Source organism: Kribbella sp. NPDC058693, from assembly GCF_042715335.1.
GTDB lineage: Bacteria > Actinomycetota > Actinomycetes > Propionibacteriales > Kribbellaceae > Kribbella > Kribbella jiaozuonensis.
This window is the reverse complement of record NZ_JBHXSQ010000006.1, coordinates 261339-317456: the sequence shown is the minus strand read 5'-3', so window position 1 is coordinate 317456 and position 56118 is coordinate 261339. Positions and strand designations below refer to the sequence as shown.

General features: G+C 68.3%; 56 protein-coding genes (2 of these 56 running past the window's edge). 37 read left to right on the top strand and 19 right to left on the bottom strand.

Annotation, left to right across the window (positions count from 1 at the left end):
- Both ACFWUU_RS38640 and ACFWUU_RS38635 read left to right on the top strand, forming a co-directional pair.
- On the top strand, positions 1–1185 hold the 3' portion of the coding sequence (locus ACFWUU_RS38640) for a BTAD domain-containing putative transcriptional regulator (RefSeq protein WP_380183381.1). Its footprint begins 1839 nt before the window's first position; only the last 1185 of its 3024 coding nucleotides appear in the window; its start codon lies off the left edge, out of view; it ends in the stop codon at positions 1183–1185.
- A gap of 76 nt (positions 1186–1261) precedes the next feature.
- On the top strand, positions 1262–2839 hold the full coding sequence (locus ACFWUU_RS38635; RefSeq protein WP_380183379.1) for an LLM class flavin-dependent oxidoreductase: 1578 nt from the start codon (positions 1262–1264) through the stop codon (positions 2837–2839).
- Here ACFWUU_RS38635 and ACFWUU_RS38630 read toward each other — a convergent pair whose 3' ends face one another.
- Complete coding sequence (locus ACFWUU_RS38630) at positions 2840–3466, bottom strand: DUF6308 family protein (protein ID WP_380183377.1); 627 nt, start codon at positions 3464–3466, stop codon at positions 2840–2842.
- Between the two features lie 246 nt (positions 3467–3712).
- Between ACFWUU_RS38630 and ACFWUU_RS38625 the strand changes: the two genes are divergently transcribed.
- The 3 genes from ACFWUU_RS38625 to ACFWUU_RS38615 all read left to right on the top strand — a co-directional run bounded on the left by ACFWUU_RS38625 (position 3713) and on the right by ACFWUU_RS38615 (position 5985).
- On the top strand, positions 3713–4030 hold the full coding sequence (locus ACFWUU_RS38625; protein WP_380183375.1) for a hypothetical protein: 318 nt from the start codon (positions 3713–3715) through the stop codon (positions 4028–4030).
- A gap of 592 nt (positions 4031–4622) precedes the next feature.
- Positions 4623–5192 (top strand): LysE family transporter, encoded by a 570-nt coding sequence (locus ACFWUU_RS38620; RefSeq protein ID WP_380183373.1) that lies wholly within the window; start codon positions 4623–4625, stop codon positions 5190–5192.
- 4 nt (positions 5193–5196) lie between these two features.
- Positions 5197–5985 (top strand): alpha/beta fold hydrolase, encoded by a 789-nt coding sequence (locus ACFWUU_RS38615; protein ID WP_380183371.1) that lies wholly within the window; start codon positions 5197–5199, stop codon positions 5983–5985.
- On the opposite strand, the gene ACFWUU_RS38610 is transcribed toward ACFWUU_RS38615, so the two are convergent.
- Both ACFWUU_RS38610 and ACFWUU_RS38605 read right to left on the bottom strand, forming a co-directional pair.
- Positions 5982–9524 carry a UvrD-helicase domain-containing protein gene (locus ACFWUU_RS38610; RefSeq protein WP_380183369.1) on the bottom strand — a complete coding sequence of 1181 codons (3543 nt, stop codon included), beginning with the start codon at positions 9522–9524 and terminating at the stop codon, positions 5982–5984. The two genes, ACFWUU_RS38615 and ACFWUU_RS38610, sit on opposite strands and share 4 nt — an antisense overlap.
- Positions 9517–12591, bottom strand: a complete 3075-nt coding sequence (locus ACFWUU_RS38605; RefSeq protein WP_380183367.1) for a PD-(D/E)XK nuclease family protein — start codon at positions 12589–12591, stop codon at positions 9517–9519. The genes ACFWUU_RS38610 and ACFWUU_RS38605 overlap by 8 nt, the downstream gene beginning before the upstream one ends.
- A gap of 114 nt (positions 12592–12705) precedes the next feature.
- On the opposite strand from ACFWUU_RS38605, the gene ACFWUU_RS38600 reads away from it, so the two are divergent.
- From ACFWUU_RS38600 to ACFWUU_RS38560, 9 genes are all read left to right on the top strand, one after another.
- Entirely contained in the window at positions 12706–12915 is a 210-nt protein-coding gene (locus ACFWUU_RS38600) for a hypothetical protein (RefSeq protein ID WP_380183365.1), read from the top strand.
- 7 nt (positions 12916–12922) lie between these two features.
- A complete protein-coding gene (locus tag ACFWUU_RS38595; RefSeq protein WP_137257729.1) occupies positions 12923–13318 on the top strand; it encodes a VOC family protein in 396 nt (131 codons plus the stop codon).
- A 144-nt stretch (positions 13319–13462) separates the two neighbouring features.
- Positions 13463–16207, top strand: a complete 2745-nt coding sequence (locus ACFWUU_RS38590) for an FtsK/SpoIIIE domain-containing protein (protein WP_380183363.1) — start codon at positions 13463–13465, stop codon at positions 16205–16207.
- On the top strand, positions 16204–16881 hold the full coding sequence (locus ACFWUU_RS38585) for a hypothetical protein (RefSeq protein WP_137257727.1): 678 nt from the start codon (positions 16204–16206) through the stop codon (positions 16879–16881). Before ACFWUU_RS38590 ends, ACFWUU_RS38585 begins: the two co-directional genes overlap by 4 nt.
- 18 nt (positions 16882–16899) lie before the next feature.
- Entirely contained in the window at positions 16900–17160 is a 261-nt protein-coding gene (locus ACFWUU_RS38580) for a hypothetical protein (RefSeq protein ID WP_130388988.1), read from the top strand.
- Positions 17161–17165: 5 nt separating this feature from the next.
- Positions 17166–18410, top strand: a complete 1245-nt coding sequence (locus tag ACFWUU_RS38575) for a hypothetical protein (protein WP_380183361.1) — start codon at positions 17166–17168, stop codon at positions 18408–18410.
- Entirely contained in the window at positions 18410–18871 is a 462-nt protein-coding gene (locus ACFWUU_RS38570; protein WP_380183359.1) for a hypothetical protein, read from the top strand. Before ACFWUU_RS38575 ends, ACFWUU_RS38570 begins: the two co-directional genes overlap by 1 nt.
- A 174-nt stretch (positions 18872–19045) precedes the next feature.
- A complete protein-coding gene (locus ACFWUU_RS38565) occupies positions 19046–19291 on the top strand; it encodes a hypothetical protein (RefSeq protein WP_137257724.1) in 246 nt (81 codons plus the stop codon).
- Positions 19288–19722, top strand: a complete 435-nt coding sequence (locus ACFWUU_RS38560) for a hypothetical protein (protein WP_380183357.1) — start codon at positions 19288–19290, stop codon at positions 19720–19722. Before ACFWUU_RS38565 ends, ACFWUU_RS38560 begins: the two co-directional genes overlap by 4 nt.
- A gap of 189 nt (positions 19723–19911) precedes the next feature.
- On the opposite strand, the gene ACFWUU_RS38555 is transcribed toward ACFWUU_RS38560, so the two are convergent.
- The gene (locus ACFWUU_RS38555) at positions 19912–20223 is read right to left on the bottom strand and encodes a hypothetical protein (RefSeq protein ID WP_380183356.1); all 312 of its coding nucleotides are present in this window, start codon (positions 20221–20223) and stop codon (positions 19912–19914) included.
- 180 nt (positions 20224–20403) lie between these two features.
- Between ACFWUU_RS38555 and ACFWUU_RS38550 the strand changes: the two genes are divergently transcribed.
- Together ACFWUU_RS38550 and ACFWUU_RS38545 are read left to right on the top strand one after the other, a co-directional pair.
- The gene (locus ACFWUU_RS38550; RefSeq protein WP_380183354.1) at positions 20404–21393 is read left to right on the top strand and encodes an oxidoreductase; all 990 of its coding nucleotides are present in this window, start codon (positions 20404–20406) and stop codon (positions 21391–21393) included.
- A gap of 11 nt (positions 21394–21404) precedes the next feature.
- Entirely contained in the window at positions 21405–21896 is a 492-nt protein-coding gene (locus ACFWUU_RS38545; protein ID WP_380183352.1) for a metallophosphoesterase family protein, read from the top strand.
- Positions 21897–21986: 90 nt separating this feature from the next.
- On the opposite strand, the gene ACFWUU_RS38540 is transcribed toward ACFWUU_RS38545, so the two are convergent.
- A complete protein-coding gene (locus tag ACFWUU_RS38540) occupies positions 21987–22142 on the bottom strand; it encodes a hypothetical protein (protein WP_165546543.1) in 156 nt (51 codons plus the stop codon).
- Positions 22143–22160: 18 nt separating this feature from the next.
- Here ACFWUU_RS38540 and ACFWUU_RS38535 point away from each other — a divergent pair, with 18 nt between their 5' ends.
- Both ACFWUU_RS38535 and ACFWUU_RS38530 read left to right on the top strand, forming a co-directional pair.
- A complete protein-coding gene (locus tag ACFWUU_RS38535) occupies positions 22161–22796 on the top strand; it encodes a hypothetical protein (protein WP_380183350.1) in 636 nt (211 codons plus the stop codon).
- A 71-nt stretch (positions 22797–22867) separates the two neighbouring features.
- The gene (locus tag ACFWUU_RS38530) at positions 22868–24133 is read left to right on the top strand and encodes an exonuclease domain-containing protein (RefSeq protein ID WP_380183347.1); all 1266 of its coding nucleotides are present in this window, start codon (positions 22868–22870) and stop codon (positions 24131–24133) included.
- 2 nt (positions 24134–24135) lie between these two features.
- Here ACFWUU_RS38530 and ACFWUU_RS38525 read toward each other — a convergent pair whose 3' ends face one another.
- From ACFWUU_RS38525 to ACFWUU_RS38510, 4 genes are all read right to left on the bottom strand, one after another.
- Positions 24136–24660 carry an orotate phosphoribosyltransferase gene (locus ACFWUU_RS38525; protein WP_380183344.1) on the bottom strand — a complete coding sequence of 175 codons (525 nt, stop codon included), beginning with the start codon at positions 24658–24660 and terminating at the stop codon, positions 24136–24138.
- Between the two features lie 21 nt (positions 24661–24681).
- Positions 24682–24945 carry a hypothetical protein gene (locus ACFWUU_RS38520; protein ID WP_137257717.1) on the bottom strand — a complete coding sequence of 88 codons (264 nt, stop codon included), beginning with the start codon at positions 24943–24945 and terminating at the stop codon, positions 24682–24684.
- Between the two features lie 65 nt (positions 24946–25010).
- Positions 25011–25499, bottom strand: coding sequence for an FBP domain-containing protein (locus tag ACFWUU_RS38515; protein ID WP_380183342.1), 489 nt, complete (start codon positions 25497–25499; stop codon positions 25011–25013).
- Between the two features lie 87 nt (positions 25500–25586).
- Positions 25587–25976, bottom strand: a complete 390-nt coding sequence (locus ACFWUU_RS38510) for an SRPBCC domain-containing protein (protein WP_380183340.1) — start codon at positions 25974–25976, stop codon at positions 25587–25589.
- 148 nt (positions 25977–26124) lie between these two features.
- Between ACFWUU_RS38510 and ACFWUU_RS38505 the strand changes: the two genes are divergently transcribed.
- Entirely contained in the window at positions 26125–26676 is a 552-nt protein-coding gene (locus tag ACFWUU_RS38505) for a YceI family protein (protein WP_137257714.1), read from the top strand.
- A gap of 56 nt (positions 26677–26732) precedes the next feature.
- Here the strand turns inward: ACFWUU_RS38505 and ACFWUU_RS38500 are convergent, their stop codons facing one another.
- On the bottom strand, positions 26733–27218 hold the full coding sequence (locus tag ACFWUU_RS38500; protein ID WP_380183338.1) for a hypothetical protein: 486 nt from the start codon (positions 27216–27218) through the stop codon (positions 26733–26735).
- A gap of 100 nt (positions 27219–27318) precedes the next feature.
- Positions 27319–27861 carry a hypothetical protein gene (locus tag ACFWUU_RS38495; protein WP_380183336.1) on the bottom strand — a complete coding sequence of 181 codons (543 nt, stop codon included), beginning with the start codon at positions 27859–27861 and terminating at the stop codon, positions 27319–27321.
- Positions 27862–28100: 239 nt separating this feature from the next.
- Between ACFWUU_RS38495 and ACFWUU_RS38490 the strand changes: the two genes are divergently transcribed.
- The 4 genes from ACFWUU_RS38490 to ACFWUU_RS38475 are packed head-to-tail and all read left to right on the top strand — an operon-like array spanning position 28101 to position 30935.
- Entirely contained in the window at positions 28101–28703 is a 603-nt protein-coding gene (locus ACFWUU_RS38490) for a hypothetical protein (protein ID WP_380183334.1), read from the top strand.
- A gap of 13 nt (positions 28704–28716) precedes the next feature.
- The gene (locus ACFWUU_RS38485; RefSeq protein WP_380183332.1) at positions 28717–29934 is read left to right on the top strand and encodes a sensor histidine kinase; all 1218 of its coding nucleotides are present in this window, start codon (positions 28717–28719) and stop codon (positions 29932–29934) included.
- Complete coding sequence (locus ACFWUU_RS38480; protein WP_380183330.1) at positions 29909–30574, top strand: response regulator; 666 nt, start codon at positions 29909–29911, stop codon at positions 30572–30574. The genes ACFWUU_RS38485 and ACFWUU_RS38480 overlap by 26 nt, the downstream gene beginning before the upstream one ends.
- A 4-nt stretch (positions 30575–30578) precedes the next feature.
- The gene (locus tag ACFWUU_RS38475; protein WP_380183328.1) at positions 30579–30935 is read left to right on the top strand and encodes an MmcQ/YjbR family DNA-binding protein; all 357 of its coding nucleotides are present in this window, start codon (positions 30579–30581) and stop codon (positions 30933–30935) included.
- On the opposite strand, the gene ACFWUU_RS38470 is transcribed toward ACFWUU_RS38475, so the two are convergent.
- Complete coding sequence (locus tag ACFWUU_RS38470; RefSeq protein WP_380183326.1) at positions 30932–31597, bottom strand: maleylpyruvate isomerase family mycothiol-dependent enzyme; 666 nt, start codon at positions 31595–31597, stop codon at positions 30932–30934. The genes ACFWUU_RS38475 and ACFWUU_RS38470 overlap by 4 nt on opposite strands.
- 31 nt (positions 31598–31628) lie before the next feature.
- On the opposite strand from ACFWUU_RS38470, the gene ACFWUU_RS38465 reads away from it, so the two are divergent.
- Entirely contained in the window at positions 31629–33074 is a 1446-nt protein-coding gene (locus tag ACFWUU_RS38465; protein WP_380183324.1) for a fused MFS/spermidine synthase, read from the top strand.
- Positions 33075–33097: 23 nt separating this feature from the next.
- Positions 33098–34720 carry a phosphoglucomutase (alpha-D-glucose-1,6-bisphosphate-dependent) gene (gene pgm, locus ACFWUU_RS38460; protein ID WP_380183322.1) on the top strand — a complete coding sequence of 541 codons (1623 nt, stop codon included), beginning with the start codon at positions 33098–33100 and terminating at the stop codon, positions 34718–34720.
- On the opposite strand, the gene ACFWUU_RS38455 is transcribed toward pgm, so the two are convergent.
- Positions 34717–35091 carry a DUF3037 domain-containing protein gene (locus tag ACFWUU_RS38455; protein ID WP_380183320.1) on the bottom strand — a complete coding sequence of 125 codons (375 nt, stop codon included), beginning with the start codon at positions 35089–35091 and terminating at the stop codon, positions 34717–34719. The two genes, pgm and ACFWUU_RS38455, sit on opposite strands and share 4 nt — an antisense overlap.
- Positions 35091–35828, bottom strand: a complete 738-nt coding sequence (locus ACFWUU_RS38450) for a HipA family kinase (protein WP_380183317.1) — start codon at positions 35826–35828, stop codon at positions 35091–35093. Before ACFWUU_RS38450 ends, ACFWUU_RS38455 begins: the two co-directional genes overlap by 1 nt.
- Positions 35829–35862: 34 nt before the next feature.
- Between ACFWUU_RS38450 and ACFWUU_RS38445 the strand changes: the two genes are divergently transcribed.
- Positions 35863–36945 (top strand): glutamate--cysteine ligase, encoded by a 1083-nt coding sequence (locus ACFWUU_RS38445; RefSeq protein ID WP_380183314.1) that lies wholly within the window; start codon positions 35863–35865, stop codon positions 36943–36945.
- Here ACFWUU_RS38445 and ACFWUU_RS38440 read toward each other — a convergent pair.
- From ACFWUU_RS38440 to ACFWUU_RS38425, 4 genes are all read right to left on the bottom strand, one after another.
- Positions 36902–38677 carry a glycerophosphodiester phosphodiesterase family protein gene (locus ACFWUU_RS38440; protein WP_380183312.1) on the bottom strand — a complete coding sequence of 592 codons (1776 nt, stop codon included), beginning with the start codon at positions 38675–38677 and terminating at the stop codon, positions 36902–36904. The genes ACFWUU_RS38445 and ACFWUU_RS38440 overlap by 44 nt on opposite strands.
- 124 nt (positions 38678–38801) lie before the next feature.
- Entirely contained in the window at positions 38802–41459 is a 2658-nt protein-coding gene (locus tag ACFWUU_RS38435; protein ID WP_380183310.1) for an ABC transporter permease, read from the bottom strand.
- The gene (locus tag ACFWUU_RS38430; RefSeq protein WP_137257700.1) at positions 41456–42205 is read right to left on the bottom strand and encodes an ABC transporter ATP-binding protein; all 750 of its coding nucleotides are present in this window, start codon (positions 42203–42205) and stop codon (positions 41456–41458) included. Before ACFWUU_RS38430 ends, ACFWUU_RS38435 begins: the two co-directional genes overlap by 4 nt.
- 124 nt (positions 42206–42329) lie before the next feature.
- Positions 42330–43304, bottom strand: a complete 975-nt coding sequence (locus ACFWUU_RS38425) for a helix-turn-helix transcriptional regulator (RefSeq protein ID WP_202877913.1) — start codon at positions 43302–43304, stop codon at positions 42330–42332.
- Positions 43305–43441: 137 nt separating this feature from the next.
- Here ACFWUU_RS38425 and ACFWUU_RS38420 point away from each other — a divergent pair, with 137 nt between their 5' ends.
- The gene (locus tag ACFWUU_RS38420) at positions 43442–46735 is read left to right on the top strand and encodes a S8 family serine peptidase (protein ID WP_380183308.1); all 3294 of its coding nucleotides are present in this window, start codon (positions 43442–43444) and stop codon (positions 46733–46735) included.
- A gap of 186 nt (positions 46736–46921) precedes the next feature.
- Here the strand turns inward: ACFWUU_RS38420 and ACFWUU_RS38415 are convergent, their stop codons facing one another.
- Positions 46922–47536 carry a hypothetical protein gene (locus ACFWUU_RS38415; RefSeq protein ID WP_380091333.1) on the bottom strand — a complete coding sequence of 205 codons (615 nt, stop codon included), beginning with the start codon at positions 47534–47536 and terminating at the stop codon, positions 46922–46924.
- A gap of 140 nt (positions 47537–47676) precedes the next feature.
- Here ACFWUU_RS38415 and ACFWUU_RS38410 point away from each other — a divergent pair, with 140 nt between their 5' ends.
- From ACFWUU_RS38410 to ACFWUU_RS38365, 10 genes are all read left to right on the top strand, one after another.
- Positions 47677–48129 carry a hypothetical protein gene (locus tag ACFWUU_RS38410; RefSeq protein ID WP_380183306.1) on the top strand — a complete coding sequence of 151 codons (453 nt, stop codon included), beginning with the start codon at positions 47677–47679 and terminating at the stop codon, positions 48127–48129.
- Between the two features lie 39 nt (positions 48130–48168).
- Positions 48169–48573, top strand: a complete 405-nt coding sequence (locus ACFWUU_RS38405; RefSeq protein WP_233715029.1) for a hypothetical protein — start codon at positions 48169–48171, stop codon at positions 48571–48573.
- A gap of 82 nt (positions 48574–48655) precedes the next feature.
- A complete protein-coding gene (locus ACFWUU_RS38400; protein WP_380183304.1) occupies positions 48656–49765 on the top strand; it encodes a GNAT family N-acetyltransferase in 1110 nt (369 codons plus the stop codon).
- Positions 49737–50687: a potassium channel family protein gene (locus ACFWUU_RS38395; RefSeq protein ID WP_233715027.1), complete on the top strand. Its 951-nt coding sequence runs from the start codon at positions 49737–49739 to the stop codon at positions 50685–50687. Before ACFWUU_RS38400 ends, ACFWUU_RS38395 begins: the two co-directional genes overlap by 29 nt.
- A 103-nt stretch (positions 50688–50790) precedes the next feature.
- A complete protein-coding gene (locus ACFWUU_RS38390; RefSeq protein WP_380183302.1) occupies positions 50791–51777 on the top strand; it encodes a LacI family DNA-binding transcriptional regulator in 987 nt (328 codons plus the stop codon).
- Positions 51774–52691, top strand: a complete 918-nt coding sequence (locus tag ACFWUU_RS38385) for a carbohydrate ABC transporter permease (RefSeq protein WP_380183300.1) — start codon at positions 51774–51776, stop codon at positions 52689–52691. The genes ACFWUU_RS38390 and ACFWUU_RS38385 overlap by 4 nt, the downstream gene beginning before the upstream one ends.
- Positions 52688–53521, top strand: a complete 834-nt coding sequence (locus tag ACFWUU_RS38380) for a carbohydrate ABC transporter permease (RefSeq protein ID WP_137257691.1) — start codon at positions 52688–52690, stop codon at positions 53519–53521. The genes ACFWUU_RS38385 and ACFWUU_RS38380 overlap by 4 nt, the downstream gene beginning before the upstream one ends.
- A gap of 8 nt (positions 53522–53529) precedes the next feature.
- A complete protein-coding gene (locus ACFWUU_RS38375; RefSeq protein WP_380183298.1) occupies positions 53530–54810 on the top strand; it encodes an ABC transporter substrate-binding protein in 1281 nt (426 codons plus the stop codon).
- Entirely contained in the window at positions 54807–55946 is a 1140-nt protein-coding gene (locus ACFWUU_RS38370; RefSeq protein ID WP_380183296.1) for an ADP-ribosylglycohydrolase family protein, read from the top strand. The genes ACFWUU_RS38375 and ACFWUU_RS38370 overlap by 4 nt, the downstream gene beginning before the upstream one ends.
- Positions 55943–56118 carry the 5' end (the start) of an ADP-ribosylglycohydrolase family protein gene (locus tag ACFWUU_RS38365; protein WP_380183295.1) on the top strand. It continues 1123 nt past the right edge of the window, so only the first 176 of its 1299 coding nucleotides appear in the window; it begins with the start codon at positions 55943–55945; the stop codon falls past the right edge of the window. The genes ACFWUU_RS38370 and ACFWUU_RS38365 overlap by 4 nt, the downstream gene beginning before the upstream one ends.

The following is a 56118-nucleotide window of genomic DNA, read 5'->3' as shown; positions in this document are numbered from 1 at the left end:
GATCGAGCTGTGGCCACAGGGCAGCTGGACCTGGCTGAGCGGCTGGTCGATGCGCTGGCCTGGTACTGGTTCCTGCGTGGGCGTCATCTTGAGGCGATGCGGTCTCTGGAGGCTGTGCCGGGCTCTGCTCGGGCTGGGGCGTGGCGGGCCGGGTACATGTACTTGCTCGGCCACCCTGACGCCCCTGCGGAGCGGGACCGCTGGGTGGATGGTGCGGACGCGATGGGGCTGTGGTGGATCGCCAATGCTGCGAGTGACGCCGGGGACCTTCCGACGTGCGAGGCGATGCTGGACCGGGCGCTGAAGCGGTTCGAGGCCGACGAGGACCAGTGGGGTGTCGCGGCCGTGCTGGCTGCGCGGGCGAAGCATGCGCATGTCCGGGCGGATCTGCCGGCTCTCTACGACAGCGCGTGCGAGAGCATCACGATCTTCCGTGCGCTGGGGGATCGGTGGGGCGTGCTGCAGGCGACAGGCTGGTTCGGAGCGCACGCTGAACTTGTCGGTGAGTTCGACGAGGCGGAGCGGCTTCATCTTGAAGGCGTGCAGGCCGCGGAGGAGCTGGGACTCTGGCCGGAGGTCGCCAGTGCGTTGGGCATGCTCGGCTGGACGTCGATCCGGCAAGCGCGCTACGAGTCGGCGCGAACGTACGGCGAACGCGCGCTGCGGCTGGCCACTGAGCAAGGGCAGCGCTCGACGCAGGCGCTCGCGGAGCTCGTGCTCGGCTTCGCGGCCCGTCGTACCGGCGCTCTGGACGAGGCGTCGGAGCGGTTGCAGGCGTTGATCGATGCCGCGCGCCTGCAGAAGGAGTCGGTTCTCTATCTGTCGATCGTGTTGGAGGAGTTGGGGTTCGTCCGGGAGCTCCAGGGCCGGCTCGCGGACGCGCTGGCGCTGCACACGGAGGCGTTCCAGGTGTCAGTGGACTTCGACTCGCTGCGCGGGATGTGCTGGGCGCTGGAGGGGATTGCCGCGTGCCACCCGGACAAGACCCTGGCGGCTGTGTTGCTGGGCTCTGCGGCCGCAACGCGGGCGTCGGAGAACTACCTGATGGCGGCGACCGAGACCGAGGACCTCGATCGGGCGGTCGCCGCTGCTGGCGTCCTGGGCGACGCGGCGTACGAGGCGGCGTACGCGCGGGGCGCTGCGCTGAGTCCGGCCCAAGCCTTCGAGATGCTCGTCCGCCAGTAGATGTTCTGTAGTTGAGATTATTTGTCTGCCGAAGTAGTTTTGCTCCCGAGCCAACTTCGACAGGTGAAGGTGAACCATGGACTACGGCCACGAGCTGGTCTTCGGCACGTTCCTGACCCCGGCGGTCGACGCCCCGGACCGGGTAATCGCGCTCGCCCAGCTGACCGAACAGGTCGGACTCGATCTGGTCAGCTTCCAGGACCACCCGTACCAGCCGCGCCTGATGGACGCCTGGACCTTGCTGTCGGTCGTGGCGGCTCAGACGCAGCGCATCAAGGTGACCACCAACGTCGCCAATCTCCCGCTGCGCCATCCGGTCGTCCTCGCGCGCAGTGTTGCGACGCTCGACCTGATCACTGGTGGGCGGGTGGAGCTCGGTCTAGGTGCTGGCGGATTCCTGGATGCGGTCGCGGCGAACAGTGGGCCGCGGCTGACGACCGGGCAGAGCATCACCGCGCTGGAGGAGGCCATCGCGATCATCCGCGAGGTCTGGACACCCGCTGGCGGTGGCATCCGGTTGGCCGGCAAGCACTACACAGTTGCCGGTGCCAAGCGCGGTCCGGAGCCGGCGCATGACGTGTCGATCTGGCTGGGTGCGTACAAGCCGCGGATGCTTGCGGTCACCGGGCGGCTCGCGGACGGGTGGCTGCCGAGCAGCGGGTACGCCGGTCCGGAGCAGCTGGCGGCCATGAACAAGCTGATCGACGAGGCGGCCCTGGAGGCCGGACGGGATCCGTCTGAGGTACGGCGGTTGTACAACATCTCCGGCCGCTTCAACGGCAACGGCGGGTTCCTGCAAGGCCCGGAGCACCTGTGGATCGACCAGCTCACGGAGCTGACGCTGGAGGAGGGCATGAGCACGTACATCCTCGCCTCCGACAACCCCGACGACATCCGCCGCTTCGCCGAGGTCGCGGCAGGTGTTCGCGAGGCAGTCGACACCGCCCGCCAGCTACCCCCCGAGCCCACCGCCACCGGCACCACCTCCGCAGACGCCGCGGGCGCTGACCGGTCCGCGGGTGGTGCGGCTGTCTCCGGGGCTGCTGTCAGGGCAGGTGGTTTCAGCGTGGTTCCGACGCCGCCTCCGGTAGTGAAGCGGAGTGCCGTGCAGCTGTTGGACGAGTCGGTGCGGCCGACCGGGCCGGCGCTGGATCCGGCGCGGACCTATGCGCCGTACCAGCTGCAGTCGGGGCAGCATCTGATCGACGTACACGACCATCTTCGGGCGGAGCTCGAGCAGGTGCGCGATCTGGTCGAGCAGGTCGCCGCGGGCACGATGGGGGTGGGCGCGGCGCGTTCGGCGATCAACACGATGACCATGCGGCAGAACAACTGGACCCTCGGCACGTACTGCGAGTCCTACTGCCGGCTCGTCACCACGCACCACTCGATCGAGGACGCCTCACTCTTCCCGCATCTGCGTCGGGCCGACCCGGAGCTCGTGCCGGTCGTCGACCGGTTGCAGGAGGAGCACAAGATCATCCACGACGTCCTCGAAGGTGTCGACAAGGCTCTCGTCGCACTGGTTGACGGATCAGGCGGCATTGACGGATTGCGTGCCGCCGTCGACCTGCTCGACGACACGCTCCTGTCGCACCTCTCGTACGAGGAGCGCGAACTGGTCGAGCCGCTCGCGCGACTCGGGGTCTTCTAACTACTTCGCCTCACCGAGCAGCGAGGCGAGGATGTCGAGCAGTCGCAGCGTCGGCACCTCGCCGAGCAGGCGGGCGGCGCTCGTGGACGGCTCCGCGATCAGGCGGACCTGCAGCAGCTTGAAGTCGCGGACGTTGGCCGGGTTGACCAGGTCGTCGCGGACGGCGGACAGGAACTCGGAGCCGGCCGACGCGGTGCCGTACGTCATCCGGATGAAGCTGTCGGTCACGGGGTAGAGGTACGGCCGCTTGAGATGCAGCAGCTTCGACTTCTTCGCGTGCCCGAACCCGCGGTGGCCGGTGAACTTGTCGTCCAGCGCCATCGCCGCCTCGAACAGGTCGCTGCCCCGCTCCGCGTCCTCCAGCCGCGCGTCGACCGGGATCGCGGCGAACTCCTTCTCCGCCTCGACCTCGAGCAGCCACGGGATGTCGAGCGCGCGCAGATCGCTGCCGATCACCATCGTCCGGCCCAGGTCCTCGAACGTGACCTGGTTCGGGTCGGAGCCACCGACGGTGGTCATCCCCGGCAGCCCGTCGTAGTACTGCAGCACGGCGCCGTTCGTCTCGGCGTACAGCCGCAGCTGCGCGATCGCCTCGTCGACGACGATCTTCCGGGTACCGATGTTCATGAGCCACACCCTCACACTTGTGGTGGCAGACCCGCCAGCGGGCGGACCATCATTCGAACGTTCCTCACACACTGTTTCCGCAGATCGTAGCGACTCCACGGCCCCCCGCACGCCACTCCCACTTCCCGTTCTCCACAACCCGTAACCATCCGGACCCAGACCTCCACGATCGATAAACTCTCAGTAACTACGCAACGACTGAGCGGAGGCGACACACGGTGGACCTCCGTAACCCGGGAGACCGAAGTGACAACAGACCCCGCCGCTTTCCGGACCGAGGTTCTGCTGTCTTTCCAGCGAGCTCTGTGGGACCTCGTCACGCCGAACCTGAGAGCCGTGGCCGTCCGCCCGGCCTACCCCCTCATCGAGGCGAGATTCATCTACGAGGCGGTGGGTGAAGAAGAGCATCTTTTGGTCTCGGAGGTCGGGACGTACGTCATCGCGGACTTCGTACCTCCGGTCGACATCCGCTTCGACGCGGTCGCTGTGCCGCCGGCGCAGGCGCGTGAGCTGCTGGCGGGCGAGGAGTGGGTGTATCGACGGCGTGAGATCGACTCACCCTGATCCGACCTGGAGGTGAATGGCGATGGTTCAGCCTGGTTCGCGGGTGCTGAGGCTCATTGGTTACTGGCTTGGGGCGGATGCACCGGGGTGGCCGGATGCGCGTGACTTTGTTGATCTGGCGTGGGACGAGCGGGAGAGGGAGACGGTTGCGGGGTATTTGCGCTCCGGATTCGTCTATCGAGGGTTCGGTGGATACTCGCGGTGCCGGTTCTGTGGTCTGGACAACGGCGCTCTCGAGTTGAGCGACGGCGTCTGGGTGTGGCCCGATGGCTTGGCGCATTACGTCGACGATCACGGTGTTCGGCTTCCGGCGGAGTTCGTGGATCACGCTCTCGCGTACCTCGATGAGCTGGGTGATGCACCTCGTGACGGCGAGTGGTGGTCTCGTACAGCTGGCTGGTAATTGGGTTGAGTGGGTGCGGTGGGGTGTTGATGATGTGGGCATGACTACGACCTATCTTCTGTTGCTCGATGAACCTGCGGCCGTTGTGGCTTGGGTTCAGCAGCAGGGTGGGTGGGGATTGGGGTCTGCGTTCGGGCAGTTGTGATTGGGGTGGTGGTCGCGGGGGTGCTGGCTGGGTATGGGGTTGCTATGCCGGTCGGGCCTGTCGGGACCTACTTGGTTGCGTTGACTGCGCGGAGTTCGTTGCGGATCGGGGCGTTTGCGGCGCTCGGGGTTGCCTCGGCGGATGGCGTGTACGTCGGGGTGGCGGCAGTTGCTGGTACGGCGTTGGCGCCGTTGCTGGTGCCGGTTGTGGGGCCGTTGCGGTGGGCGTCTGTTGTCGTGTTGATCGGGCTCGCGGTGATGGGCGCGGTCAAAGCGGTACGGCGGTATCGCGCGCAGCGGCTCGCGGTGATCGAGCAGGAGACGCCGGTCGGCGTACGGACGGCGTACTTCGGGATGCTGGGGATGACGCTGCTCAACCCGTGGACGGTGATCTACTTCGCGGCGCTCGTGCTGGGTGGATCGGGTGTCGCGGGGTTTGCTGAGCGGATCGTGTTCGTGGTCGCGGCGTTCGTGGCTTCCGCGAGTTGGCAACTGTTGCTGGCCGGCGGCGGCGCGCTGCTCGGGCGCCTGCTGACCGGTCATCTCGGGAAGCTGATGACTGCGTTGGCATCGACCGTGCTGATCGTCGTACTCGCGGTGAAGTTGGTGGCTTGAGGTGATGATCCAGCGCGGGGACACGAAGATCGCCGTCACTGATCGCGGTGGCGACGGACCGCCGGTGGTGCTGCTGCACGGACTCGCGGGCAGTTCACGTGAGCTCCTGCCGACCGCGGACGCGCTCACCGACCGGTTCCGGGTGCTGTTGGTCGACCAGCGCGGTCACGGCGGCAGCACCCGCCGGCCGGCAGACGTCTCGCGCAGCGCGTACGTCGGCGATGTCGTCGCGGTCGTCGAACAACTCCTGCCCGGTCAACGGGTCAGACTGGTCGGCCAGTCGATGGGCGCGCACACGGCCTTCCTCACCGCCGCGGCGCGCCCTGACCTGATCGATCGGCTCGTGATGCTCGAAGGCCACGTCGCCGGTGACGACGAGCCCGAGGGGCCGGCCAACATCGGTCGGTACTTCGCCTCGTGGCCGGTGCCGTTCGCCGACGAGGCGACGGCGCGGTCGTTCCTCGGCGACAGGCCGCTGACGGATGCCTGGGTCAACGATCTCGAACCGGCACCCGACGGCTTACGGCCGCGATTCGACCCCGACATCATGCAGGCCGCGATCGCCGCCGTGCAGGAAGATCGCTGGACCGAATGGGAGAACCTCACCGTCCCCACGCTGGCGGTATTCGCCGAGCACGGCATGTTCACCGCCGAGCAGAAGGACGAACTGATCCGGCGCCGACCGGGCACCCGGCGCGCCGACCTTCCGGCGGCAAGCCACGATGCCCACCTCGACGCGTTCGAGGGCTGGATCGGGATCCTCCGGGGATACCTGAGCGAAAAACTTGCCTAGGGCACCTGTCGCTCGATTGCCCCGCTGGGGTTGAGGAACAGGAGGATCGGCGGCCCGGTGTTGGGCAGGATCTCGGAGTACGCCAGCAGCTGTGGAGCGTAGTAGGCGACCCGGCTGTCCACCGCCGCCGCGGGGATGGCGTCGGTCTTGTAGTCGACGATCGTGAGACGGCCGTCGTCCTCGCGGTAGATGAGGTCGACGAAACCTTCGAGCACGGTGCCGTCGGGTTGGACGGTGCCGACGTACGACTCGCGCCAGTGTTCGCGGGCGGCGGCCCGTTTCACCACATCAGACGCCAGCGCCGAACGGACGAGTGCGGTCACGACATCGGCGTACTCGAGCACGCCCTCAGCCAGGCATTGCGTGGAGACGGCGGATTCGAGGCCGGCGCCGGTGGAGAGGTCGACGACTTGCAGTACGGCGTGGACCGCGCGGCCGATCGCCGTGCCGTAGCGGCCCTTCGTCCACGGTGGGGTTTCGAGGCTGCGGGCCGCCTTGGCGGTGCCGGGGTCGATATCGCCGAGAACGACCTCTGGGCCGGTGCCTTCGAGGCCGGATGCGCTCTGGGCCGAGCGGGCGCGGCTCGCGGCCTGGGCCGCGGAGGCTCGCGTCTCCCACTCCGTCCGGGAGATCGGCGGGGTGACGTCGGGGCTGCCGGACGGTTCGCGGTCGGGGACGGGCGGGCTGCTGAACAAGGTGGAGTGCGGTGCCTCGACGCCGCCGGCGGATGCGAGCAGCTCGGCGTTGCTGGAATGGCGGCGGTTGCCGGAGCGGTGCAGCGAGATGATCAGGTGGTCGCGGGCGCGGGTCGCGGCGACGTACAGGAGGCGGCGGCGCTCGTAGTCGTCCATCTGTTCGTCGACCGGTTGCACGAGGTCGAAGTCCTCGGTCTGCACGGACGACTTCAGCTTCACGGCGTACCCGCCGTCCGGCGGCCAGAGGACCTGGACGCCGCGCTGACGGTTCGGGGCCGCGGTCATGCCGGAGAGGATGACGATCGGGAACTCGAGGCCCTTCGCGGCATGGATCGTCATCACGCGTACGGCGTCCGCATCGGTCTCGGGGAGCACGGCCTCGGCGACGCGGGAGGTTTCTTCGCCCTGGTGGGCGGCCCAGGCAAGGTACGAACGCAGGCCGCCGTGCTCGACCTCGGACCACGCGCGGGCTTGGTCGACGACGAAGCGGATCCGGCGCCAGGCGTCGCGGGCTCGCGGGCCGATCGCGGCAACTTCGAGCATGCGGCGGTCGGCGACGATCTTCGCAAGGACCTCGCTGGGGGTGAGCCAGCGGGCGGCGTAGTGCGTCCGGCGGAGCCACTCCATCGCGTCGCCGACCGGGTGGGTCAGGAGCTGGTCGGGGACCGGGGCGGTCAGCGTGAACGAGCCGCCGGAGCGTTTCCAGGTGTACAGGTCGTCGTCTCCGCAGCCGAACAGCGGCGAGCGGAGCGTGGTGACGAGCGCGAGTTGGTCGCTCGGGTCGCCGAGGGCGCGGGCGCAGGCGAGCAGGTTGCGGACCTCGGCTGTTTGGTAGACGAGGGAGCTCGCCTCGGCACGGTACGGGATGTCGGCGCGGTCGAGGGCGTCTTCCAGGAACGGGAGGGAGGTGCGGGCGGGGACGAGTACGGCGATGTCGCCGGCCTCGGCGGGGCGCCAGGATTCGGCGCGGTCGTCGTACACGAGCCAGCCTTCGCGGAGGGCCTGCTCGACGACGGACGCCACGTCGGTGGCTTCACGCTCGCGGAGGACGGAGGCTTGGGCGCGGGGGAGGTCGTCGTGCGGCTCGGCACCGAGGATGGTGACGGCAGGGCCGGCGGACGGGTCCTCCTCTTCGGGCGGGAGGTCCGGTGGTACGTCGGCCGACACGGTGTCGCCTCGCCGACGGAACTGCAGGACAGTCGCCACCTCAGCAACCTGCTCGTCCGCAGGCGCCGGATCCTCGTCGAGGATGGGGTCGTCGAACATCGAGAGTTGGTCGCCCTTGACCGGGGTGTGCTCGGCGGGCTGGTCAGCCGCTCGAGAACGAGCACGCGGACCCGGGCGGACCGCCGATGAGGTCCCAGGGCCGGTGGACGAAGCGCCCGGGTCGGTGGGGGACGTGGTGCCAGGGCGGGACGGTGCCGCGATGGTGGTGGCTGCGGTCGGGCTTGTGCGGTGGGGCGCGAGGGATTGGTACGACGGCTGCGCGGCTTCCTGCGGCTGGATGAGGGTGGCGAAGACGTTGTTGATCCAGTTGAGGATCGGAGGGACCGTGCGGAAGTTGGTGGTGAGGGCGACGGTTTCGCCGAGGAGGTCCTGGGCGGTGAGGTACGTCGCGATGTTGGCGCGGCGGAACCGGTAGATGGACTGCTTAGGGTCGCCCACCACGAACAGCCGACCCTCAGGCACCTCGACCTCGCGCCAGTCCTCGGCATCAGCCTCCACACCACCGGCGATGCGGACCGCGAGCTCGATCTGGATCGGGTCGGTGTCCTGGAACTCGTCCAGCAGCAACCGCTCGAACCGTTCCTGAAGCTCCCCGCGAACAGCCGCATCCCGCCGCAGCAGATCACGAGCCAGCACCAGAAGGTCGTGGAACTCCAGCCGTCCCTCCCCGCGACGAAGCTCGGCCGACTCCAGCACCCGCTCCGCGATCCAATGCGAAAGGTGCCTCAGGCAAGCATCAAGCAACAGCTCGACCAGCGAACCCGCGACCTCGACCACCTCGGTGCAATCCCCGCGCACCTTGGCGATGTCCGGCCAGTTCTCCTTGCGCCCGATCCGCCCGACCTTCAACCCGCGCAGCGTCTGCAGAATCGCGAGCTGCGTCTCCTGATCCGTCGCGGCATCGAGCATCAACCCGAGCTCGCGGATCTGAACCAGCTTGGGCAGCAGCCGGTCCTCGGGATCGAGGCAGGAGTCAACCACCCCACCGATCTGCGCGGCCGCGGCGATCAGCCCGGTCAGGTCCGGCATCGCGACCAACTCGGGCGGATCGACCAGCACGCGCTCGGCGATCAAGTCCCAGTCGTTCCCGAACAGCCGCGCGAGCGACCGGAGATGCTTCAACTCGACCCCGACCGCCATCGCCAGCAACAGCGGCTCGGCGATCGAGTCGTCATCGAGCAACTGCTGCTGCAACTCGGCCCAGCGTTCCTCGAAGGCAACCGACGACCCGACCTCGTCGAGTACGTCAATCAGCGGCGGCAGCCCGGCCTCGATCGGATGCGCGAGCAGGATCTGCTGAGCAAACGCATGCAGCGTGCCAATAGATGCGGAGTCCAGATCGTCCAGCGCCGCGTCGGCCAGCTCCCGAGCGTCGCCCTTCCGCGCCCGCTCGAACTCGACCCGCAGCCGATCCCGCAATTCCGCGCCGGCCTTCTCGGTAAAGGTGACCGCAGCAATCGTCCGCAGCGGTACGCCGTCCCGCAGCACCAGCGTGATCACGCGATCGACCAACGCATGCGTCTTTCCGGACCCAGCCCCCGCCTCGACGAAGAGCGTGGTCTCGGTGTCGGAACGGATCCGATCGCGTGCGGCCCCGTCGAGCAGCTGTTCACTCATCGCCGGCCTCCAACGCAGTCGGATCGATGAGACGCACCAGCCGCTCCAGAACGGGGTCGTGACGCTTCCGGTCCCAGCGCGCTCGCACCTCGCTGTGCCCGATGCCGTCGGGGTTGCAGTACGGGCACTGCACCCACAGGAAGTCAGGCACTTCGGGCGCCTTCGGCGGGAAGTACCCGGCCGCGATCGACGACACGATCACGTCGAGCGTGTCGACGTACCGCTCCTCGACCTCGGGGGTCAGCGGGACCGGGATCCGTTTGCCGCCGCGGCGGACGAACCAGTACGACGCCTCGACCGACGTGGCCGGCTCTCCCAGCCGGGCCCGGGCCGCGTACGCATAGACGGGCAACTGCAGCTTGGTCCCGCCCGCGACCGGATCCGACTCGATGCCCTCGTACCGCGAGAAGCCGCCGGTCTTCACGTCCGTCACATAGATCGTGCCGTCCGCGCCGAGGTCCACCTTGTCGGCCGACCCGCGCAACAGCACCCGGCCCGACGGCACCGGGATCTCCACCGGAGGCTCGCCGTCGAACCCGAACCGGAGCTCACTCGCGACCACCGACGCGGACCGCTCCGCCCGCCAGCGATCGTCATCCGTGAGCAGGACCATCAGGTCGCCGAGGATCCGCAACCGCTCGCGCTGCCACAGGCGTGGATGCCCGGTCAGCCCTTCCGCCTCGAACTGCTCGGCCAGATCAGCCCCGATCGCTAGCAACAGCGAGCGTTGCTCCGCCGTCCACGGCTCGCCGTACGCCGGAAGCGAGCCGGACAAGCGCGTCACGAACGCATCGAGGCTGTTGTGGATCAGGTTCCCGATCTGCACCGGCGAGATCACCAGCAGGTCCTCGGGCGCCTCGAGCGGCTCCACCTGAAGCAGCCGCTCGACGAAGTACGCATGCGGGCAGGTCGCATAGGACTCGAGCGAGGTCGGCGACGCGATCCGGTCCTCGACCGCGTACTCGGGCAGCCCGGACACACCGGACAAGTCACCGTCGAAACGGGTGAAGGCCTGAGAACCCCGGCCACGCAACAGCTCCCGAGCCCGCACCAGTACACCGTCCTGCACCCACAGCCCGGCCGCAGCGGCCCGCGTCTGCCACTCCTGCTCCGTCGCCGGCATCGTTGCCAGAGTCAACGATCCCGCATACGACGCCGACGTCTGCAGCACCTCGTCGTACCTGTCCCACTGGGTCGCCGGCAGCGCATGATCACCCGTCAACTCACGCAACGACCCGAGCAACCAACGCGTCGGCAACCGCCGTGATGATCGCCGCAGATCCCCGCGCGGGAACGCCGCCACGACCCGCGCACCCGCGGAGAACGCGACCAGCAGATGCCGTTGCTTCTCGTCCAATCGGTCCCGGAACGACGCCAACTCCGCCGCAGCCGCCTCCCGCACCCGATGGGGGAGCAGCGCATCCTCGTGCACCCGCCCCGGATACAAGTCCTCCGACAGCCCAACGACATAGACGATGTCGGCCGACAACCCGATGCTCGCGGAGAGCGGCGCGACCAGCACGCCAGTCCCGAACGTCCCGACCCGAGGCAACGACTGCTGCAGCTCCAGATCCAGTACGTCGCGCAGCACCGCCAGACTCGCCGGCGTCCCGAGCTCGTCCAACGTCGACAACCCCGTCAACGATCCCTCAACCGCAGCCGCGGCGTACTGCTCCTCGATCGGCAGGGACGAGTAATCACCCAGCAGATCGTGGAAGAGCTGCAGAACCCCTTCCGACAGCTCGGCCCAGGTCTCCAACTCCGCCAGCGCGTTCAACCGTCGCCGCAGCGTCGAAGCAAACGCATGCAACCGCTCGGCCGTCGTTGCGTTGTACTGCGCGCGCCGCACCGCCGCCGGTCGCGGATCCTCGGCGGCCTCTTCCTGATCAGCCGTGCGTCGCTCGGACTGGGCGTACCGCGCGAGTCGGGTGTCCCAGTCGTCCCCGCGCACCACCCCGGCCGCCCGCGACATCCGCTCCCACTGCGGCACCGGGATCCGCTCGCCGCCGAAGTCGCGCGTCGGAGCATTCGCCAACGCCCGGAACACATCCGCACGCGGCAGATCCTGATCCACCAGCGCCAGTACTTCGAGCAGCGTCCGCGCGATCGCCCGCTCGTGCACCGGCCGCGTCCCCGGGCCGTTGACCTCGATCTTCGCCGCGCCGAGGTGCTCGTGCAGCAGACGCGCGTACGGCGAGGCGGCCGAGTACAGCACCGCGATCCGATGCGCAGGCGTGTGCTCCAACGCCGACACGACATCGCGGACGACGCAACGCACCTCGTCATCGGCGTCGGACGCGTTGAGGATCTCGGTCGCGACCGGATAGTTCTTCGAGATCGACCGCGGCAGGTCGATCCCGATCCGCTCGAGCGAACGCCGGACGGCGCGGTCGGCACGGCGTACGTCGGTCAGACCAACGATCACCGTGAGATCGGCCGCTGCGTCGCCGAGCGCTGCGACGAAGGCAGCCTCGGACTGCGTCAGCTCTTGCGGAAGATAAAGGACGAGCGCGCCGAGCTCGCGGACGACCTCGGACGACGCTTCGATTCGGGATGCGGCGGCGCGGAGCAGGTCGGTCTCGTCGTACCAGTCCGAGGCCAGCTCCGTGGTGACGTGGCGATGCAGGCGGACCAGATCCGGACCCAGCGCGGAAGCTCCGGCGACCTTGTTGAGCGCGGGATCGGTGAGGTCGCGGAGCTCGCGATGGGCAGATGCAAGCGCTTGGATTGTCGACGGGTGTTCGGCGACGTCCTGGAAGATGCCGGGCGCCTTCGCGAGCGCCGTCCGCCAGGTGGCGGCGACGATCGGACGGGTCGCCGGACGACGGGGCGACAGCGTGCCGGCGGCGATCTGCTCGGCCAGCCGCTCGAGGGTCGCGAGATAGAGCCCGCCGATGGATGAGCGAGCGAGATGGCGCCGGGCGATCACGCCGGCGAGGTTGTTGGGCAGCAGCAGAGTCACAGGAGTCATCGGATCGTCGGCCTTCAGCCCAGCGACAACGGCTTGCAGGCGCTCGAGCGCGGCCGCGCCGTACGCCGTGCTCTCGATCCGGGTGGTGCTCACCATGACCTCCCCTCGACTGTCAACGGAGACGGTAGACCCTGCCACAGACAGAAAGGTGAAGGGGCGCGAAACGCCAAGGTTTCTGCAGGGTCGGCGGCCGCCTCTCACAATGAAGAAATGACCACGGAGACGAAGATCGCGCGGGTTTTGCTCGTGTTCGTCTTCGCGCCCGGCGGCGGCCTGTTCGGCAAGGCGGTCGCGGAGGCCGCGCAGGCCCGGCCGTGGTGGCCCTGGCTGCTCGCCGCCCTGGTCTGGCTGGTCATCTCCGGGGCGATCTCGATGGCAGTATCGACGGCGGTGTCGAACCATTCTGTCGAGCACAGATAATGCTGCGATGGTCGCCGCGGTGCATCACGTCGAGATCTGGGTCCCGGACCTGTCCCGGGCCGTCGCAAGCTGGGGCTGGGTCCTCAACCGGCTGGGCTGGAAGGACGGTGACGGCTGGCCCGGCGGCATGACCTGGATCGCCTCCGACGGCTCGTACGTCGTGGTCGAGCAGAGCCCTGCCATGTCGGCCACCGAGCACGACCGGATGCGCCCCGGGATGAACCACCTGGCGCTGAACGCGGCCAGCCGGGCCGACGTCGACACCGTCGTCGACGAGGCCGCCGAACACGGCTGGACACTGATGTTCGCCGACCGCCATCCGTACGCCGGCGGCCCGCAGCATTACGCCGCCTTCCTCCACAACACCGACGGCTACGAGCTCGAGATCGTCGCGCCGGACTAGCACCGGATTACTGGGTGAGACCGCTGATGCCTGGAGTGACGGATGGGACTACAGGTGTGACATGGTTACACCAGGCAATCAGTACGGTCGCGGGGCAAGTTTGGAAGGGCGGTGCTCGTGACGGAGGAGCCTGACGGGGGAGGTATGCCCGGATCGGCTTCGCGCGGAGCGCGCAATACAGACGCAGCACCGGAGCTCCTGGAAGCGCGGATCCGCGGTTTGCAGCACGCGCTGGCACAGCTGCTGGAGAACGCGCGGCGGCTGACGCAGGGCGAGCACCAGCGCGCCGTCCGGCTGCATCGTCAGTTACAGGAGCAGACCGCTATCGCGCGCCGCGAGTCGCGCGGATTGGTGGACGCGAGGACCGCGGAGGCCTTGGCCGAGGCCGAGCCCAAGGCGCGGTTGCTCGCGGACCGGCTCGCGCCCGGCCTGGGCTCGATCCCGCCGAACGACGCGCGCTGGCGTTCCCGTCAGCTGGTCGGCGCGGGCGTCCCGTCGTACGTGCGTGTGGGGGAGTTGGACGCCGGTACGCCGGTGGTCGCGCCGCTGCTCCAGACGAACGGCTGGAAGGTCACCGCCGACCGCAACGAGAATGCGCGTCGTCTTCTGCAGAGCACCGCGTTGCGGTTGATCGCAGCGGCCGAACCGTTCCGGCTCCGCGTCGACGCGTTCGATCCGCGGCTGACCGGGGTGATGGGGCTGCTCGGTCACCTGACCACGAAGTACCCGCAATTGGTGCCGAGGGCAACGCACACCGCGGAGCAGCTGCACACGGTGCTGTCCGGTCTGGTCGATGTCTCCTCGCTGCGGGCGAGCCGGCAGGCGCAGCTCGGGCACGACCGGTTCGAGGACCTGCTCAAGGAGACCGGGCAGGTCACCGATCCGTACCGGCTGGTGATCCTGTTCGACTACCCGTCCGGGATCGACACGCTCGCCCAGCGCGATCTGCTCCGGCTGGCCGCGACCGCCGGCAAGCGCGGGATCTGCTTCCTCGTCCACTACGACGCCTCGACCGCGGCCGAGCTGGATGTCGACTCGAAACAGTTGCTCGAGCTCCTCAATCCCGTTGTCATCAGCAATGACCGGGTCGAGGTCGCGCAGTTGCCGCCGGCAAGGCTCGACCCGCCGTTCGACGCGACCATTGCCGCGGGCATCTGTGACGTGATCGCCGAGCAGGCCGAGATCGCCGTCCTGCCGACCATCGACTTCGAACGGACCCTGCCGGACCGCTTGACCTGGTGGCAGCCGGTCAAGGACGAGATCGGCGCCGTGATCGGGTACGACGACCGCACGCCGGCGCTGGTCCGGTTGCGCAGCGGCAACCCGGCCCTCCCGCACGTCCTCGTCGGCGGCGCGGTCGGCCAGGGCAAGTCGAACCTGTTGCTCGTGCTGATCCACGGTCTCGCCGCGCGCTACGCACCGGCGGACCTCGAGATGTACCTGCTCGACTTCAAGCACGGCGTCGAGTTCTCGGCTTTGGGCCCGGGGCCGGATCGGCCGCACTGGCTGCCCCAGGTGCGGGTGCTCGGTGTGCACAGCGATCGCGCGTTCGGTCTCGCCGTACTGCGTCATCTGTCGGACGAGCTCGCGCGCCGCAGCGAGATCTTCAAGTCGCACGGGAACGTCGCCGATATCGCGGAGCTCGCGCCGGGCCCGGATCGGCCGCCGCGCATCCTCGTCGTACTCGATGAGTTCCAGGTGCTGCTCGAGGACGACGACGAGCTGGCTGACGAGGCTGCGAAGTTGCTGGAGCGGCTTGTTCGGCTGGGGCGTGCGTACGGCGTTCACGTCGTACTGGCGACGCAGACGATCGAGGGCGTGAAGCGGCTGTCGACGCGGCGGGACTCGATCTTCGGGCAGGTGCCGTATCGGATCGCGCTGAAGACCACGCCGGCCGACTCGCAGGCGATCCTGCGGAGTGGGAACACGGCGGCGGCCGAGCTGCAGTTCCGTGGCGAGGCAGTGCTGAACGCGAACTTCGGGTCGCCGGACGACAACCAGCATGTGCTGGTGAGCTTCGCGGACAAACCGATACTGGACGCGCTGCGGCATGAGCTGTGGGCGCGCGCGGGGTCGGAGGCGCACCCGCCGCGGGTGTTCCATCTGGCTGAGCCTGCGCACCTGGCCGAGACCGCCGCGGCGGTGAAGCCCGAGTTGGGGCGGCCGTGGACGGGGTTGCCGATCGCGGTGACCGAGGAGCCGGTCTCGGTCGAGGTACGGCCCGAGCCCGGTGCCGGCGTACTGGTGCTGGGGGACGGGCCGGCAGATGCGCTGGGCGTGCTGACCGGTCTGGTTGTGTCGACGGCGGCCGCTGCGGTGGATGCGCCGCGGTTTGTATTTGTCGACGGGACGAACTCGGCGCCCGCCGTTGCCGAGGGCAAGGATGCGCTGGTGCACGTACTGCGGGAGCTCGGCTGTGAGGTCGAGACCGTGGACAAGCACGACGACATCGCGCCGCGGCTGTTCGCGTTGCGCGAGGCGATGCGGACCGGCCAGGCCGGCGGGACCTACCTGCTCGGGTTCGGGTTCCACGGGGTGCCGCGGATGCAACTGCACGCCGAGGGGTACTTCGAGAGCCCGGCGAACGCGCTTCAGGACATCGTGCGGGACGGGCCGGCGCACGGGCTGATCACGTACGGGTGGTGGAACCGGATGCATGTGTGCACCGAGCACCTCGGGTACGGGCGGGCCAACGTGGCGACGCATCTGTTCCTGCGGCACCCGCAGGACGGCGTACGTGCTGTGGCCGGTCCGCTGGTGCGGTGGGCCTCGGAGCCGCATCGGGGGCTGTTGTGGGACGGGCTGCATCCTGAAGCACAGGTCGTCGTACCGTTCGCCGCGCTGCGGGCGGACGAGGTGGAGCGCACGGTGGAGTTGGTACGGCGATGAAGACCGTGGAGCAGGAGTGGTCCGAGTACGTCCGGGCGTTGCGCACGGTCGCGATGGCGCGGGCGGACGCGCAGCAGGCGCAGGACCGGTTGACGGCGCACAAGTCCAAGGCCGAGGCGACGGCGGCGGCGGAGGCCGACGCGATGGCCGAGCGCGGGCTGAAGCTGCAGACCCGGCTGAACGCGCTCGCCGAGAAGGCGGCCGCGAGTCTGCAGCGGGCCGGGCTGCCGGCCGAGGGGAAGCGGGCGAACCACTCGCTGCCCGAGATCCGGGCGCTGAACGACATCGAGACCGTTGCCGAGCGCATCACCAAACAGCTCGCCGAATCGGTCGACGAGCTGGAGGAGCTGCGGACCACGGCCCGGGCGCTCCAGGAGCAGCGCAAGCGGCGTACCATCAGCGCGGTCCTGGCGCTGGTCGGGTTCGTGCTGGTGTGGGTGTTCAGCGGGTCGTTCCTGGCCGGGGTCGAGGCCGCGGCGATCGCGGCTGTCACGATGCTGGCCGCCTCGCGGATGCTCGGACTGCCGCGGCTGCCCGGCGCGCGCTGGTGGGGCTGGGGCGGTGCGGTCGCGGTCTTCGTCCTGATGGCGGCCGGTCTGCCGTGGTGGATCGGGATCGGGGTACCGGTCGTGGTGGCGGGTACGGCGATCGTGCTGCCGAAGAAGCGCAACTAGGTTTGGGAGTGGGTTGAGGTGTCCGACGTACTGCGGCTCAAGGAACAGCTGCACCAGGTCTCGATGGAGGCCAAGCAGGCAGCCGGCGGCCTGGCCGGGTTCAAGCTCCGCTTCACCCAGCACAGCCAGCTGGTGGAGAGCCTGATCGCGGGCACCGCGACCGGTATCGATCGCGACATCACCGAGATCCTCGAGGCCGCGAGCAAGGCCGTCGAACAGGCCGCCGAGGCCCTCGAGATCGCCTCGGCCGGCTGCAAGAACTACGCCGACCAGATCTGACTCCGTTGCCGTCCGAGCTGCAGCGGGTCGCGCGCGGTCTGGTCGACTGTTTCGACGAGATCCCGCGCGTGGTCGAGCAGCTCCAGCGCACCGCCGTACGGTGCCGTGAGAACGCCCAGCTCGCACTGATCGCGTCCCGCGGCCAGGCAACCGTCGCGGCCCAGCAACTCGACGCCGCCGCTCGAGCGTGCGAGGCCGCCGCCCACTACCTCTCGATGGCGCCCCCGAAGGCGCGAGGCTGGGCCGAGGGCCTGGTCGGTACGGCGGGCCCGTCAACGAACCGTCCCTCGTCAGACTCCGCCGACCGCAACAAACTCACCAGCGGCTCCGGTGACCTGGACTCCCTCGGCCGGACCAAGCGCCTCACCTTCAGCTACGAAGACCTAGAAGTTGCCGAAGACAACGAACCCCCACTGATCACCGTCTCCCGCAAGGCCTTCGAGAAATACCGCAAGGCCCACGAGAAGGACGACGACCGCGACGAGCAGGAACCGCTCGAGATAGAGATCACCGTCCTCGAGACCGGCGAGATCGAATTCGAAGAACGCAACGAAAAAGATGACGAGAAACGCAACGCCCACCTCCTCGAGGACCACGAGATCGAGGTAGACCTCACCGAGGCCGTCAAGAACCTCCTCGAGTCCATGGCCGAGGACGAGAACAAGAAGTGGCAACACGCCACTCTCACCATCACCACGGACGAGGTCTCGGCCACCTTCGACTACCCCGAAGAACCCCGCCGCCAACCGCTAGTCGTCGACATCGACCTCCCCGACCTCCCCACCGTCGACTTCGACCCGGCTTTCGACGCCCGACCGCTCGACGTCGACTTCGAGCCCGGCCTCTACGGTCCGGACGAGACCTTCGAGCCACACGAGCTGGTCATCGCAGAACGTCTCGCCGAGGAGGGCTGGCGCGTCGATGTCAGACCTGCCGACCACACCCGGCAGCACCAGAAGAATCCCGACGTCATGGTGCGCAGGTCCGCGTCGAGCCGCGGAGTGGTCGTCGAGTTCAAGACGCCGACGAGCCTGAAGAACAGCGCGGTCAAGCGGAACATGAACCGCGGCAGCGGGCAGTCGGGAACCGATGGCGAGGTGGTCATCGACGGACGCCGGATCGGGCTGTCGGAGGAGGATGCGGAACGAGCGTTTCGGCGGGCCTCCAGTCAGCCGGGCTCGAGGGTGGCCAGCATGGTGCAGGTGATTCTTGGTGACGGTCGGTTGGTGAGTTATGCGAGGGAGAACTGATGGCTGACAGCGATGAGATCTTTCTGTCGATGCAGGGGTCGTTGGAGGAGGCCGCCGGACGGGTGGCGGAGGTGCTCGGCCTGGAGTTCAACGGGGACCTGCGGGGCGAGACCGGTGAGTTGCAGTACAAGGGCCGAGCGCGGACGTTCGACGAGATCGTCGGCTTCTACATCGGGCCGAACACCTTCCAGCCGGAGCCCGACGAAGTGCAGGCCATGGATCACTATCCGCTGGTTGTCGACGTCCAGGCTCGCAACCGGAAGCCCGCACAGGCGGAGGAGGCTCGGCTCGCCTTCGAATTGCTGGTCGGGGCCTTCGGTGAGGTGCCGGCCCTCTTGTCGCACAACGTGGAGCTTCTCGTCGCGGCCTACCTGCCCGGCCGCGGAACCCACACCTTCGAACCGGGTACGACGCTCGACGACCCCGATCTCGCCACCTGGCGCCCGTGGGTCGTCGGCTGAGCGGGGTCCTTACGGGGTGTGAGATTTTTCTCGGGAGTTGCGTCATGAACGGCTGAGGTGGCCGTCACTACCTGTGAACCCATCCCCACAGGGAAGTGGAAGTGATTGACGTGAAGGGTTTTGTTGCGAGGTCGCTGATGGGAAACGGCTCGACTCGGTGTCGGGTGCATTGAGATGGCTGACGGTGGTGATCCTCACCCGGCTGCGGTCCGGGTGGAGCGGCGGCGGGTGCGGGTCTGGTTCGGGGACCATGTGGTTGCCGACTACCGGGCCGAGGCCGAGCTGGCCGAGCGGTACGCCGCGGCCATGTCGCGCAGGTTCGCCGGGTTGCGGGTGACGAGCGAGCCGGTGCCGGACCAGGATCCCGGTCCGGAGCGGAAGTTGCCGGGGGAGCGGCTCTGGGAGGTAGCGCCGAAATGAGTTCCCGTCGTTTCCGGTTGATCCGTCATCAGGACGTCTCCGGTGTCAGTGGCACCGGGCCCGTCGCCGAGGGAGTGCAGTTCACCGACGGAGCCGTCGCGCTGCGCTGGTACGGCGACTATCCGACCACGACCGTGTGGGACGGCATCGAGTCCGTCATCGCCATCCACGGTCACAACGGGGCCACCGAGGTCGAATGGCTCGACCCGGAACGGGGTCCCGATCCCGACCTCAAGCTGCCGCCCCGCGAGTCCCTACCGCCGCGGCCCTGGCCGGACCTGCACTCGGCGCCCGAGCCGCAGGACCCCGACCCGCTCCACTCGGACGGCGACCTCGGCACCGACCGGGGCTTCGGGCCCGAGGGTGCGTTCAGCCGCAAGCATGGCGCCGCGCCGCCGTCCGCGTGGACGTCGTACCGAGTCTTTCGCTGACCAGTCAGTGACCCGCAGAACGGATCCGGCGCCGCGGACCCGAGCTGCCCACAGCGCGCATCGGTGCCGTTTCCCCTCCCGGCACCGGGCGTGGCCCAGGTACGGCGTACGCCTCGGCGAGGCGGCGTACGCCGTACCCGGCGCGGTACCGGCCCAGGCGGACTCGCGATACGCCTGGGCCGGGACCGGTCAGCGGTAGTTCATCTCCTCGGTCAGGTCGAGGTTGTAGAACTTCCCGGGTCCGTCGCAGAGCGCCATCATCTGCGCCGAGAACTCGGTGGTGTCGGGCCGCCGGGAGTTCGCCATCGCGTCCTCGTACGAGGCGAACTCGACGATCGCGAAGTACCGTCCGGACTCGTCCCGGTCGGCGCAGGTGATACCGCGGACCGGCGCGGGCCCCTCGCCCTCGGCTTCGCGCTTGGCGCTGTAGTCGTCCATCAGCGCCTTGATCTCGTCCGGTTTCGACGTCCGGTACTCGATGATCTGAACGAAACCAGCCATTTCTCCCCCTGTGTTGTGACACTCACCCCTGGATGTCTCCTTCGACAGTGCGCCTGGATCGCCTGGCTGGCAAGGCCCGACCGGTTACGGTGACCTGACGCGGGCAGCGGATCACGCGCCGTTTCTGCCCTCGGCAGAGGTGTCTGGGTTTTGTCGGTCGGGCCTGATTGGCTTGCCCACATGGAGATTCTCATCCTCGGTGGTACGGCGTGGCTCGGTCGCGAGATCGCTGCGCAGGCAGTCGCGCGCGGACATTCGGTGACCTGCGTGGCACGCGGCGAGAGCGGCGCCATCGCAGACGGTGCCAGCCTGATAGCGGTCGACCGCAGCAGCCCGGATGCGTACGACGCTGTCCCGCCTCGCGACTGGGATGCCGTGTTCGAGGTGTCCTGGCAGCCAGGGTTCGTGAGGGGTGCACTGGCCGCCTTCGGTGCCCGGGCGAAGCACTGGACGTACGTGTCCTCGGTGAACGCTTACGCGACGTACGACACGCCCGGCGCGGACGAGACCGCAGTACTGCGGGAGCCGACCGAGCTGGATGTGGTGGAGCAGGAGCTGTACGGCGAGGCCAAGGTCGCCAGCGAGCTCGCGTCGCGGGAGGTGGTGGGGGATCGGCTCGTGATCGCCCGCGCCGGGCTGATCGGCGGGCCGGGCGACCGGAGCGACCGATCGGGGACGTGGGTCGCCCGGGCGGCGCGTGCGCCGGAGGAGCCGATGTTGGTGCCGGACACGCCCGAGCTGGCGACGTCCGTGATCGACGTCCGTGATCTGGCCGGCTGGCTGCTGGACAACGCGACCGAGGGCCGGACGGGGACGTTCGACACCCGCGGTCCGCTGGTGCCGTTCGGCGACTGGATCGAGTTGGCGCGCGAGGTGGGCGGTCACACCGGGCCGGTCGTGCTCGCGCCGCGGGAGTGGTTGGAGAAGCAGGAGGTCGGGCAGTACATGGGGCCGGAGTCGCTGGCGATGTGGTTGACCGAGCCCGGGTACGAGGGCTGGTCGTCGCGGAGCGGTGCCGCGGCAGCCGCAGCCGGGCTGACGCATCGGCCACGCCGGGAGTTCCTGGAGGATGCGCTCGCCTGGGAGCGGGAGCTCGGTCTGGAGCGGGAGCGACGCGCCGGGCTGAGCCCGGCGAAGGAGAAGGAGTTGATCGAGGCACTGGGGGCATAGAGAGTAGGCGCATGCGCCTCGTGCTGATCTCGGACACTCACCTGCCGGTTCGGGCGAAGAAGCTGCCGGAGTCGGTGTGGGAGGCGATCGAGCGTGCCGACGTGGTCATCCATGCGGGCGATTGGGTGAGCGTCGGATTGCTGGACGAGTTGGAAGCTCGTGCGACCCGGCTGATCGGGTGCTGGGGCAACAACGACGGGCCGCAGTTGCGGGCGCGGCTGCCTGAGGTCGCGCGGGTGACGCTGGACGGGCTGTCGATTGCCGTCGTGCATGAGACCGGTTCGGCCAAGGGGCGCGAGGCGCGCTGCGAAGCGGCGTACCCGGGAGTCGATCTGCTGGTGTTCGGGCACAGTCACATCCCGTGGGACACGACGAGTCCAGGCGGGTTGCGGCTGTTGAACCCGGGGTCGCCGACGGACCGGCGCAGCCAGCCGTACTGCACCTACCAGACCGCGACGATCACCGCCGGCCGGCTGGAAGACGTTGCCCTCCACAACCTTTAGAGGTTGCGTGCTGCAACGAGTTCGGCCGGGCAGGCGGGATCAGCGCCGTACCACCGAGTTACGGCGTGTCCCGTCCGCCCGGCCGGGAAGTCAGGCGTTCGCTGCTTCCTTGACCCGGGTCTTGAGGCGGTCCCGCACCTCTTCCGGCGTGTAGGCGCGGCGCTTCCGCTCGCCCCGCGCGATGACTACGCCCGTTGCGGCCACGCCGACGAGCCCCGCAAGTCCTACCACCTTCCATACCTTCATGACGACTAACCTAGCGACGTGAACAGCCGGATTTCACTGGATGACGCTACGGAACTGACACGAACAGGTGACATTTGGCTGTTCCGCGGGGACAGCGCGGCGGATCGCGCTATCCAACTGACCACGAACAGCCCGGTCAACCACGTCGGAATGGCGGTCGTGGTCGAGGATCTCCCGCCGCTGATGTGGCACGCGGAGCTCGGCCGTTCGCTGGAGGACGTGTGGACCGGGACGCATCACCGCGGGGTGCAGTTGCACGACCTACGCGACGCCGTGCTCGTCTGGGGTCGCAAGTACGGTCAGCAGGCCTGGTTGCGGCAGCTCGATCACCCCGTCACGCGGGAGATGGAGGACGCGGTACTGCGGACCGTGGCGCGGCTGGACGGTACGCCGTTCCCGTCGACGGCACGGCTTGCGTCGAGGTGGGTGCGTGGCCGGGTGCCGGCGTTCCGGCGTGGATCTCGGGAGCTCGAGCTGGAGTCGGCGTACTGCGCCGAAGTGGTCGCGGTGACGTACGAGGCGATGGGGTTGCTGGGGAGCGGTCGGCGGCTGAACTGGTACGACCCGGGACGGTTCTGGAGCGGGGACGAGCTCAATCTCGCGCACGGTGCGAAGCTCGGCGCCGAGATTGCCGTCGACCTTCCGGAAACCTGACGGGCCGGAAACTGTCGGCGGCGTGTGATTGGGTTGTTCCAGTCGGTCATCGAGCCGGAGGAGGCCCGGGGATGTATGCCGTCATCGACACAGAGACGACCGGTTTGCTGCCGAGCCATCGGCATCGGGTCATCGAGATCGCGGTCGTGCTCCTGGACGCGCGTGGGCAGGTCGAGCACGAGTGGGTGACGTTGCTCAATCCCCAACGTGACCTGGGTCCGCAGCACATCCACGGGATTCTGACCGCCGACGTGCTGGCGGCGCCGGAGTTCGGGGATATCGCGCGGCAGTTGGGCCAACTGCTGGCCGGGCGGATGGTTGTCGGGCACAACGTCGAGTTCGATCTCGGTTTCCTGCGCGCGGAGTTCGCGCGCCTGGGCGTCGCGGTTCCGCTGATCACCGAGCGGTCGATGTGCACTATGGCGCTGGCGGGCTATCTCTATCCGGGCGCGAAGCGGACGCTCGGTGCCTGCTGCGCGGCGGCAGGCATCTCGATCGAAGGCTGGCATTCGGCGATGGCCGACACGCGAGCGACCGCGGAGCTGTTTTCCCGCTATCTGAAGGCTTTTCCGTCACCGCCGCCGTGGCAGTGGGCTTACGAAGAGGTCCGCCGCCTGCCCTGGCCTGCGTTGCCGGGGACGGACGTCGCGCCGACCGTTCGTCCGGTGCACGCCGGTGGTCGTCATGGCTGGATGAGTCGGCTCGTAGACCAGTTGCCCCGCGTTCCGGTGCCGCCGCAGGCCGACTCGTACCTGGTGCTGCTCGACACGATCCTCGCCAACCGGGAGATCACGGCGGCAGATGCGGATCAGCTGGTGCAGGTGGCAACCGAGCTGGGTCTGACCCGTCCGCAGGTCGACAGCCTTCACCGCTGGTATGTCGCTGCGCTCGCGACCGCGTCCTGGGGAGACGGGACGATCACGCCCGATCAGCGGAACGATGTCGACCGGGTCGCGGTCATGCTCGGGCGTCGCGCGACCGATGTCGACGAGGCGCTGCTCCGGGCGAGCGCCGGGCGGTACGTCGTACCCGATCGTCCTGGGGCACGCGGGTTTCCGCCGGGGAGCACGATGGTCTTCACCGGTGACATGGTCGAGCCGCGCGAGGTGTGGTGGGACCGGGCGGTCGCGGCTGGGTTCGTGCCGCAGGAGGCGGTCCGGCCTGAGACGACGTTCGTGGTGGCCGCCGATGTCGACAGCTTGTCGGTGAAGGCGCGGGCGGCTCGGGAGTTCGGCGTCCCGATCATCTCGGTCGACGACTTCCGCAGACTCATCCCAGCCGACGCACACCAGAACGAGCGCCGCGACGAGCGCCAGGGCGAGCGCAGGGCGGGGTGATGTCAGGCCGTGGGCACCAGGTGCTCGGGGTTCAGTAGGGCGTGGAGGGTCAGCCCGGCCTCGGTGAGTGGAGCCGGCGTGGTGGCATTGCGGTTGATGACGCAGAGCGCGTCAGTGATCGTCGCGCCCAGTGCGCGCAGATCGTTGGTGGACAGAACGATCTGACCACCGGTGGTGACCACATCCTCGACGATCGTCACGCGCCGTCCCTCGATGTCGGCGCCCTCGGCCAGGCGGCAGGTGCCGTACGGCTTCGCCTCCTTGCGGACGAACGCGCACGGTAGCCCCGTGTGACGGCCCAGTGCGGTCACGACCGGTATGCCGCCCATCTCCAGACCTGCCAGCACCTCGGTCCCGGCCGGGATCAGCGGGACCATCGCCGCGGTCACCTCGTCCAGCAGTACCGGATCGGCCTCGAACCGGTACTTGTCGAAGTACTCCGCTGTCTTCTGTCCGGACCGGAGGACGAACTCCCCGGTCAGGTGGGCTGTCGCGTAGATCCGTCGGCCAAGTTCCTCGAGGTGCACACCCGGCACCCTATCCGGCGGCTACGCGAGGTCGTCCTCGTCGGGCAGCGGCTCGATCTCGAAGCGAAGCTGCTTACCGGAGCGGATGCGTTCGATCGCGGACAGACAGGCGGGTTCGCTCATCTGGACGCCGATCTCGGCGAGCTTGTGCCGCAGCACCCGGGCCGCGTCCTCGGCCGACCGGGCGCTGGACTCGTTGATCGCCTCGATCGTGGTGGCGGTGAGCTTCTCGCGGATGTCCGGGTGTGTCTGGTGGATCTCGTGCGTGATGCGGAACTCGGTCATCGCGACTCGCTCTCCCTTGTCCTCATGCGGGCCGATAGTGGGAACCAGCGTAGTGTCCCGAGACCTCAGCTGAGCACGCGTCGGACGAAACTCTCCAGACGGGTTGTCAGTCGCTCGGCCCGGACCTCCGGGGTGGCGGTCTCGCCCTGCGGCAGGTCGAGCTCGCGCAGGCCGCGGATGTACAGCGAGCAGGCGAGATCGGCGCACATGTACATGCCGACGGTGTTCCCCTCGCGGCCGGCCGAACCGGCCCGGCGGGCGGCGAACAGAGCGACGTCACTGACGTGGTGCGCGGTGTTGCACAGGTCGCACAGTCCGGCGAACCGGCGGGCGGCTCCCGACGTCTGGGTGCTGACCGCTATCCCGGTCACCCCGCCGTCGCGGCGTACCACCAGATAGCCCCGGTTCGGTGCCTTCGAGGCTCGCCAGCCGAGGAAGTCCAGCGACTCCCAGGGCAGCTCGGTGAACCGCGCCGGCAGCGCGATCGCCTTCACCTGGCTCTTGGTCGAATTGACGAACGAGCGCCTGATCTCGTCGCCGCTGAGCGGTTCCACGACGGTCCTCCAGTTTCTCCGGCCACCTATCAGACCTGGTGTCGCCCGGCCGCCGCAACCGATTAACTCTGTTGCTTGGGGCAACGGTCAGCTGTCGGAGTACGACGCGGTCCGGGTCTCGTCGTGGTTGCGCAGGTCGACGCCGAAGTCGACCGACGCTTTCAGCCGGAGCAGCAGCGAGACGACCTCGGCGCCGTCGGCGGGATCGTCCGAGCTGAGCGTGAGCTCGGTGCCGCCAGTCTCGCCGGCGGCCAGCGTGAACGTGAGCGTGCGGCCGAAGTACTGCAACCGGTAGAGCTCGTCCGGGACCGCCTCGTCGATCCGGCACTCGCCGGCGCGTCCGTCCGCGAGGACGAACGAGATCACCCCACCCGACTCCGGCGCCGACGTGGCCCAGAACCGCTCCCGGCCGAGCGACGTACTCACCGCGCGGTAGACGTCACTCGGTCCCGACGCGCAGAACACCTTCCGCTCCACCGAACCCCACTCTCTCCTCGACCGGGTCCCATTCTCCGGCCCCGACGGGTCCAGCAGATGAACACGCCGGGTGGGGGGTGGACTTCTGAGCGTCAAAGGTGAAATCTGTACTGTGTAAAGTTCAACTAGTCCTCTGGAGGAATCCGCGATGTCCAACGAGTACGCCGCACTGTCCGGCGACTACACGCTCGACGCGGCGCACACCCGCATCGGGTTCAGCGCCCGGCACGCGATGGTGACCAAGGTGCGGGGGGCGTTCGACGAGTTCGAGGGCTCGTTCCACATCGACGGCGAGAACCCGGCGAACTCGTCCGGCACCGTGACGATCCAGGCGAAGAGCATCAACACCCGCAACGGGCAGCGCGACGAGCACCTGCGCAGCAACGACTTCCTCGCGATGGACGAGCACCCGGAGATCACCTTCTCCTCGACCTCGGTCAAGCCGAGCGGTGACGGCGAGTTCGTGGTGTCGGGCGACCTGACCATCCGCGGCGTGACGAAGCCGGTCGACGTGACGTTCGAGTACACCGGCGCGGCGACCGACCCGTTCGGCAACCAGCGCGTCGGCCTCGAGGGCTCGGTCGTGATCAACCGCAAGGACTTCGGCGTCAGCTGGAACGCGGCGCTCGAGGGCGGCGGCGTACTGGTCAGCGAGAAGGTCACGCTGGAGCTCGAGGTCTCGGCGATCAAGAACGCCTGATCTCCACTCTGCTCAGAGGCGTGGGTGTCGCCTTTCGGCGGCACCCACTGATGTTTTCAGGCGTGGCGACTCGTCTGGTGCAGCAGGGACTCGACGGCCTCGCGGAGTTCGGTGTCGTGGTGCGGGCCGGACCAGACGACGATGCGGCCCTTGTCGCCGAGCTTGGTGGTGACCAGGTCGCGGGCGGGCGTCGGGTCGCCCTGATTGAGCAGTACGACGAGACGCCGACCGTCGCGCTGGAGGCGATCGAGCAGCGGCGGGAGCGTGGAGCCGTGGAACAGCCCGGGGTCGCTCTTCACCTTGGTCTCGATCATCACGCCGCGGCCGCGCACCACCAGCAGGAAGTCCGCGCGGTCCCGGGTGAACTCGCGGTCGTGGTAGATCCGCGCCTTCGGCCACAGGCGTTGCAGCGCCGCGTCGACCTCGGCGTCGTACTGGACGGCGAGACGACTGACGCGGGAGCTCGTCCGCCGGAAGGACTCCGGCGTACGACGGCCGCCGCACCATGTCGGCAGCCAACGTCGGAAACTCGTGTCGATCATCAGGTGGACCCCTCGACCTAGCCGGCACTCAGCGGTGAGTGTTCCCGGCGCTGGTAAGCGGAATCCAAGGGGCGCGCGATCGTGATCGCACTGGGACGAATCAGCAGGCGTTCGGGGTGGTCGTGCCGCCGTCGACGATCCAGCGGGACTGCTGGGGGAGGACGCGCATCTGGTCCAGCCAGCGGGTCGGCGTCGTGTTCGGGAGGACGGAGTGGCCGCGGGAGTTCACCGTGCGGGCCGCGGAGGTGTCGTAGCAGGCGCTGACGATGACGCCGTTCGATGCGATGGTCCGCTGCGCCCACAGGACCTTCGTGGCGCCGGTGTTGTGCAGCTTCTTCGTCCGGAAGTACTTCGCCTGCACGCTGATCGCCTGGTACATCTTCGGCGTCATCACCTGCTGCAGTTGCGTCGTCTTCCCGCCGCCGCTGCGCATCATCGCGTCGAGTGCGATCCGGTACGCGTAGTACGCGTTGACCACCGGGTCGTCGGAGCCGGCCGCTGCTGCGGCCTGGTCGGTGAGACTCGGCCGGGCCGCCTTCTGGGCGGCGGGTGCCGCGTTGGCGACGCCGGCGTCGGTGCCGCAGCCGGGGACGAGCAAAACCGGGATCAGCGTGGCGGCCACCGCCAGGTTCCGCATGCGCATGGTGTCCAGTACCTCCTGTTGGGCGCGGCCTCGCCGCTCGTGCCGTCGGGCAGCCCAGCAAGCCGTACGCCGTCCGGCACTGACCGTGTAACGGCGCGACACGCATCGTGGTCACTGTGACCTAGATCACAACTGACCCCCTACCGGGGTACTGATCGCCGATTGGCTCTCCGGCTGGATGTGCCGGGAGCGTCCGATTCCTAGCCTCGATCTCAGGACCTGAGACTTGAGGAGACACGATGACGGACACACTCACCCGCCGCGGGGCGGACGCGAAGCCGGTGGACGGCAGGATGCGGCGGCTGGCGAGGTCGCTGGGGAGAACGCTGGCGTACGACGCGTTGCTGGCGCCGGTGAGTGCGCAGACGCTGGCGGACGCGATGGTCGGGGAACCGCAGGCGGCTGGGCAGCGCTGGCGCAGGCTCGCGACGTACCGACTCGGGCGGCGCGATGTTGTCGGCACAGATCGAGGTGGTGAGCCCGGTGTCGTGTTCGGGTACGGGCTGATCAGTGCGGTGCTCGGGTTGATGAGCTGGTTCTTGATGATGCTGGCGGTCACGGCCGTGGTGCGCGGACCGTTCTGGGGCTTCGTCGACCACGGCCCGATCGAGCCCGGTACGTGGGGCGGGCCGACGCGGGCCGGCGCGTGGACGGCGCACGGGCTCATCGCCGTACCGTGCATCGTTGTGTTCCTGTTCGCACTGCGGGGTATCGCTGCGCTGCACGCTCAGCTGGTGCTGCCGCTGTACGGACTGGCGGCGCGGAAGTGGGTGCTTCCGGCAACTATTGTGCTGGCGGCCGGCGGTCTGGCGTTCTTCTGGTCCTGGATCGAGCAGTTGTGAGTAGGGTCCATCCGTGAACAAGTGGCCGCGCGGGCGGTGGGCATGGGGTGCGGCGCTCGGGGTCGCGGCGCTGCTCGTCCTCACGGTCATGGATCTCGGCCAGCACTACGAAGTACAGCTCGGGGCCGTGTTGGCGCTCGCGATGGCGCGGGCGCTGGCCCTGGGCCTGGCGTGGCTGCGGCCGCGGGCGGCGTTGCTGGTCTCACTCGTCACCACGGCCGTCACCGCGGCAGTGACGACGCCGGTCAGCTCGAGCGAACCGTGGCCATGGGGTACGACGGCGGCGTTCGGTCACTCGTTCGTCGTCGCGATCGCCGGCGCACGTGGACTCGGCCGGCGCGAGCAGGTCGGGTGGTGGGTGGCGACCCAAGCCGTGGGTGTGGTGGCCGTCGAACTGGCGCCGGACCGCGGTAGCTGGCGCGGGCTGATCACCATGGCAGTGCTGTCGGCAGTGGCGGTCGTGGTGGGCGACCTGATCCACACGCGTGGTCAGACGAACAGGCGGCTGGCCGAGCAGGAGACGATCACCAAGGCCGAGCGTGCCGAGCGTGAGCGTCTGCAGGAGCGTGCCCGGATCGCTCGCGAGCTGCACGACGTCGTGGCGCATCACCTGTCCGTTGTGGTCGTACGCGCGGACAGTGCGCCGCACCGGCTGGCCGACGTACCGGAGAACGTCCGTGTGGAGTTCACCGAGATCGCCAACGCGGCACGTGTCTCGCTGACGGAGATGCGTCGAGTACTGCGGCTACTGCGCGAGCCGGTCGAGCAACCGCCGATGGGGGAGCTGGGCCCGCAGCCTGGGCTGGCGGAGCTGGCTGACCTCGTCGAGAGCACACGCCGGGCCGGTGCGGACGTGCGGCTGATCGGTGAGGTGCCGACGGGCTTCGACGAGACGGCCGAGCTCACGGCGTACCGGGTCGTGCAGGAGGCGCTGAGCAATGCGGTCCGGCATGCGCCGCACGCAGCGGTTCAGGTGTCGGTCAAACACGCTGGCAACGAGCTAGAGGTGACTGTGCAGAACGCGCCGCCGCCGGGCAGTCCTACGCCGCCGCCGGGCAGTCCTACGCCGGCGCCGGGTAGTGGGCATGGGCTGACCGGGATGCGTGAACGGGTGGCGCTCGTGGAGGGGACCGTCAGCGCTGCGCCGACCCCGGAAGGCGGTTATCTGGTGCAGGCGATCATTCCGGTCGGGCAGGAGGTGGCGAGTGGCGATCACGGTCATGGTGGTTGACGACCAGGAGATGGTGCGGGCCGGGTTCAGCGCCCTGCTCGACGCGCAGCCGGATCTTCAGGTTGTCGGACAAGCTGGTGACGGCGCCCAGGCGGTCGAGTTGGCCGCTGAGCTGAAGCCGGACGTGATCCTGATGGATGTACGCATGCCGGTCCTCGACGGCCTCGCCGCAACCCGGCGAATCCTGGCCGACTCGACGCCCGGCGAGCCGCCGCGGGTCGTGATGCTGACGACGTTCGACCTCGACGACTACGTGTACGCCGCTCTCCGCGCCGGTGCGAGCGGGTTCTTGCTGAAGCACTCCACCCCGGACGAGCTGGCCGCCGCAGTACGGGTCGTGGCCGCCGGCGATGCGCTACTCGCCCCGTCCGTCACCCGTCGGCTCGTGGAGGACTTCGCGCGGGCGCAACCCGTCGTACCGATCACTCCGGTGCACCTGACGCCACGGGAGACCGACGTACTGCGGCTGGTTGCTCGTGGGCTGTCCAACCGGCAGATCGCGGACGAACTGGTGCTGGCCGAGCAGACCGTGAAGACACACGTCAGCAACATCCTGACCAAGCTGGACCTGCGCGACCGTGCCCAGGCGGTCGTCTATGCCTACGAGGCAGGCGTAGTGACCCCGGGTCCGCGACACTAGGGCGATGGACGTCCTGGAACGCGTACGCCGCCTGTGCCTGGCGATGCCCGAGGCGACCGAGCGGCCGAGTCATGGCGAGCCGACCTGGTTCGTGCGGGACAAGAAGGTGTTCGTGATGTACGCCGATCACCACCACGACGACCGCCTCGGTGTGTGGATGGCAGCGCCACCCGGTGTGCAGGAGGCACTGGTCGCCGAGGACCCGGTGCACTTCTACCGGCCGCCGTACGTCGGGCACCGTGGCTGGCTTGGGGTGTACCTGGACGTGGATGTCGACTGGGAGCACTTCGAGGACCTGGTCGAGAACGCCTTCCGCCAGATCGCTCCGAAGACCCTCATCGCCCGGCTGGACGAGGTCTAGTCGTTCAACGGCACCGACGTCTGCGGGAGGATGGCAAGCTCTCTGCTCCAGGTCATGGCGTGCTCCGGTGAGTCCCACTCCCACTCCAGGATCTGCGCGGTACTGCGGCGCCCGAAGATGGCCCGGAACAGTTCGTAGGAGCTGGTGTGCGCCACAGTGGGCGGACCGTCGGAGCCGGCCGAATAGGTGCCGTCCGGGGTGATGACGGTCAACGGACCCGGCTCGTCGAGCATCCAGTCCAGAGTGGCCAGCCGGAGCTCGGTCGGCGGGCGCCCGCTGCCGATGGCTCCGTGCAGGTCGGCTTCATGGACTGCAGCGTCCACGTACGGGTTGCAGACCAGCGGGTGTGAGGTGGTGCCGTCGACGATCAGCTTCTCCAGCTGTGGGCCGACAGTCGCCCACTCGTCCAGCACCTCGGCCATCGGTAGGTTGCGACGCCTCTCGACCTGTACTGCGGTCCACGGCGGACGCGGTGCACCGACGACGTTTCCGACCACGAAGTCGGCCGCCACTCCGGTCAGGTGCGAGACCAGACTGTGCACGCTCCACTGCGGGCAGGCGGGCACCTGGCGATCGAGGTCGTCCACGCTGAGGTCGCGGACCGCGTCCGCCATCCGCTCGCGCCCGGCGTGGTACAGCTCCGCACTTCTCGTTGGGTCCATCACGTCTACATTGCACCGATAGGGTGACGCGATGGGCAAGGGCGAAGCTGGTCCGGTCGGTCAGAAGCTGGCGATTGCACTGGCGTTCGGGAGCTCCGCCGCCGTGATGGTGCTCGAGCTCGTGTCGCTCCGGCTGGTCGCGCCGTACATCGGACTGACGCTGGAGACGAACACTGCGGTCATCGGGGTCGCACTGGCTGCGATCGCGACCGGTGCGGCCCTCGGTGGCAAGTTCGCCGATGTGGTGCCGCCACAGCGGACGCTAGGCCCGCTGATCCTGTTCGGTGGCGCACTGGTGATGCTGATCCTCCCGGTGGTGCGGTGGACCGGCCAGGCGCTCGCCAACGACATGGTGTTCCTCGTCCTCGCCGTCACGCTCTTCGCACCCGCCTCGCTGCTGGCGGCCGTCACACCGATGGTGACCAAGCTGCGGCTGTCCACTCTGGAGCAGACCGGCACTGTCGTCGGCAGACTGTCCGCGTACGCGACGGTCGGCGGCATCGTCGGCACTGTGCTGACCGGATTCGTGTTCGTCGCTACCGTCCCGATCAGCACGATAATCCTGACGCTGGGCGCCGCATTGGTGGTCGCCGGTGCCGCACTGACGTTCATGCTGCGCGGTGTGCAGGCAGCGATTAAGCCGGTCGCTCTGGCAGTCATCGGCGCCACTCTGACCGTTGTCGCGCCACGTCCGTGCGAGGTCGAGACGGCGTACCACTGCGCCCGGGTGGTGGCGGACCCCAGTCGTGAGGGTGGACGGACGCTGTACCTCGACCAGCTGCGGCACTCGTACGTCGATCTGGACGATCCGACCTATCTGGAGTTCGAGTACATCAAGAACTTCGCAGCGGCGATCAACGGCAGTTGGCCGGCCGAGAAGCCGCTCGACGTTCTGCACGTGGGCGGTGGCGGGCTGACGATGCCGCGGTACCTGACCGCGACCCGGCCGGGCAGCAAGCACCAGGTGTACGAGATCGACCCGGCGGTGGTGGAGCTCGACAAGAAGGAGCTCGGAGTACGGACCGGACCGGACCTCGCGGTGACGGTGAAGGACGGGCGGCTCGGCGTACGCGATGAAGCGACGGACGGCCAGGACCTGGTCATCATGGACGCGTTCAGCGGGCAGTCCGTGCCGTGGCACCTCACCACCCGCGAGCTGATCACCGACGTACGCCGGGTGCTGCGGCCGGACGGGATCTACCTGATCAACGTCATCGACCACGGGCCGGCCCGGTTCGCGAAGGCGGAGGTCAAGACCGTGCAGGCGGTGTTCCCGTACGTCGGGGAGATCGTGCGGACCAACGGCAGTGGCGGGAACTTCGTGCTGATCGCATCCGACCGTCCGCTCGACGTACCGGCGATCAGCAGCCGGCTGGAGCCGGGGATGAAGTTCCTGGATCAGCCGACCAGCGACGGGCCCGTGCTCACCGACGACTTCGCGCCCGTGGACCAGCTGCTCACGCCGTACGGTCAGTGATGCTCTTGTGGTTGCATGTGGTCATGCACCCACGCGCAGGCCAGCCCGCTCAGCCCGAGGACCTCGTCGACGTCGACGCCATGCTGGCGGCGTACGACGACATCACGCCGGACGTGGACAATCCGGCCCAGAAGGTCGTCTTCGGTACGTCGGGGCACCGCGGCTCGAGCCTCGACGGCGCCTTCAACGAGGCACACATCCTGGCGATCACCCAGGCCGTCTGCGAGTACCGGGCCGGTCAGGATACGACGGGGCCGCTGCTCGTCGGACGGGACAGTCACGGCCTGTCGGAGCCGGCCTGGCGCACGGTGCTCGAGGTGCTGGCCGGCAACGACGTACAGACGCTCGTGGACAGCGCGGACCGGCTCACGCCGACCCCTGCGGTCTCGCATGCGATCCTGCGGCTCAACCGCGGCGCCGGCGCGGACGCGGACGGCATCGTCATCACGCCGTCGCACAACCCGCCGCGCGACGGCGGCATCAAGTACAACCCACCGCACGGTGGTCCGGCCGACTCCGACGCGACCAAGTGGATCGCCGATCGCGCCAACCAGCTGATCGCGGGCGGCAACCGCGAGGTACGCCGTACGCCGTTCGAGCAGGCCCGTCAGCAGGCGGGGGACTACGACTTCGTCGGGCACTACGTCGACGACCTGCCGTCGGTGCTCAACCTGGCCGCGATCCGGGATGCCGGCGTGAAGATCGGCGCCGACCCGCTGGGCGGTGCGAGTGTCGACTATTGGTCCGCGATCGCCGAGCGGCACAGTCTCGACCTGACCGTGGTGAACCCGCGGATCGATCCGGCCTGGTCGTTCATGACGCTGGACCACGACGGCAAGATCCGGATGGACTGCTCCTCGCCGTACGCGATGGCGTCGCTGGTCGCACAGCGGGACAAGTACGACGTGGCGACCGGGAACGACGCGGACGCCGACCGGCACGGGATCGTCACGCCGGACGCCGGACTGATGAACCCGAACCACTACCTGGCCGTCGCGATCTCCTACCTGTTCAGCAACCGCCAGTGGGGTGCGGACGTCGCTGTCGGCAAGACACTGGTGTCGTCGTCGCTGATCGACCGCGTGGTCGGTGACCTGGGCCGTCGGCTGTGGGAGGTGCCGGTCGGCTTCAAGTGGTTCGTGCCTGGGCTGATCGACGGCTCGGTCGGCTTCGGTGGTGAGGAGTCGGCCGGTGCGAGCTTCTTGCGCTTCGACGGCTCGGTGTGGACGACCGACAAGGACGGGATCCTGCTGGCGTTGCTGGCGAGTGAGATCACCGCTGTGACCGGGGAGACGCCGTCAAAGGCCCACGCGAAGCTGGTGGAGCGCTTCGGTGCGTCGGCGTACTCACGCGTTGACGCGCCCGCCACCCGCGAGCAGAAGGCCAAGCTGTCGGCCCTGTCCGCGGACGCGGTCACTGCGACCGAGTTGGCCGGTGAGCCGATCGTGGACCGGCTGACGAAGGCACCGGGTAACGGAGCCGCGATCGGTGGGCTGAAGGTCACCACCGAGTCGGCGTGGTTCGCCGCCCGCCCCTCCGGGACCGAGGACCTCTACAAGATCTACGGCGAGTCCTTCAAGGGCGCCGAACACCTGGAGCAGGTCTTCGAACAGGCCCGCGAGGTCGTGTCCGAAGCACTGGCCTAACGCACGAAGGCGTCCAGCAACCGCTCCAAGTCCGCAGCGGGATCCTCAGTGATCCCGCTGTGGATCGGTCCGGGGTGCACGACGGTACTGCGAGGCGCCGCCAGCCACCGGAACCGCTCACTGATCGTGGTCCCAGCGGCAGGGCCGCCGACCGGCTCACCGGCACAGATCGCGCGGATCTGATCCAGCGACGCACACACGACGTCCACGTCAACTGCCGGGTCCAAGGCCCTCAGACGTTCCGGCTTCACGTCCCAGCCGGCGCCCAGGTAGTCCAGCGCCCGGCAGTACAGCACCGCGCCGACGTTGATGAACTCGCCGCGCTGGATGCGCGGTGCGGCCCGCAGGATGACGTAGTCGAACGGTGCCATCACCGAGCACCTCCCGGCACCCACGCGGCCCGGTTCTCCAGCCGCGCCATCAGATGCCCCAGGTACCGCTCCCGGTCACCGTCACCCAGCCACTCGTCGGGAACCAGCCCGATCACCTCGGTCAACAGCTCCGGGGTGATCGCCGCGGCCAGCTCAGCGTCCACCTTCGCGACCCCAGGCACCGCCACCGAGAACACGTGGTCCGAGGCGTCGTACGGCAGCGAGGCGAACTTCTCCGCGGACATCCACGAGTGGTGGAAGTACAGCGCGGCGCCGTGGTCGATCAGCCACAGGTTCTTGTGCCAGACCAGCAGGTTCGTGTTGCGCCACGACCGGTCCACGTTCGCGACGAACGCGTCCAGCCACAGGATCCGCGCCATCGCTTCGTCACCGGGGTTGCCCGCCGAGCCGTCGTACCCGAAGGAGCCCGGCAGGAAGTCGACGGCGAGGTTCAGGCCGGCGCTGCGGATCAGCAGCTCCTGGATCTCGAAGTCGGGCTCGGACTTGCCGATCGCCGGGTCGAGCTGGATCAGCTTCAGCTCCGGCACCCGCAGGCCGAGGCGACGGAACAGCTCGCCGACGATCACCTCGGCCACCAGCGCCTTCGGGCCCTGGCCGGCGCCGTGGAACTTGATCACGTAGGTGCCGAGATCGTTGCCCTCGACAACACCTGGCAACGATCCGCCCTCACGCAGCGGCAGCACGTACCGGGTCGCGGTAACAACAGGCAGACTCACGCCGGAGAGCTTAGGCCATGGGTACCTGGCCGGCGTGAGGGTTCCGTCGTTCGGAGTAGAAGAAGAGCTCATGCTGGTATCCGCCACCGGCGATCCACTGCCACGCAGCAAGGCAGTCGTTGCGGACCTGCCAGACGTAGAGCTGGAGCTGACGCGCGCCATGGTGGAGATCAACTCACCGGTGTGCACAACTGCGGCGGAGTTGCGGGGGCATCTGTCGGATCTGCGTGCCAAACTCGCCGCGGCTGCCGCAGAGGAGGGAGCGCGGTTGCTGGCGATCGCAGTGCCTCCTCAGGGCGATGCGGCGCAGCCGATCACCAGGAAGGCGCGCTACCAGGAGCTGGAGCTGCGCTGGGGGCTGCTGGCGCGTGAACAGGGCGTCTGCGGTTGCCATGTCCATGTTGAGGTGCCGGACAAGCACGCCGCCGTCAGAGCCAGCAATCACGTACGGCCATGGCTCCCGGCGCTCCTGGCCCTCACGGCGAACTCCCCGATCTATCTGGGTCGTGACACCGGCTTCGCGAGCTGGCGGTGGCTGATGACGAGCCGGTGGCCGTGCGCCGGGCCACCGCCGTACCTGGAGTCGCCGGAGCACTTCGACGCGCTGGTGAGCATGCATCTGGCTGCCGGCACGCTCATCGACGAGCGGATGGTCTATTGGGACATCCGCCCGTCGTCGCACCTGCCGACGGTGGAGGTACGGGTCAGCGACGTACCACTGACCATCGACGAGACCGTGCTGCTGGCCACGCTGACCCGTGCGCTGGTGATGACGGCGCTGGAGGACGGCGGCCAGGGCCCGAAGCTCGAGCCCGAGGTACTGCGGGCCGCGTACTGGCTGGCTGCCCGCGACGGACTCACTGCGAACGGCGTCGACGTTCGCACCGCCGAACCGATGCCGGTGGCCGAACTCCTGAAGAGACTGCGGCAACACGTCGAACCAGCCCTGCAGGAGCTCGACGCACTGGAGTTGGTCGATGACGGACTCCAGCGCGCACTCACCGACGGCAACGGTGCGATCAAGCAGCGCAACGCGTTCCGTGAGGGCGGCGACTTCACCGCCCTCACGGAAGTCAGCGCAGGAAGTCCTCCAGACCGTGCAGGTCGTCGGTATTGATGTAGTCGACGTTCGCGGCGACCAGTTCGCGCCAGAGCGCCTCGCGGGCGGCGCCCGGCGTGTCCGGGGTCTCCCAGAAGCGGACCTTGTAGCCGGCGTGGTGCGCGCTGACCACGATGTCGTGCAGCTTGGTCTTCTCGGCCTCCGGCATCGGACCGATGCCGCGCCAGGTGAACACGTTCGACCAGTTGTCGCTGACCAGCGGCATCAACGACGCCGGCATCCCTGACTGCAGATCGCCCAGCCGGCCGTCGTACCCGGCGTACCGGACCTTCTGGGCCTTCATGTCGTCCAGCGGGCGGTTGCCACTGATCACCGAGGTGACGGCACCCTGATGGACGCGACCGTTCACGAAGATCGTGCTGATCCCGCGGTACTTCGCCAGCGCCTTATCGACCGCGGCGTACGTCGACGGTCCGTCGCTCTTGATGTCGATCAGCAGCTGGAAGTCCCGGCCGTGCCTGTACACCTGCCCGTGGTTCTGCCGGACCCGGTCCGCCAACGGCTTCAGGTACAGGCTCTCCAGGTTGCGACCCGGCTTGGCGTCCGCGAGGTCGTGTGCGACGCGCAGCTCACCGTCGACCAGCCATACGTCGGCTTCGACGCTGTTGAACCCGCGGTCGAGCGCATCCTGCAACGGCCGCCGGTGGTCGTAGTCGTTGTGCGCATGCGCCGAGGGCAACGCCCGTACGGCGGGAGCGTCGTACGCCTGCGGGAGGCGGAACCCTTCGGACCGTACGACGTCGCGCACGCGGTCCGGGTAGTCGCTGATGATGCCGTCGACGCCCTGGTCGATGAACCACTTGATCGTGGCCGGATCGTCGACCGTCCACGGGATCACCTTCAGGCCGGCCTTGTGTGCCGCCTTCACGGTGTCCTTGGTGAAGTACGGACGGAACGCCGGGTCGGTGATCTTGCCGCCCTGCGGGAAGCCGTCGACCGGCGAGATCGCCGAAGCGCCGAAGGACTTGACCGCCTTGATCGGGTCGCCGCCGAAGTCGTCGATATCGAGACCGCCCAGCCACGGCGACTTGCCCGGCTTGCCGACCTGCAGGAAGTCGAAGTTGTCCAGCGCGACCAGCGGCAGCTGCGGCATCACCTGGTGCATCCGCATCAGCGAACCCCAGTCGAAGCTCTGGATCGTCACCTGACGGGCGATGTTCGCCTTGCGGATCTCACTGGCGACCACCTGGACGAACTGCTCGCGCGGAGCGGTCTCGGTCGGCGCGCCGGCCTCGACCTTGGTCTCCACGTTCAGCTTCACGCCGTACGCGCGGTAGCGGTGCACGAGGGTGAAGATGTCGCGCAGCTCGGGCATGCGGGCGCCCGGGTCGGGCTGCTGCTCGGGGAAGTTCGCCTGCGGCAGCGAACCGCAGTCGAGCTGCTTGACCTGCTTCAGTGACAGCGTGTTGATGAACTTGCCGACGTACGGGTACTCCGGGTCGCCCGGCGTGTACGGCGCGGTGTCGCGGCACTTCTTGCCGTCGACCTTCCGGTCGTGGGTGACAACGGCGTACCCGTCCTGGGTGATCTGTACGTCGAGCTCCAGCGTGCTGACGCCGAGCTCCAGACCGTGTGAGAACGAGGCGATCGTGCTCTCCACGGTGAGTCCGAGACCACCACGGTGGGCCTGGATGTCGAAATCGCCACGGTGGGCGTCGGCCGGGGCGGCCGGAAGTAGCAGCCCGGCGATCAGCGCGCACGGCAGCAGTGCGCGGGGAAGGCGGCGCATGAGGGGTTCCTTCCGGAGGGGTTGTTGGGCGGATACTCCCGAGGCTGTCTGCCTCAGGAGTACCCCCACCCTCGCGAACGTAGCCGGTAGGTGTCCAGCCGGCTACGGAGCGGAGCCGATCACGCTACTCGTACTGGAGCGCCTCCAGCGGGTTCAGCTTCGCCGCGCGGCGGGCCGGCCAGATGGCTGCGAAGATGCCGACCACGACCGAGACGATGGCGAAGATCACCAGTTGGGCGACCGGGATCGTGAACGAGATCTCGTCGAGCCGCGCGGCCAGCAGTGATGCGAGGACCAGGCCAAGGACGATCCCGATGACTGCGCCTATCAGTGCGGTGATCACGCTCTCCTGCCGGATCATCCGTTTCACCTGGCCGCGGGTCAGACCGATCGCGCGCAGCATGCCGAGCTCGCGGGTCCGTTCGAAGACCGTCAGCACCAGCGTGTTGACGATGCCGAACAGACTGACCAGCACGGACAGCGCCAGCAGCACGTAGAGCACGTTCAGGATGCTCTTGATGCTGTCGGTCTGCGCCTTCTTGAACTCGTCCCGTGTCAGCGCCTTGGCGTTCGGGAACGTCCGCAGGGCATCGTTGAGGGTCGCGGTGTTCGCGTCGGTCACGCCACCGCTCATGTTGACGAACGTGTAGAGATTCAGCGGCTGCGAAGTGGTCGCGTCGAACGTGGCTGTCGAGATCGTCACGTTCCCGAACGGCGAGCCACCCGCCGGCGGCCGGAAGACGCCTTTCACCTGCAGTTGCAGGGTTTTCCCGGTGGCAGTCTGCATCGGGAACCGGGACCCGAGGACGAGCGCGTGACTGTCGGCGTACGCCGCATCGACGATCGCGCCGTCGGCCCCGAGCTCGCCGAGCGACGCCTGCGATCCGGACCGCCAGTCGAACGTGAGCAGCTCCGGCGCCTGCGGATCGACGGCAGTGATCGTGATCGTCTTGTCGAACGCCTTCGCCTGGCCGCCGCGCACGCTGGTGAGCTTCTCGACTCCCGGCACCTTCGCGACCTCCGCGGCGACCGGTGGCGGCAGCGGGCTGAAGTTGTTCTGCGCGGTGATCGCGTAGTCGGCGCTGAAGATCCCGTCGACCGCCTGCTCGAACGGCCGGATCAGACCCGCACCCAAGGTGGCGACGAGGGTGACCAGCGCCAGCCCGATCATCAGCGCGGCCGCGGTCGACGCCGTACGGTGTGGATCCCGCCGGCTGTTCTGCCCACCGATCGCCACGGCCGGTCCGTCCGGCAGTACGCCGGGGAACTCCGTATGGCGGCCGAACAGTCGCCGTATCGCCCACAACGGCACCAGAACGAACGGCCAGATCAGAGCGGTCAGTACGACGACCGACCAGCGCGCGATCGGATCCGCCACCGCCGCCAACGGCTTGACGAGACGCGAGGAGAACAAGGCGATCCCGATGAACAGCAGCAACACCCCGGCGCCCAGCAAGATCAGCAGCGTCTTGGTCGACAGCCCATCGGCGAACAATCCGACCAGCACGAGCGCGATCCCGCCCGCGGCGAGCAGCGCAGCACCGACCGGCCGATAGCGGTTCAGCCGCCCGGGCGCGAGCGTCGCGCCCTCGCGGACAGCGGCGATCGGCGGCACCCGCGTCGCCCGCCACGCCGGACGCAGACTGGCCACGACGGTCACCAGTACGCCGACGATCAGTGCGACCACGATCGTCCGGGTCCGGAACACCAGCCCGTTGTTCGGCAGCGTGAAACCGACCGCGTCGAACAGCTTGAACAACCCGGTCGCGATCGCGAGCCCGAGGAACAGTCCCACCACCGACGCGACCAAGCCGGTCACGAATGCTTCCAGCACCACCGTGCCGAGGAGCTGGCGCCGCGACGCGCCGAGCGTGCGCAGGGTCGCGAACTCACGGGTGCGCTGGGCGATCGTGATCGACAGCGAGTTGGCGATCACGAACGAGCCGACGAACAGCGCGATCCCGCCGAACACCAGCAGGAACGTCTGCAGGAAGCTCAGGAAACTGGACGTACCGGCCGCATCCTCCTTGGCCTGCTCGTCGGCCGTTCGGACCTGTGTTGCCTCCGGCAAGATTTGCCGTACGGCGTCGAGCATCTGCTGCTCGCTGGTACCGGACTTGGTCGCGATCAGGATCTGGTCGAGCTTGCCGGTCTTGTCGAACAACCGCTGCGCCGTACCGAGGTCGAACCCGGCCAGCGTCGCACCGCCGATCGACGACACCGCGCCGAACTCGACCAGCCCGGAGATCTTCATCTGCTCGGCCGCGCCGCGGGCCTGCACGCCGATCGTGTCGCCGGTCGTGAATCCCTTCTCCTTGGCGGTTTTCGTGTCGATCACGACCTGGTCACCGCTGGGCCATGCACCCGACACGAGCGTGAGCGAGTTGAACTGCGGCAGCCCGGGGTCGACGCTGAACCCGAGGTTCGGGGCGCCGCCGAACACGATCGACTTGCCGTCCTTGCCGATCAGCTGCGCCTCGCCGTTCACCGAACCGCCGGCCGCACCGACCTCGGGCAGCCCGCGCACCTTCGCGAGCAGGCCGGCGTCGAACGGGGGAGCGGTCACGGTCCCGTCCTCGGACGCGTCGAACGCATTCTTGCCGGTGATCGCGGCGTCGGTGTTCTTGTAGTTCTGGGTGAAGATCGAGTCGAACGCGGACGTGATCGAGTCGGTCAGCACGTACGTGCCCGAGATCAGCGCGACTCCGAGGACGACGCCGATCGCGGTCAGCGCCGTACGGAGCTTGCGGGCCAGCAGGCCCTGGAGCGCGAACTTGATCACTGCAGGTCCAGCGTGTCGATGATCTGCAGGATCTCGTGCTGGTTGGACCGGCCGGTCTCCTTCACGATCTCGCCGTCGGCCAGGTACAGCACCCGGTCGGCCATCGCAGCGGCCTTCGCGTCGTGCGTCACCATCACGGTGGTCTGGCCGTACTCCTCGACCGACGATCGCATCAGCGTGAGGATCTCGCCGCTGGTCCGGGAGTCGAGGTTGCCGGTCGGCTCGTCTGCGAACACGACGGTCGGCCGCGACACCAATGCCCGCGCGATCGCGACGCGCTGCTGCTGACCGCCGGACAGCTCGGCCGGCCGGTGCTCGAGGCGGTCGGCCAGGCCGACCCGGCTGACCAACTCGTCGAAGAACTCCGGATCCGGCTTCGCGCCCGCGATCGTCAACGGCAGCAGGATGTTGTCACGCGCGGTCAGCATCGGCAGCAGGTTGAAGAACTGGAAGATGAAACCGATGTGCTGACGACGGAGCTTGGTCAGCGCGTCGTCACCGAGCGTCGTGATCTCGATACCGTCGATCTTCACCGAGCCGGACGTCGGCCGGTCCAGTCCCGCCAGGATGTGCATCAGCGTCGACTTGCCCGACCCGGACGGCCCCATCACCGCCGTCAGCTGTCCGGGTTCGATCCGTACTCCGACCCCGCGCAGCGCGTGTACCGCCGTATCGCCTTCGCCGTAGACGCGGACGAGGTCCTTCGCATCCACGACCTCGATGACATCGCTGACTGTCCCCTCCATTGCCGATCGCCCTCCCTGGCTGATCAGCGGCCACCCCAGACGACCGGTCGACAAACTGCTCCGAGTCTGCTCGCGTTCGAGCGGGACCGACAGGGGGTTATCCCCGGATCCGACCCTGAACGGTTCAGATCCAGCCGCGGCGGGCGGCGTGGAAGCCGAGTTGGAGGCGCGTGTCGGCGGAGACGAGGTCCATCAGAGCGCGGACGCGACGCTGGACCGTGCGCATGGACAGGTTGAGCTGGTTGGCCACCGCCTGGTCGGTGAGGCCGGCCAGCAGCAGACCGAGGATGCGGGCGTCCAGATCGGGCAATCCGTCAGTCAGCCCTTCCGCCATGCCGTTCGAGCCCAGTACGAGCGGAAGCCCGTCACGCCACACGCGGTCGAACAGAGCGAGCAGTGCGTCGAGCATCCCGCTGCTGTGCACGATCAGCGCACCGATGCTGCCCCCTGCTCCAGACAACAACGGCACCAACGCAATCCGCCGATCCACGATCAGCAACCGCATCGGAAGCTCCTGTACGACGCGGACCTCCTCGCCCGCGTTCAGCGAATCGGACGCGGCCGCGAAGAACCCGGGCCGGTTGAACGCGCTCCGCTCGATCAGCACGCGGTAGCGAACTCCTCGCGTGACCGCGGCGTCCTCCTCCTTGTTGTCCTCGGGTGGCACGACCGCGATCTCTGCCTTGACGAAGCCGAGCACCTCTTCCCGCGCCGACATCTGCAGCTGTGCGAACCGTTGCCCGACCGCATTGGCCCCGCGCACCACATCCACCACGTCACTGACCGACCGCTCGGTGTCCGTGCCCCGGTACACCTCCGCGAGCGACTCGATCTCGCGCTGCGCTCGTCGCAGCTCCTCCTCGCGCTGCACCGCGAGCGCAGCCAGCGCGACCGACGGCGGCGAGGCGACGTACCGGTCTGAGCTGCCGCTGGATCGGGCAGCGAGCCCGAGCGTCTCCAGGGCGGTCAAGGAGCGTGCCGCCTCGATGGGATGACAGCTGAGCCGGGCAGCGAGCTCGGCAGCGTCGTACGACGGCACCTCGACGAGGGCGCGGTACGCGAGTTCTTCGGAGTCATCCAGTCCGAGCACGTCGAGCACGATGCCTCCCGGTGGGCGGGGGAGTGGGAGTCAGAGCCTGGCGGGTAACCGCATTGTCGCAATCTTGCCACCGACTGCCCATCCTTCGCTGGCGGTTTTGCGATGAACTCATCCCCATGCGCAAAGCCTTGATAGGCGTGGCCATTACCGCCCTTCTCGCCCTCACTGTTCCTCCCGCGGCCGCAGCGCCGCCCGAGCCCTCCCTGCCCGTCCAGGTGGACAGCACGAAGTCGGTCACTTTGATCACCGGCGACAAAGTGCAGGTGTCACCGGCCGGCTCAGGCCGCAGCAACGTGCGCTTCTTCCCAGCTAACGCAGCGGACTCCGGCTACGAGACGCGGACCGTCGGCAAGGACCTGTACGTCGTACCCGACAGCGCCGCCCGCCTCGTCAACAGCGGCAAGGTGGACCAGGCGCTGTTCAACGTGAGCGGTCTGATCCGGCAGGGGTACGACGACTCGTCCACTGACCAGATCCCCGTCATAGCGACGTACAAGCCGACCGCCCGCGCCGCCCAGCAGGCCGTGCCCGCCGGCTCCACTCGGACGCGGGCGCTGCCGTCCGTTAGCGCAGCTGCGTACAAGACCGACAAGACCCGTGCACACGACACCTGGCAGGCGTTGTCGACCGGTCGGGACGTCCAGAAGGTCTGGCTCGACCTGAAGGTGCACAAGACCCTCGACCAGAGCGTCCCGTACGTCGGCGCTCCGCAGGCCTGGGCCGCCGGGTACGACGGCACCGGTACGACGGTCGCCGTACTGGACTCAGGTGTCGACGCCGAACACCCGGACCTGGTCGGTGCGGTCAAGGAGCAGAAGAACTTCACCGACAGCCCGGACGTAGCCGACCACGACGGTCACGGCACCCATACGTCCTCCACCGTCGCGGGTCGGGGCGTCGCCTCCAACGGCCGCAACAAGGGTGTCGCGCCAGGCGCCCAACTGCTGTCCGGCAAGGTGCTCAACGACTACGGCAGCGGTGACCTCTCCTGGATCATTGCCGGCATGGAGTGGGCCGTCGCCGAGGGCGCCGACGTCATCAGCATGAGCATCGGTACGTCGGAACCCGTCGACTGCACCGACCCGATGGCAGCCGCCGTCGACCGGATCAGCGCCGAGTCCGGCGTCCTGTTCGTCATTGCCGCAGGCAACCTCGGCGGACCGGCCGAGGCGATCACCAGCCCGGGCTGCGCCGCGTCCGCGATGACCGTTGCCGCCACCGACCTCACGCAGACCACGGCGGACTTCTCCAGCCGCGGTCCGGTACTAGCGAACCACGCGGTCAAGCCCGACATCGCAGCGCCCGGCGTGGACATCACCGCCGCCCGCGCAGGCGGCCGCGGCGACTCGGCGTACATCGACATGAGCGGTACGTCGATGGCGACGCCGCACGTGGCCGGTGCGGCAGCGATCCTCAAGCAGGAGCACCCGACCTGGACCGGCCAGCAACTCAAGGCGGTCCTGCAGAACTCGGTACGCGCGGAGAGCAAGGTCGGCATCTACGAGCAAGGAGCCGGTGAACTCAACGTCGCGCAGGCAGTGACGCAACAGGTCACTGGTCCGGCCACTACCGATCTCGGCACGTTCGCCTGGCCGCACACCTCCGGCCAGAAGGTCACGAAGCAGCTCACCTACCACAACGACGGCACCGAGGCCGTCACGTTGACCGTCACGGCCGATGCCCGCGGCAACAACGGGAAACCGTTGCCGTCGTCCCTGATCACGTTCGGCAACTCGCTCACCATCCCGGCCGGTGGCACCGCTGACCTACCGGTCGCAGTCGACCCGTCCAAGGCAATCGACTACGGCCTGTATGGCGCGATCAGCACCCGCGTGGTTGCCAAGAGCAACAGCGGGCAGACGGTGGTCACGCCGCTCGGGTTCTACCTCGAGCCGCAGTACGTCGACGTCACGTTCAAGCTGATCGACCGCGACGGGAAGCCGGCCACGTCGATCTCTTCGCTGGATGTCTTCGACCTCGACAGCATCGCCGCGCAGCGAGTCGGCTTCGACGGCACGGATCAAACGCTGCACCTGCGCGCCGGCACCTACTCGCTGGCCGCGACGATCGCGCACGACGGCGCCGATGGATTGGTGGACTCGTACGCGTTCCTCGGCGATCCCGAGCTCACGCTGACGAAGAACACCACGATCACGTACGACGCCCGCACGGCCGCTGAGGCGACCGTGACAACCGACCGGCCGACGCAACGCAAGGCCGGCAGCCTGACCTACGGGCGGGTGATCGACAACTGGATCCTGTCGTCGAGCCGCAGCTACGGCACGACAGTCAAGGTCTATCTCGGAACGACGTCCAAGGCCCGTCGTGGGACGTTCGAGGTGGTCGAAGGGTGGCAGTACGCATCGCCCGCCGGCGCGAAGTCGCCGTACCTCTACAGCCTGGCGTTCACGCACGAGCAGCAGGTGAAGGGCAAGCCGACGCACCGGGTCCGCGACCGCGACCTGGCAACGATCGACGCGACGTACTACACGCCGGGCAAGGACTACACGTACTCCGAGTACGTCGACGTGTGGCGGCCGTGGAGCATCAACCTGATCCCGACCGGCGATCGCGGATCGGTCGCGGCGCCGACGCGCGTGCAGCATCTCGTCACCGCCGACAAGGACACCAAGGTGTCGCAGATGGTCGGGCACGCGGACGCGATGGCGTGGCCGTTCGCGACGCTGATGACGTCCATGGCGACGGCGTACAGGGCGGGAAGCCGGCACAGCGAGAGCTGGTACAAGGCCGGACTGCGGCCGGGGCTCGTGACCGATCAGACGACCGGGCAGAAGTACGCCCCGGCGGCGCGGGACGGCAACACGGTCTGGAGCAACTTCGCCAGCTGGGCGGACACGCAGCCCGGTCACTTCTCGTCGCAGGGCTTCCTCGACCTGGGCGGCACCGAGCTGTTCGCGAACGGCGTCTCGCTGGGGGAGTACGGGTACTACGGCCAGGGTGTCTGGGACGTGCCGGCAGCGGCGACCGATCTCGAGCTGAAGTACGACCTGATCCGCTGGCAGCGCGGCGACTACAAGTGGGAGTCGCCGTCGACGGTCGAGACCCGGTGGAAGTGGCGCAGTTCGTCGGCGGACGCGGGTAAGCCGCTGCCGCTGCTGTTCCCCGACTACGACCTGCCCGTCGACCTCCACGACCGGGCAGCGCGGGTCCCGGCGTTCCCGGTCACGATCAGCGCGGAGTCCGGCCAGTGGTACAGCGCGGGCCGCTTCACGACGGCTCGCGTGTCAGCGTCGTACGACGACGGTGCGACCTGGGCGAACGTCCCGACCGTCAACCTCGGCACGAAGGCGATCGCGCTGGTCAACAACCTGAAGGCGACCTCGTTCGTCACGCTCAAGGTCGAGCTGACGGACACCCACGGGAAGTCGGTCACGCAGACGCTGAACCACTTCTACGGAGTGGTGAGTTAGAGGTGCCGGACCGGGAAGCGCCTCACGGCGCGTGGCCGCTCGTAGCGGCTAATTTTGGGACCCGGGGCTTGCACCGGCCCGACACCTCGAACAGTGTAACCGGTGCCCAAACCCCTTGTCCTGTTGGGATCTCGGGCTTCAAGACGCACCAACTACCGCTATAACATCCGAACGCGCCGGACGCAACTACCACAAATGTCCGGCGCGTTCGGCGCGCGCCGCGGTCTGCAGCTGATCTGCGGTCTCGACCAGTTTCGACGCGGAAAGCACCTGGTCATGCCCGTCGTCCGCGAGATGCGCCCGCCCGGTCGCGATGATCCGCGCGAACGCGGCCGCCCGGTCCAGCGTGGTCGCGAAATCCCCGGTCGCGACACCCCGCAGTACTGCGTCGACCATGTCGCGGACCTCGGCCGGACCGGGTGGCTCGGCGACGCCCGCGACGACGGCGTGCACCTCGGCGTACTTGCGGCCGGTGGCGAACTCGCGGGATACCTCTTCGGCGTTGGAGTGCACCCAGGAGCGCAGTACATAGAGCCGCCAGAGCGCACCGGGCAGCGAGTCGGCGGGGGAGTCGGACCACAGCTCGGCCAGCTCGTCGAGGCCGTACTCATCCGCGAGCTTGACCACCCGGGCATGCACCTCGGCGTCCTCGGACTTGCGTACGCCGCGGACCAGCAGCTCGGCGGTCCGGTGCGCGGCCTCGGTGACGGTCGCCGGGTCCGCGGCACCGGGCAGCGACTCGAACAACTTGTTGCCCGGCAGGATCGGACGGCGCGGGTTGGGGGTGGTCACGGCGTCCATGGTGCCTGACGCGACGAACGTCCGCATGCCGACGCGACCCGGTTGACCGAAATGGGTGTGCGGAGGCCCGCCTGTGACCCGCTTCGGTGGCTGTGCCGTATACCTGGAAGCCAACAGCCCGACCGTCGAAGGAGCCCCGGATGGCCACGATTCGTCTGCATGCGACCACGAGCGTGACGCCTGAGCAGTTCGTCGCCGGGCTGACGGACTTCGGGCCGGGCCGTAAGGAGCTGTTCGGGAACAGCACGGACGAGTACTTGGTCGTCCACTCGCGCGGCGAGCACGAGGCCGATGTCACCGAAGGGTCGTCCGGAATCTGGGAACGCCTCCGGTACGACTGGTCCGACCCCGAGCACGTCGTGCTGACCACGACGGACTCCAACATCTGGGGCGGACGTTCCGGGCACACCTACGACTTCACGCGGCAGCCCGACGGGACGACCGCGGTGGACGTCACCGTGGTCCGGGACGGCAAGAACCTGAAGGGACGGCTGCTCGCGCTCGTTGTCGGGACCGTCGGCAAGTCCGTGCTGACCAAAGCCTTCGCGAAGACTGTCAACGCCATCGAGGCCAGGAGCGCCCGCCCCAGCTAGAACGCCGCCGCGTAACCCCGCGGCCAGTACGCTCGGTGCATGGCCGGTGCGGGGAAAACGAATGGCAAGCTGGCGAAGAACATCGTCAAGTACGGCGTGCGGTACGGCCCGCTCGTCGTCGAGGCGGTGCGGCACGGGCGCGAGCCGGCCCAGCAGGCGGTCCAGGCCGCGTGGGCGAAACGCTCCGCGCGCCGGAAGGCGGTCGAGCATGCTCTCACCGTGCGCGACGGCTCCTTGCTGAAGGTGATCAAGGACGGTCAGGCGATCTTCTTCGTGTTCTCCGGCGACGCGATCGTCACGACATACCCGCCGGTGCCGCAGGCGACGTACCCCGAGCTGCTGCGGCACGCCGACCTGGACAAACGGGAGCCGGCCGTCGTCCTCGCCGCGCGGAAGCCTCGCCCGCACATGCCGCACCTGCCGAAGGTCCGGCGCAAAGGTTGACGCGGGCGTAACATTCCGGACCCGGCGGGGCAACAGGGCGGACGGACAGTGGAAGCACGTTTCCACGAGGGAGGGCGTCCGCATGCTCTGGAAGATCAGGACCGAACTCGCCGACCGGCCCGGTGCTCTGGCCGAACTCGCTGCACGGTGTGGTGCGGACGACATCAACATCCTCAGCCTCGAGGTCTTCACCGCCGAGACCGGCGCCGTCGACGAGCTGGTGGTCTCCACCGGTGTCGGCTGGAACGCCGACGACCTGGCCGCACTCGTGGCCGAGGCCGGCTGCGTCGGTACGACGGTCCGCCCGTGCCAGGCCGACGTACTGAGTGATGCCCCGACGCGCTACCTGCGCGCTGTACTGCGGTTGCTCGACGACCCGGTATCGGTCGACGAGGAGCTGGGGAACCTGCAGGGCTTCGACGAGTACACGCCGGCGGAGTGGGCGCGGGCCGACGTACTCGTGGAGATCGCCGGACGGCTCGCGGAGCGGTACGACGTGGCGGAAGGGCCCCGGCCCGGTAGCGGCGTACCTGTGCTGCGGACGGCGACCGTCGAGGACGCCGACTCCGTGGTCGCGATGCACGACCGGTGCTCGTACGAGAGCCGCACCCGGCGGTACCACGTGCCGATGCCGAAGCTGACCGCCCGTACCGCGCGGCACCTGTCCGCGCCGGCCGGTGGCGTGTCGGTGGTCGCGGACGTGGACGGCGCCGTGGTCGGGATGGCGACAGCCGCGCCGTGGGAGGAGTTGGGCACCACGACGATGGAGGTCGCCGTACTCGTCGAGGACGGCTGGCAGGGCCAGGGCCTCGGGCTCCGGTTGCTGCGCCAGTTGGTGGAAGAGGCCCGGGCGCTCGGTGCCGATCGGCTCGTCTGCATGGTGCAGCCCGAGAACTACGCGATGCTCCGGACCCTCGAGCGGCTGCGGATGCGGTCGCGTGTGGTGCGGGACGGCGACAGTCTGATGGTCAGTGTCGCTCTGTCCGACCGGAGCCTGTCGCATGCGGTGGATCGGCCTGCGGTGCAATATCGTCTGAACCGTGCCACCCCTTCCCACCGGTCGGAACCCACACGGTCTGCTGGTCAACCTGCCCGCGAGCACGCGCTCGCCGCTCTTTCAGCTCTTCAGCCGCATTCTGATCGCGCTGGGGCTGTTGACCGTGATGGTGCTGATCGTGGTGGTCGACCGTGACGGGTACCGGGACAGCTACGACGGCAAAGTCGGGCTGATCGACAGCATCTACTACGCAACCGTCACGCTCACCACGACCGGGTACGGCGACATCACTCCGGTGACGCCCACTGCCCGGCTGGTGAACGCCTTCATCGTGACTCCGCTGCGGATCGCGTTCCTGGTGGTTCTGGTCGGTACGACACTGGAAGTGCTGGCCAACGAGGGTCGCCGGATCATGCGCGACACGCGCTGGAGGAAACGGATGAAGGACCACACCATCGTCGTCGGCTACGGCACCAAGGGCCGCTCCGCCGTCCAGACGCTGATCAGCAACGGGGTCAACCGCGACAGCATCGTGGTGATCGACCCGCGCGCGCAGGCGATCGGTGACGCGGGCAACGACCAGATGGCCGCCTTCCACGGCGACGCGACCAACCGGACGGTACTGCGCCGTGCCGAGGTGATGACCGCGCGCGAGGTGATCGTGACGACCGACCGCGACGACTCGGCGGTCCTGGTCACGCTGGCGGTGCGGCAGCTGAACCCGAACGCGCACATCGTGGTCGCGGTTCGCGAGGAGGACAACGTGCCGCTGCTCCGGCAGAGCGGCGCGGACGCCGTCGTCACCTCGTCGGAGGCGGTCGGCCGGCTGCTCGGTCTGACGTCCGTCAGCCCGAACCTCGGCGAGGTGATGGAAGACCTCCTCACGTACGGCGAGGGCCTCGAGGTCGCCGAACGCCCCGTCCTGGGCCGTGAGGTCGGCAAGCCCCCGTCCGCCGTACCCGACCGCGTCGTCTCGGTCGTCCGCGACGGCAAGGTCCACCGGTACTACGACTCGAACGTCTCCGTCCTGGCCGCGGGCGACAAGCTGATCGTCGTCCGCCCGGCCAAGGAGACGCCGTGGGCCGAGCGGCCCGGCGCGGACGAGACCGAGGAATAAGTCACAGGTTGGTCTAGCGGCGGTTTCTGAGGTTGACCGCCGGGCGGCGGCGTCCTACTGTCGGGCTTGTAAACGATTACAAGAACGATTACAGGAGGTCGGCGTGAGTCGTCCGACGATCGCTGGGGTGGCCCGGGCGGCCGGGGTCTCGGTGGCGTCGGTGTCGCGCGTCCTGAACGGGTTGCCCGCGACCGAGGAGATGGTCGAGCGGGTCCAGCGAGCGGTGCAGGAGCTCGGGTACGTACCGGATGCGAGGGCGCGATCGCTCAAGGTCGGGCGGACGTTCCAGCTGACGCTGGCGGTCGCCGACGTCGGTAACCCGGTGTACGTGACGATGATGCGGGCGGTCGAGGAGGTCGTGTCCGCGGCCGGCTACCGGCTCGTGGTGACGACGACCGGGCCTGATGTGGTCGACGAGGTCGCGCTGGTGCGGGGGATGGCCCGTGGGTACGCCGATGGCCTGCTGATCAGCCCGATCCGCGTCGACGAGGACCTGGTCAAGTCGATCCGCGAGTGCGAGGTGCCGGTCGTAGTCGCCGGTAACGTGCCTGCCAAGGCCGGCGTCGACACCGTCCGAGCCAACTCCCCGAAGGGCATGCTGCTCGCTGTCGACCACCTGGTAGCCCAGGGCCGCACCCGAATCGCCTTCCTGAACGGCCCCGCCGACACCGTCCCCGGCGCCGCCCGAGCCAAGGGTTTCGCGGAGGCCCTCAAAGCCCACGACCTACAGCCAGCCGCCCTCGCGGAGGCAACCGACTTCACGTTCGCCGCCGGACGCGCCACCGCACCCGAACTCCTCGGTGGTGGGTTCGACGCCGTCATCTGCGCGAACGACCTGCTCGCCGTCGGGCTCATGCACGAGCTGGCTGCGGCCGGACTCGAGGTTCCGAAGGATGTCGCGGTGGTGGGGATGGATGACAGCGAGCTGGCCGAGCAGTGTTTCCCGACGTTGACGAGTGTGAATCTGGGGTCTGCCGAGCGGGGGCGGCGGGCGGCTGAGTTGCTGTTGGCAAGGATCGAGGACAACGAGCGGACGCCACGACGCATCGTCGTACAACCGTCGTTGAGTATCAGGAGGTCCACCCCGTGACGGCGACTCTGACCGCGCCGACGCAGGTGAAGAAGCCGGGTAAGCCCAGGCAGAACAGGGAAGCGATCTTCCTCTTCCTGCCCGCCTTGCTGCCGGTGCTGATCCTCAGCGTCTATCCGCTGATCCGCGGTATCGCGCTCGGCTTCACCGACGCGCGCGCCGGCCTGCATGTCGAGACGAACTTCGTCGGCTTCGACAACTTCAGCAAGCTGCTGCACAACAACCTGTTCTGGGAGTCGTTCCGGATCGGCGTGATCTGGACCCTGTCGGTCACGATCCTGCAGTTCGTCGCCGCGCTCGGCCTCGCGCTCCTGCTCAACACCGATATCAAGTTCCGCGGCGTCGCCCGGACCCTCGCGTTGATCCCGTGGGCCATGCCCCCGGTGGTCGTCGCGATCATGTGGCGACTGCTGCTGCACCCGACCAACGGCCCGGTCAACGAGATCCTGCAGAAGCTGCACCTCACCGACCACCCGATCAACTTCCTCGGCGACTTCAGTACGGCGCTGCCGGCCGTGATCGTGGTCGGTATCTGGGTCGGTATGCCGATGACGACCGTCACACTCCTCGCCGGCCTGCAAGGCATCGACCGCACCCTGTACGAAGCGGCCGCGGTCGACGGCGCCAGCGCGTGGCGCCAGTTCTGGAACATCACGCTCCCGCAGCTCCGCACCGTCATCGTCGCGATCACGAGCCTCGACATGATCTGGAACTTCAACTCGTTCGGCCTGGTCTACGTGCTGACGGCCGGCGGTCCGGGCGGCAAGACGATGCTGCCGATGCTCTTCGCCTACAACGAGGCGTTCCGCTACGGGAACTTCGGAATGGCCGCCGCGATGGGTGACGTGATGGTGGTCATCATCATCCTGTTCCTGTTCTTCTACCTGCGGAACCGCCTGCGGAGCGAAGCATGAGAACCCGTCCGGCAACCCGCGTCCTCCAGTACGTCGCAGTGCTGGCGTACCTGATCTTCCTCGGTTTCCCGCTGCTCTGGCTGATCTCCAGCTCGCTCAAGTCGCCGCAGGAGTTCGCGAGCATCACGCCGTCGATCCTCCCGAAGCACGTCGAGTTCTCCAACTACTCCGACGCGCTGAACGAGCAAGGCCTGGTCCGCGGCCTCGGCAACAGCCTGCAGATCTCGATCTACAGCACGATCCTGGTGCTGATCGTCGCGCTGCCGGTGTCGTACGCGCTGGCCCGATTCCGCAGCCGGCTGCGGCCGCTGACGAACGGCTGGATCCTGGTCAGCCAGGTGTTCCCGGTGATCCTGATCGTGATCCCGCTGTTCATGATCCTGCGACCGCTGCACCTGACCAACACGATCCCCGGCGTGGTGATCGTCTACATGGTCTGGTCGCTGCCGTTCGCGCTGTGGATGCTGCAGGGGTACGTCGCTGCCGTGCCGCGCGAGCTGGAGGAGGCGGCGTCCGTCGACGGCGCGAGCCGGGTCCGGACGATCGTCTCGATCGTGATGCCGCTGCTCCGGCCCGGGCTGATCGCGACCGCGATGTTCACCTTCATCTCGGCGTGGAACGAGTTCTTCTTCGCCCTGGTCCTGTTGCAGGACCCGCAACTCAAGACACTTCCGCTGGTGCTCGCCCGCTTCGTCGGTGCCGAGGGCCAGGTGCAGTTCGGCCCGCTCGCCGCCGCCTCCGTGCTGGCCACCGTTCCAAGTCTGGTGTTCTTCGCCTTCCTGCAGCGCCGGTTGACCTCCGGCCTGCTGAGCGGCGCAGTCAAAGGTTAGGAGAGGTAATGAAGAAGGTACTGACCGCGTTGCTCGCGGCGGGTGCGCTGGTGACGCTCGCCGCGTGTGGGGGCAACAGCAACGACAACAACAGTTCGGGTTCGTCCGACGAGAAGGTGACGCTGAAGTTCCAGAGCCTCGCCTTCCAGAAGACGACGGTGGCCGCGACCAAGAAGATCGTCGCCGACTGGAACGCCGCGAACCCGAACATCCAGGTCGAGTACGTCCAGGGCAGCTGGGACTCCGTGCACGACCAGCTGGTCACCCAGTTCCAGGGCGGGACCGCGCCGGACATCATCCACGACGAGTCCGCCGACATCACCGGGTTCATCAACCAGGGGTACCTCGCGGACCTCTCGCCGTACCTGAGCCAGGGGACCAAGGACGCCGTCCCGCAGGGCGTCTGGGACACGGTCTCGAACGACGGCAAGATCTACGGCGCACCGACGCTGATGCAGTCGTACGTCGTCCTCGGCAACTCCGCGCTGCTCAAGCAGGCCGGGATCACCGCGTCCGGTGACTCGCTCACCTGGGACGACCTGGCCGCCGATGCGAAGAAGCTGACCGCGGCCGGCAAGTACGGACTCGGCTGGGGCCTGAAGAGCCCGACCGCGACCGTGCTGAACCTCGGGATGAACTTCGACGGGAAGTTCTTCGACGGGACCGGTAAGGACGCCAAGGCAACGATCGGCGACCCGGAGCTCGAGGTGCCGAAGCGGATCCACGCGATGGCCTACGACGACAAGTCGATCGACCCGACCTCGCTGACGCAGGCCGCCTCCGACGTACTGCCCGGGTTCTACGCCGGCAAGTACGCGATGATTGTCGCCGGCAACTACGTCGCGCAGCAGATCCTCGAGGAGGCGCCGAAGACCTTCCAGTGGGAGGTGCTGCCGCCGCTGAAGGGCACCAGCACCAAGCAGGCCGCGAACCCGCAGACCCTGTCGGTGCCGGCCGAGGGCAAGCACATCGAGCAGTCGGCGAAGTTCATCGACTACTTCATGAAGGCCGAGAACCTGGCCGCGGTCGGTCAGGGCGACTGGCTGATCCCGACCACGCAGGCGGCCCGGGACGCGATCCTCAAGACCACCGGCGGTAAGGACGGCTGGCAGCAGACGCTTGCCAGCGGCACCGAACTGACCAAGGCGCCGTTCCAGAGCGTCGAGAACTACCCGAAGTGGAAGGACCAGATCGCGACGCCGGCGCTGCAGGAGTACCTGGCGAACAAGACCGATCTGGCCGCGTTGGGCAAGAAACTGAGCGATGGATGGGGTCAGGTCAACCAGTGACGTCCGAGCTGGAAAGCAAGTCGGTAGGTGCCCTCGTCGGTTCCGCGGTCGGTGACGCGATCGGTGGAGCCGTCGAGGGCTGGACCCCGGAGGCGATCCGGGAACGGCACGGCGGCTGGGTCACCGGCATCGTCGGCCCGTGGTACGACGACTGGCGGACGGCGCGCCCGATCGCGCCGTACCACAAGGGCGACGGGCACATCACCGACGACACGTTGATGACGCACGCGCTGGTCGAGGTGTACGACGAACGCCGTACCCACCTCGACGCGTACGCCGTCGCCGAGTCGCTGGTGCCGAAGATGATCGACGGGACCCGCTGGGTCCCGGAGCTCGAGGCGGACGCGTTGCTGCTGCAGCGGGTGTTCCTGGCCGAGAAGTGGCTGGTCGCCCGCCTGCACTACGGGCACGTCGATCCGCGGGAGGCCGGCGTCGGCAACATCGTCAACTGCGGTGCGGCGATGTACATGGCACCGGTCGGCGTCGCCAACGCGGGCGATCCCGAGGGTGCGTACGCCGAGGCGATCGACGTCGCCGGTGCGCATCAGTCGAGCTACGGGCGGGAGGCGGCCGGCGTGTTCGCGGCCGCCGTCGCCGCCGCAATGGTGCCCGGGGCAACGGTTGTGTCGGCGGTAGAGGCGGCTCTGCGGCTCGCCAAGGACGGCACTCGGAGGGCCGTCGAGGCGGTGGTCGAAGCGGCCGATGGCGTGACCGACTGGGAGCAGGCGATTCCCCTGCTGCGCAAGGCGATCGAGCCCTACGACACTGTCGGACCGAACTACCGCGAACTGTCGATGGACGCACGCCGTCCGAGCCGGACCAAGGCGATCGAGGAGCTTCCGGTCGCGCTCGGCTTCGTCCTGGTCTCCGAGGGAGATGTACGCCGGGCCGTCCTCGGCGGTACGAACTACGGCCGCGACGCGGACTCGATCGCGTCGATGGCCGGCGCGATCACCGGGGCGCTGAGCGGACGCGACGGCGTACCCGCGGACTGGGCCGCCGACATCGCCGAAGCGAGCAAGACCGACCTGATCGAGCCGGGAAGGGTGATGGCCTCGGTAGCCGTCGACCTGCAGGCGGCTGACGCGCGTCGATGGGCGCGGCGTAGCGAAGTACTGGAGACTTTGACGCGATGAGAATGACCTGGGTGCAGCCGGAGGACCTGCTCCCGCACCAGCTGGTCCAGGCGCGGTCCGAGGGCGTGGACGTCACCGACGTCCAGGCCCGCTGGCTGGCAGCAGGCGGTACGACGGACGCCCCCGTGTCGGGCGCCTCCGCCGAGCCCGCGCCACCGGCACTGCGCGCACT

What these genes read in the sequence shown, in the direction of transcription:
- ACFWUU_RS38635 (WP_380183379.1), top strand. Translation starts at nt 1,262, where the DNA reads ATGGACTACGGCCACGAGCTGGTCTTCGGCACGTTCCTGACCCCGGCG.
- ACFWUU_RS38405 (WP_233715029.1), top strand. Translation starts at nt 48,169, where the DNA reads ATGGCCGGTGCGGGGAAAACGAATGGCAAGCTGGCGAAGAACATCGTC.
- ACFWUU_RS38410 (WP_380183306.1), top strand. Translation starts at nt 47,677, where the DNA reads ATGGCCACGATTCGTCTGCATGCGACCACGAGCGTGACGCCTGAGCAG.
- ACFWUU_RS38415 (WP_380091333.1), bottom strand. Translation starts at nt 47,536, where the DNA reads ATGGACGCCGTGACCACCCCCAACCCGCGCCGTCCGATCCTGCCGGGC.
- ACFWUU_RS38590 (WP_380183363.1), top strand. Translation starts at nt 13,463, where the DNA reads ATGCCCGGATCGGCTTCGCGCGGAGCGCGCAATACAGACGCAGCACCG.
- ACFWUU_RS38430 (WP_137257700.1), bottom strand. Translation starts at nt 42,205, where the DNA reads ATGGAGGGGACAGTCAGCGATGTCATCGAGGTCGTGGATGCGAAGGAC.
- ACFWUU_RS38440 (WP_380183312.1), bottom strand. Translation starts at nt 38,677, where the DNA reads ATGCGCCGCCTTCCCCGCGCACTGCTGCCGTGCGCGCTGATCGCCGGG.
- ACFWUU_RS38475 (WP_380183328.1), top strand. Translation starts at nt 30,579, where the DNA reads ATGGACGTCCTGGAACGCGTACGCCGCCTGTGCCTGGCGATGCCCGAG.
- ACFWUU_RS38555 (WP_380183356.1), bottom strand. Translation starts at nt 20,223, where the DNA reads ATGGCTGGTTTCGTTCAGATCATCGAGTACCGGACGTCGAAACCGGAC.
- ACFWUU_RS38560 (WP_380183357.1), top strand. Translation starts at nt 19,288, where the DNA reads ATGAGTTCCCGTCGTTTCCGGTTGATCCGTCATCAGGACGTCTCCGGT.
- ACFWUU_RS38395 (WP_233715027.1), top strand. Translation starts at nt 49,737, where the DNA reads ATGGTGCTGATCGTGGTGGTCGACCGTGACGGGTACCGGGACAGCTAC.
- ACFWUU_RS38595 (WP_137257729.1), top strand. Translation starts at nt 12,923, where the DNA reads ATGGTCGCCGCGGTGCATCACGTCGAGATCTGGGTCCCGGACCTGTCC.
- ACFWUU_RS38375 (WP_380183298.1), top strand. Translation starts at nt 53,530, where the DNA reads ATGAAGAAGGTACTGACCGCGTTGCTCGCGGCGGGTGCGCTGGTGACG.
- ACFWUU_RS38400 (WP_380183304.1), top strand. Translation starts at nt 48,656, where the DNA reads ATGCTCTGGAAGATCAGGACCGAACTCGCCGACCGGCCCGGTGCTCTG.
- ACFWUU_RS38495 (WP_380183336.1), bottom strand. Translation starts at nt 27,861, where the DNA reads ATGCGCATGCGGAACCTGGCGGTGGCCGCCACGCTGATCCCGGTTTTG.
- ACFWUU_RS38455 (WP_380183320.1), bottom strand. Translation starts at nt 35,091, where the DNA reads ATGGCACCGTTCGACTACGTCATCCTGCGGGCCGCACCGCGCATCCAG.
- ACFWUU_RS38570 (WP_380183359.1), top strand. Translation starts at nt 18,410, where the DNA reads ATGGCTGACAGCGATGAGATCTTTCTGTCGATGCAGGGGTCGTTGGAG.
- ACFWUU_RS38610 (WP_380183369.1), bottom strand. Translation starts at nt 9,524, where the DNA reads ATGAGTGAACAGCTGCTCGACGGGGCCGCACGCGATCGGATCCGTTCC.
- ACFWUU_RS38630 (WP_380183377.1), bottom strand. Translation starts at nt 3,466, where the DNA reads ATGAACATCGGTACCCGGAAGATCGTCGTCGACGAGGCGATCGCGCAG.
- ACFWUU_RS38615 (WP_380183371.1), top strand. Translation starts at nt 5,197, where the DNA reads ATGATCCAGCGCGGGGACACGAAGATCGCCGTCACTGATCGCGGTGGC.
- ACFWUU_RS38520 (WP_137257717.1), bottom strand. Translation starts at nt 24,945, where the DNA reads ATGACCGAGTTCCGCATCACGCACGAGATCCACCAGACACACCCGGAC.
- ACFWUU_RS38380 (WP_137257691.1), top strand. Translation starts at nt 52,688, where the DNA reads ATGAGAACCCGTCCGGCAACCCGCGTCCTCCAGTACGTCGCAGTGCTG.
- ACFWUU_RS38605 (WP_380183367.1), bottom strand. Translation starts at nt 12,591, where the DNA reads ATGGTGAGCACCACCCGGATCGAGAGCACGGCGTACGGCGCGGCCGCG.
- ACFWUU_RS38505 (WP_137257714.1), top strand. Translation starts at nt 26,125, where the DNA reads ATGTCCAACGAGTACGCCGCACTGTCCGGCGACTACACGCTCGACGCG.
- pgm (WP_380183322.1), top strand. Translation starts at nt 33,098, where the DNA reads ATGCACCCACGCGCAGGCCAGCCCGCTCAGCCCGAGGACCTCGTCGAC.
- ACFWUU_RS38600 (WP_380183365.1), top strand. Translation starts at nt 12,706, where the DNA reads ATGACCACGGAGACGAAGATCGCGCGGGTTTTGCTCGTGTTCGTCTTC.
- ACFWUU_RS38540 (WP_165546543.1), bottom strand. Translation starts at nt 22,142, where the DNA reads ATGAAGGTATGGAAGGTGGTAGGACTTGCGGGGCTCGTCGGCGTGGCC.
- ACFWUU_RS38465 (WP_380183324.1), top strand. Translation starts at nt 31,629, where the DNA reads ATGGGCAAGGGCGAAGCTGGTCCGGTCGGTCAGAAGCTGGCGATTGCA.
- ACFWUU_RS38585 (WP_137257727.1), top strand. Translation starts at nt 16,204, where the DNA reads ATGAAGACCGTGGAGCAGGAGTGGTCCGAGTACGTCCGGGCGTTGCGC.
- ACFWUU_RS38545 (WP_380183352.1), top strand. Translation starts at nt 21,405, where the DNA reads ATGCGCCTCGTGCTGATCTCGGACACTCACCTGCCGGTTCGGGCGAAG.
- ACFWUU_RS38620 (WP_380183373.1), top strand. Translation starts at nt 4,623, where the DNA reads ATGCCGGTCGGGCCTGTCGGGACCTACTTGGTTGCGTTGACTGCGCGG.
- ACFWUU_RS38530 (WP_380183347.1), top strand. Translation starts at nt 22,868, where the DNA reads ATGTATGCCGTCATCGACACAGAGACGACCGGTTTGCTGCCGAGCCAT.
- ACFWUU_RS38500 (WP_380183338.1), bottom strand. Translation starts at nt 27,218, where the DNA reads ATGATCGACACGAGTTTCCGACGTTGGCTGCCGACATGGTGCGGCGGC.
- ACFWUU_RS38550 (WP_380183354.1), top strand. Translation starts at nt 20,404, where the DNA reads ATGGAGATTCTCATCCTCGGTGGTACGGCGTGGCTCGGTCGCGAGATC.
- ACFWUU_RS38470 (WP_380183326.1), bottom strand. Translation starts at nt 31,597, where the DNA reads ATGGACCCAACGAGAAGTGCGGAGCTGTACCACGCCGGGCGCGAGCGG.
- ACFWUU_RS38490 (WP_380183334.1), top strand. Translation starts at nt 28,101, where the DNA reads ATGACGGACACACTCACCCGCCGCGGGGCGGACGCGAAGCCGGTGGAC.
- ACFWUU_RS38565 (WP_137257724.1), top strand. Translation starts at nt 19,046, where the DNA reads ATGGCTGACGGTGGTGATCCTCACCCGGCTGCGGTCCGGGTGGAGCGG.